General features: G+C 64.4%; 49 protein-coding genes, 1 tRNA gene and 3 pseudogenes (2 of these 53 running past the window's edge). 21 read left to right on the top strand and 32 right to left on the bottom strand.

What is annotated here, in order from left to right; all coding sequences use genetic code 11:
- A protein-coding gene (locus AUC68_RS07155) for a class I SAM-dependent methyltransferase (protein ID WP_069436972.1) crosses the window boundary here: on the bottom strand, positions 1-449 show its 5' portion. The gene continues 193 nt to the left of window position 1, outside the view; the window shows 449 of its 642 coding nt (coding positions 1-449); the start codon lies at positions 447-449; its stop codon lies off the left edge, out of view.
- 87 nt (positions 450-536) lie between these two features.
- Here AUC68_RS07155 and AUC68_RS07150 point away from each other — a divergent pair, with 87 nt between their 5' ends.
- The 4 genes and pseudogenes from AUC68_RS07150 (at position 537) to AUC68_RS07140 (ending at position 3,738) form a co-directional block, all read left to right on the top strand.
- On the top strand, positions 537-1,439 hold the full coding sequence (locus tag AUC68_RS07150; protein WP_069437075.1) for a LysR family transcriptional regulator: 903 nt from the start codon (positions 537-539) through the stop codon (positions 1,437-1,439).
- Positions 1,440-1,537: 98 nt separating this feature from the next.
- Positions 1,538-1,654: pseudogene (locus tag AUC68_RS18655) on the top strand (tryptophan 7-halogenase); the annotation flags it as partial.
- A 58-nt stretch (positions 1,655-1,712) separates the two neighbouring features.
- A complete protein-coding gene (locus AUC68_RS07145) occupies positions 1,713-3,206 on the top strand; it encodes a tryptophan halogenase family protein (RefSeq protein ID WP_069436971.1) in 1,494 nt (497 codons plus the stop codon).
- 109 nt (positions 3,207-3,315) lie between these two features.
- A complete protein-coding gene (locus tag AUC68_RS07140; RefSeq protein ID WP_069436970.1) occupies positions 3,316-3,738 on the top strand; it encodes a CBS domain-containing protein in 423 nt (140 codons plus the stop codon).
- Between the two features lie 3 nt (positions 3,739-3,741).
- Here the strand turns inward: AUC68_RS07140 and AUC68_RS07135 are convergent, their stop codons facing one another.
- Both AUC68_RS07135 and AUC68_RS07130 read right to left on the bottom strand, forming a co-directional pair.
- Positions 3,742-4,236 (bottom strand): DM13 domain-containing protein, encoded by a 495-nt coding sequence (locus AUC68_RS07135; protein WP_069436969.1) that lies wholly within the window; start codon positions 4,234-4,236, stop codon positions 3,742-3,744.
- 97 nt (positions 4,237-4,333) lie between these two features.
- Positions 4,334-4,600, bottom strand: coding sequence for an usg protein (locus tag AUC68_RS07130; RefSeq protein ID WP_069436968.1), 267 nt, complete (start codon positions 4,598-4,600; stop codon positions 4,334-4,336).
- 254 nt (positions 4,601-4,854) lie between these two features.
- Here AUC68_RS07130 and groES point away from each other — a divergent pair, with 254 nt between their 5' ends.
- Complete coding sequence (gene groES, locus AUC68_RS07125; protein WP_069436967.1) at positions 4,855-5,169, top strand: co-chaperone GroES; 315 nt, start codon at positions 4,855-4,857, stop codon at positions 5,167-5,169.
- Positions 5,170-5,274: 105 nt separating this feature from the next.
- The gene (gene groL / locus AUC68_RS07120) at positions 5,275-6,909 is read left to right on the top strand and encodes a chaperonin GroEL (protein ID WP_069436966.1); all 1,635 of its coding nucleotides are present in this window, start codon (positions 5,275-5,277) and stop codon (positions 6,907-6,909) included.
- Positions 6,910-6,990: 81 nt separating this feature from the next.
- Here the strand turns inward: groL and AUC68_RS07115 are convergent, their stop codons facing one another.
- The 8 genes from AUC68_RS07115 to AUC68_RS07080 form a co-directional block, all read right to left on the bottom strand.
- Entirely contained in the window at positions 6,991-7,728 is a 738-nt protein-coding gene (locus AUC68_RS07115; RefSeq protein WP_141701140.1) for a hypothetical protein, read from the bottom strand.
- 129 nt (positions 7,729-7,857) lie between these two features.
- The gene (hisG, locus tag AUC68_RS07110) at positions 7,858-8,559 is read right to left on the bottom strand and encodes an ATP phosphoribosyltransferase (RefSeq protein ID WP_069436964.1); all 702 of its coding nucleotides are present in this window, start codon (positions 8,557-8,559) and stop codon (positions 7,858-7,860) included.
- Positions 8,556-9,734: an ATP phosphoribosyltransferase regulatory subunit gene (locus AUC68_RS07105; RefSeq protein WP_069436963.1), complete on the bottom strand. Its 1,179-nt coding sequence runs from the start codon at positions 9,732-9,734 to the stop codon at positions 8,556-8,558. Before AUC68_RS07105 ends, hisG begins: the two co-directional genes overlap by 4 nt.
- Positions 9,735-9,881: 147 nt before the next feature.
- Positions 9,882-11,375: a histidine--tRNA ligase gene (hisS, locus tag AUC68_RS07100; RefSeq protein ID WP_069436962.1), complete on the bottom strand. Its 1,494-nt coding sequence runs from the start codon at positions 11,373-11,375 to the stop codon at positions 9,882-9,884.
- Positions 11,376-11,454: 79 nt separating this feature from the next.
- Positions 11,455-12,831 (bottom strand): glycolate oxidase subunit GlcF, encoded by a 1,377-nt coding sequence (gene glcF / locus AUC68_RS07095; protein WP_069436961.1) that lies wholly within the window; start codon positions 12,829-12,831, stop codon positions 11,455-11,457.
- Between the two features lie 6 nt (positions 12,832-12,837).
- Positions 12,838-14,073, bottom strand: coding sequence for a glycolate oxidase subunit GlcE (glcE, locus tag AUC68_RS07090; protein ID WP_141701139.1), 1,236 nt, complete (start codon positions 14,071-14,073; stop codon positions 12,838-12,840).
- On the bottom strand, positions 14,070-15,608 hold the full coding sequence (locus AUC68_RS07085; protein WP_083240506.1) for an FAD-linked oxidase C-terminal domain-containing protein: 1,539 nt from the start codon (positions 15,606-15,608) through the stop codon (positions 14,070-14,072). The genes glcE and AUC68_RS07085 overlap by 4 nt, the downstream gene beginning before the upstream one ends.
- Positions 15,609-15,766: 158 nt before the next feature.
- The gene (locus AUC68_RS07080; protein WP_069436958.1) at positions 15,767-16,903 is read right to left on the bottom strand and encodes a TRAP transporter substrate-binding protein; all 1,137 of its coding nucleotides are present in this window, start codon (positions 16,901-16,903) and stop codon (positions 15,767-15,769) included.
- A 171-nt stretch (positions 16,904-17,074) separates the two neighbouring features.
- On the opposite strand from AUC68_RS07080, the gene AUC68_RS07075 reads away from it, so the two are divergent.
- Genes AUC68_RS07075 through AUC68_RS07065 form a run of 3 tightly spaced genes read left to right on the top strand, consistent with a single transcriptional unit; the run spans position 17,075 to position 20,988 of the window.
- A complete protein-coding gene (locus AUC68_RS07075; RefSeq protein ID WP_069436957.1) occupies positions 17,075-19,036 on the top strand; it encodes a polysaccharide biosynthesis protein in 1,962 nt (653 codons plus the stop codon).
- Positions 19,037-19,056: 20 nt separating this feature from the next.
- Positions 19,057-20,064 carry an MraY family glycosyltransferase gene (locus AUC68_RS07070; RefSeq protein WP_069436956.1) on the top strand — a complete coding sequence of 336 codons (1,008 nt, stop codon included), beginning with the start codon at positions 19,057-19,059 and terminating at the stop codon, positions 20,062-20,064.
- A 6-nt stretch (positions 20,065-20,070) separates the two neighbouring features.
- Positions 20,071-20,988, top strand: a complete 918-nt coding sequence (locus AUC68_RS07065) for an NAD-dependent epimerase/dehydratase family protein (RefSeq protein WP_069436955.1) — start codon at positions 20,071-20,073, stop codon at positions 20,986-20,988.
- On the opposite strand, the gene AUC68_RS07060 is transcribed toward AUC68_RS07065, so the two are convergent.
- A complete protein-coding gene (locus AUC68_RS07060) occupies positions 20,960-22,123 on the bottom strand; it encodes a glycosyltransferase family 4 protein (protein ID WP_069436954.1) in 1,164 nt (387 codons plus the stop codon). The genes AUC68_RS07065 and AUC68_RS07060 overlap by 29 nt on opposite strands.
- 175 nt (positions 22,124-22,298) lie before the next feature.
- Between AUC68_RS07060 and AUC68_RS07055 the strand changes: the two genes are divergently transcribed.
- Complete coding sequence (locus AUC68_RS07055; RefSeq protein ID WP_069436953.1) at positions 22,299-22,604, top strand: hypothetical protein; 306 nt, start codon at positions 22,299-22,301, stop codon at positions 22,602-22,604.
- Between the two features lie 21 nt (positions 22,605-22,625).
- Here the strand turns inward: AUC68_RS07055 and AUC68_RS07050 are convergent, their stop codons facing one another.
- From AUC68_RS07050 to AUC68_RS07015, 7 genes are all read right to left on the bottom strand, one after another.
- Positions 22,626-25,055, bottom strand: coding sequence for a tetratricopeptide repeat protein (locus AUC68_RS07050; protein ID WP_141701138.1), 2,430 nt, complete (start codon positions 25,053-25,055; stop codon positions 22,626-22,628).
- A gap of 209 nt (positions 25,056-25,264) precedes the next feature.
- Positions 25,265-25,681, bottom strand: coding sequence for a hypothetical protein (locus AUC68_RS07040; RefSeq protein WP_141701137.1), 417 nt, complete (start codon positions 25,679-25,681; stop codon positions 25,265-25,267).
- A gap of 10 nt (positions 25,682-25,691) precedes the next feature.
- Positions 25,692-26,099, bottom strand: coding sequence for a hypothetical protein (locus AUC68_RS07035; RefSeq protein ID WP_141701136.1), 408 nt, complete (start codon positions 26,097-26,099; stop codon positions 25,692-25,694).
- 197 nt (positions 26,100-26,296) lie between these two features.
- Positions 26,297-27,295, bottom strand: a complete 999-nt coding sequence (locus AUC68_RS07030; protein WP_069436949.1) for an HAD family hydrolase — start codon at positions 27,293-27,295, stop codon at positions 26,297-26,299.
- Between the two features lie 63 nt (positions 27,296-27,358).
- Positions 27,359-28,993 carry an arylsulfatase gene (locus AUC68_RS07025; protein ID WP_083240505.1) on the bottom strand — a complete coding sequence of 545 codons (1,635 nt, stop codon included), beginning with the start codon at positions 28,991-28,993 and terminating at the stop codon, positions 27,359-27,361.
- 269 nt (positions 28,994-29,262) lie between these two features.
- Positions 29,263-30,633 (bottom strand): hypothetical protein, encoded by a 1,371-nt coding sequence (locus tag AUC68_RS07020; RefSeq protein ID WP_069436948.1) that lies wholly within the window; start codon positions 30,631-30,633, stop codon positions 29,263-29,265.
- A 194-nt stretch (positions 30,634-30,827) separates the two neighbouring features.
- Positions 30,828-32,591: a sulfatase-like hydrolase/transferase gene (locus tag AUC68_RS07015; protein WP_083240504.1), complete on the bottom strand. Its 1,764-nt coding sequence runs from the start codon at positions 32,589-32,591 to the stop codon at positions 30,828-30,830.
- Positions 32,592-32,930: 339 nt separating this feature from the next.
- On the opposite strand from AUC68_RS07015, the gene AUC68_RS07010 reads away from it, so the two are divergent.
- On the top strand, positions 32,931-33,146 hold the full coding sequence (locus AUC68_RS07010) for a hypothetical protein (RefSeq protein ID WP_069436947.1): 216 nt from the start codon (positions 32,931-32,933) through the stop codon (positions 33,144-33,146).
- A 465-nt stretch (positions 33,147-33,611) separates the two neighbouring features.
- Here AUC68_RS07010 and AUC68_RS07005 read toward each other — a convergent pair.
- Positions 33,612-33,688 (bottom strand) — tRNA-His (locus AUC68_RS07005).
- Between the two features lie 452 nt (positions 33,689-34,140).
- Entirely contained in the window at positions 34,141-34,647 is a 507-nt protein-coding gene (locus AUC68_RS07000; protein ID WP_083240503.1) for a phasin, read from the bottom strand.
- Between the two features lie 546 nt (positions 34,648-35,193).
- Between AUC68_RS07000 and AUC68_RS17120 the strand changes: the two genes are divergently transcribed.
- From AUC68_RS17120 to AUC68_RS06980, 3 genes are all read left to right on the top strand, one after another.
- Positions 35,194-36,465, top strand: coding sequence for a sensor histidine kinase (locus tag AUC68_RS17120; protein WP_069436945.1), 1,272 nt, complete (start codon positions 35,194-35,196; stop codon positions 36,463-36,465).
- A 298-nt stretch (positions 36,466-36,763) separates the two neighbouring features.
- Positions 36,764-37,807 (top strand): Fe(3+) ABC transporter substrate-binding protein, encoded by a 1,044-nt coding sequence (locus AUC68_RS06985; protein ID WP_069436944.1) that lies wholly within the window; start codon positions 36,764-36,766, stop codon positions 37,805-37,807.
- A gap of 10 nt (positions 37,808-37,817) precedes the next feature.
- Positions 37,818-38,342 (top strand): hypothetical protein, encoded by a 525-nt coding sequence (locus AUC68_RS06980; protein ID WP_069436943.1) that lies wholly within the window; start codon positions 37,818-37,820, stop codon positions 38,340-38,342.
- A gap of 12 nt (positions 38,343-38,354) precedes the next feature.
- On the opposite strand, the gene AUC68_RS06975 is transcribed toward AUC68_RS06980, so the two are convergent.
- Positions 38,355-38,594: a hypothetical protein gene (locus AUC68_RS06975; protein WP_141701135.1), complete on the bottom strand. Its 240-nt coding sequence runs from the start codon at positions 38,592-38,594 to the stop codon at positions 38,355-38,357.
- A 183-nt stretch (positions 38,595-38,777) separates the two neighbouring features.
- On the opposite strand from AUC68_RS06975, the gene AUC68_RS06970 reads away from it, so the two are divergent.
- From AUC68_RS06970 to AUC68_RS06955, 4 genes are all read left to right on the top strand, one after another.
- Positions 38,778-39,833 (top strand): ABC transporter permease, encoded by a 1,056-nt coding sequence (locus AUC68_RS06970; protein WP_158008260.1) that lies wholly within the window; start codon positions 38,778-38,780, stop codon positions 39,831-39,833.
- Entirely contained in the window at positions 39,830-40,099 is a 270-nt protein-coding gene (locus tag AUC68_RS16955; RefSeq protein ID WP_193407077.1) for a hypothetical protein, read from the top strand. Before AUC68_RS06970 ends, AUC68_RS16955 begins: the two co-directional genes overlap by 4 nt.
- A 139-nt stretch (positions 40,100-40,238) precedes the next feature.
- Entirely contained in the window at positions 40,239-42,014 is a 1,776-nt protein-coding gene (locus AUC68_RS06960; RefSeq protein ID WP_069436939.1) for an AsmA family protein, read from the top strand.
- Between the two features lie 34 nt (positions 42,015-42,048).
- Positions 42,049-43,272: an extracellular solute-binding protein gene (locus AUC68_RS06955; protein WP_069436938.1), complete on the top strand. Its 1,224-nt coding sequence runs from the start codon at positions 42,049-42,051 to the stop codon at positions 43,270-43,272.
- Between the two features lie 338 nt (positions 43,273-43,610).
- On the opposite strand, the pseudogene bcsS reads toward AUC68_RS06955, so the two are convergent.
- From bcsS to AUC68_RS06915, 8 genes and pseudogenes are all read right to left on the bottom strand, one after another.
- A pseudogene (gene bcsS, locus AUC68_RS18335) lies at positions 43,611-44,431 on the bottom strand (cellulose biosynthesis protein BcsS).
- A 241-nt stretch (positions 44,432-44,672) separates the two neighbouring features.
- Entirely contained in the window at positions 44,673-45,887 is a 1,215-nt protein-coding gene (locus tag AUC68_RS06940; protein WP_244500420.1) for a calcium:cation antiporter, read from the bottom strand.
- Between the two features lie 68 nt (positions 45,888-45,955).
- Positions 45,956-46,477: a DoxX family protein gene (locus tag AUC68_RS06935; protein WP_069436935.1), complete on the bottom strand. Its 522-nt coding sequence runs from the start codon at positions 46,475-46,477 to the stop codon at positions 45,956-45,958.
- 89 nt (positions 46,478-46,566) lie between these two features.
- Positions 46,567-47,304, bottom strand: coding sequence for a proteasome-type protease (locus AUC68_RS06930; RefSeq protein ID WP_069436934.1), 738 nt, complete (start codon positions 47,302-47,304; stop codon positions 46,567-46,569).
- 51 nt (positions 47,305-47,355) lie between these two features.
- Positions 47,356-47,706 carry a transglutaminase-like domain-containing protein gene (locus AUC68_RS18650; RefSeq protein WP_158008259.1) on the bottom strand — a complete coding sequence of 117 codons (351 nt, stop codon included), beginning with the start codon at positions 47,704-47,706 and terminating at the stop codon, positions 47,356-47,358.
- Between the two features lie 200 nt (positions 47,707-47,906).
- Positions 47,907-48,131: pseudogene (locus tag AUC68_RS18645) on the bottom strand (transglutaminase N-terminal domain-containing protein); the annotation flags it as partial.
- Positions 48,132-48,134: 3 nt separating this feature from the next.
- Positions 48,135-49,094, bottom strand: coding sequence for an alpha-E domain-containing protein (locus tag AUC68_RS06920; RefSeq protein ID WP_069436933.1), 960 nt, complete (start codon positions 49,092-49,094; stop codon positions 48,135-48,137).
- A complete protein-coding gene (locus AUC68_RS06915; RefSeq protein ID WP_069436932.1) occupies positions 49,088-50,545 on the bottom strand; it encodes a circularly permuted type 2 ATP-grasp protein in 1,458 nt (485 codons plus the stop codon). Before AUC68_RS06915 ends, AUC68_RS06920 begins: the two co-directional genes overlap by 7 nt.
- Positions 50,546-50,724: 179 nt before the next feature.
- On the opposite strand from AUC68_RS06915, the gene AUC68_RS06910 reads away from it, so the two are divergent.
- Positions 50,725-51,384 (top strand): MarC family protein, encoded by a 660-nt coding sequence (locus AUC68_RS06910; protein WP_244500419.1) that lies wholly within the window; start codon positions 50,725-50,727, stop codon positions 51,382-51,384.
- Between the two features lie 26 nt (positions 51,385-51,410).
- Here the strand turns inward: AUC68_RS06910 and AUC68_RS06905 are convergent, their stop codons facing one another.
- Complete coding sequence (locus AUC68_RS06905; protein WP_069436931.1) at positions 51,411-54,575, bottom strand: efflux RND transporter permease subunit; 3,165 nt, start codon at positions 54,573-54,575, stop codon at positions 51,411-51,413.
- Positions 54,572-55,969: an efflux RND transporter periplasmic adaptor subunit gene (locus AUC68_RS06900; RefSeq protein ID WP_083240499.1), complete on the bottom strand. Its 1,398-nt coding sequence runs from the start codon at positions 55,967-55,969 to the stop codon at positions 54,572-54,574. Before AUC68_RS06900 ends, AUC68_RS06905 begins: the two co-directional genes overlap by 4 nt.
- Positions 55,970-56,370: 401 nt before the next feature.
- Between AUC68_RS06900 and AUC68_RS06895 the strand changes: the two genes are divergently transcribed.
- Positions 56,371-57,543 carry a PQQ-dependent sugar dehydrogenase gene (locus AUC68_RS06895; RefSeq protein ID WP_342027462.1) on the top strand — a complete coding sequence of 391 codons (1,173 nt, stop codon included), beginning with the start codon at positions 56,371-56,373 and terminating at the stop codon, positions 57,541-57,543.
- Positions 57,544-57,598: 55 nt separating this feature from the next.
- Positions 57,599-57,671, top strand: partial view of an SGNH/GDSL hydrolase family protein gene (locus AUC68_RS06890; RefSeq protein WP_069436930.1) — the 5' portion only. Its footprint extends 557 nt past the window's final position; only the first 73 of its 630 coding nucleotides appear in the window; its start codon is at positions 57,599-57,601; its stop codon lies beyond the right edge, outside the window.

Raw genomic sequence — 57,671 nt, 5'->3', positions numbered from 1 at the left:
GCCTTGGGACCGAGACTGCAAAAGGTCTTGGAGATGAAGAGGCCGCCGGGCTTGAGGATGGACGCGATGGTGCGGAGGTCCTCGTCGAGCCGCGGCAGCAGATGCAGCAGGTTGAAGCCGAGAACCGCGTCGAACGGCGTCGCCGTGGTGGCGATATCGCCGATCCCGGCCGTCTTGAACGCGACGTTGCGTGCGCCTTGCGCGAACGCCTTTTCGCTCGCGATGCGGATCATGTCGCTCGAAATGTCGCTGCCGATATAGTGGCCAACGCTGCCGCAGAGGTGAAGCGCCGTCGTGCCGGTGCCGCAGCCCACCTCCAACACCCGCTGATCCTTGGCCAAATAGGAGCGCGTTCGATCGAGCGTGGCGTTGTAGGCGCGCATGTCGGCGATCGGCTGCTTGGCGTATTTCTCCGCCTGCTCATCCCAAAACTGTGCCGCACTTTTCATGTCTGGACTCCCTTCGAACACAAGAGATACCCATGCATTCTTGAAATGTGAATTGCCAAAACTTGCAGGATGTATATGCAAATTTGCATGAACTGGAAGGCCATCTCCTTCGACTGGAACCAGGTCCGTGCGTTCCTCGCGACCGCCGAGGAAGGGTCGTTTTCCGGCGGCGCGCGGGTGCTGGGCCTAACCCAGCCCACGCTTGGGCGTCAGGTGGCCGCGCTGGAACAGGACCTCGGGGTCCTCTTGTTCGAACGCTTCGGCCGTTCCTTGGAGCTCACGCCGTCGGGCCTCGAGCTTCTGGAGCATGTCCGGGTCATGGGCGACGCCGCGCACCGCGTGTCGCTTGCGGCCTCGGGACAAAGTCAGACCATCGAGGGCGTCGTCCGCGTCACCGCGACGAATGTCTTCGCCGTGTACCTTCTGCCGCCCGTCATCGAGCATCTGCACGAGATCGCCCCGAAGCTGGAAATCGACATCGTTGCGTCGAACGAACTGCGCGACAGACGGCGCGAAGCGGACATCGCGATCCGGCACGTGCGGCCCGTGGAGCCGGACCTCGTCGCGCGGCTGGTCAACGAAAGCGACGGCAGCCTTTACGCCTCCCAGCGCTATCTCAAACGGTACGGACGCCCCCGCTCGCCTGCCGACCTGACGGGCCACTATTTTGTCGGCTCCAGCAACCAGCAAGAGATGGTGAACTATCTCACCCGGCTCGGCATCTCGCCGGCGCGGGAGAACTTCCGCTTCGGCACCGATTGCGCCCTCGTCATGTGGGAAATGGCGCGGCAGGGTTTGGGCATGTGCCTCATGGCCACCACCGTCGCCGCCAGGACGCCCGGCATGGAACCGGTCTTTCCGGATCTGGCTCCCATGACGTTCCCGACCTGGCTGGTCGCGCACCGGGAACTCTATACGAGCCGCCGCATCCGGCTCGTCTACGACGTCCTCGCCGAGTTTCTGTCGAACGGCGGCGACGCACCGGCTTGATCGTCGAAGAATCGAAGCCGCCTGTCGCCTCGGTTGCACGCGGAATGAGTCTCGCTGATAATCGGCGGGCGATTGACAGTGCATCTTGAGGGACAGTCTTGGGTCAGCCGCTACGCAGTATCACGATCGTCGGCGGCGGCACGGCGGGTTGGCTCGCGGCCACCTTCCTCAATCGATTCTGCAAATCCAAAGATCCCAAGAACCCGCTCGAGATACGGCTGATCGAGTCCCCCTCGATCCCCATTGTCGGCGTCGGCGAGGCGAGCCTGCCGCATGGTCATGCTGCTGAACCAGCTCGGCCTGTCCGAATCCGAATTTTTCGAGAAGACGGACGCGACGTTCAAGGTCGCCGCGCACTTCATCAACTGGAACCAGGACGAGAACGGCAAGCCGATCGAGTTTCTGAATATCCTCAACGCGCCCGGCGCGCTCGATGGACGGCAGTTCGCGGACTACTTCGTCACGTTCGATCCCGCGCGCACCGCACCGGATGCGGGCATCGCCTATGTGCGTGCGTTTTCGCCCGTCGCGGAGATCGTGCGCGGCAACCTGGCGCCTCGCCGCCCGGGAGAGCCGGATTTCAGCGGCGAGGTCGGCTACACCTACCATTTCGATGCGACGAAGGTCGCCGCCTATCTAAGGGATATCGCGACAAGCCGCGGCGTGAAGCACATCCTCGACGACGTGGACGCCGTCAATGTCGACGAGCGCGGCTTCGTCACGTCGCTGGGGCTGCGCGAGCGCGGTGAATTCGGTGTCGACCTCGTCATCGACTGCACCGGGTTTCGCGGATCGATCCTCCAGCAGGCCCTGGGGGAGCCATTCGAACCTTATGGCGAGCATCTGCTGAACGATCGCGCGGCCGTCGTGCAGATTCCCCACAAGGACCCCGGGGTGATCGCGCCGACCACACGGGCGACGGGCTTCTCCGCCGGGTGGAACTTCAACATCCCGCTCACCACCCGCGTCGGCACGGGCTACATCTTTTCGAGCAAGTTCCTCTCCGACGAGGAAGCCGCCGACGAACTGCTCTCCTTCTACGGCGACCAGGCCAAAGGCTGCGAGCCGCGCATCATTCCCATGCGGACGGGGCGCGTGCGCAATGCCTGGGTCAAGAACTGCGTGGCCTTGGGCCTGTCCGGCGGCTTCATCGAACCGCTCGAGGCGACCGCCATCTTCATGACCGATCTCGGCGTGCGCTGGCTCGCGAACTATCTGCCGACGCAAGACTTCGAACCCGAGCTCGCGACGGCCTATAACCGCCATGTCCGGCAGGTCTACGAGGAGGTGCGCGATTTCGTGCAGCTCCACTACCATCTGAACAATCGTGCGGACACGCCGTACTGGAAGGCCGCCCGCGAAGACATGACCCTGTCGGACCGGCTTCAAGAAAACCTGCGGGTTTGGCAGCACGTGGCGCCCGAGGATCTCGACCTCGGCAGCACGTTCCTGTTCAGCAGTCCCGTCTATACGCTTCTGCTCATCGCCAAGGGCTTCTACAAGGACCGCCGGCTGTCCAGGGCCTCGTCCTTGAGCCGCACCACCTATCAGCGCGCCCGCGACGCGGAGCGCAAGGCCCGTCCCGGGCAACTCGAGGGCCTCATCAGCCATGCGGCGTTCCTCAAGACCGGCGGCAAGGCTCCGGCCGGATCCGTGATGGCGCCGCACGCCGGGATGGCCCCGGCCCCGGAGCTGGCCGGCACCAAGATCAAGCTCAAATCTCAGCCCGCCCGTCCGCGCCAGTCCCGCAAGAAGAAGCGCCGCTAGCCGACCTTCAGCGGGCTACGGATCAGCCGCCACGCGGACATTGTTGCGCGTCAAAGCGCCGCGCGGCTAAAAGTGCTAGGATGTTGGACTTTGAAGATTGGAGTGCATCATGACGAACAGAAAGCTCGCCGACATCTTGGGCAATCAGAGGCTGCTGGCGCTCAGGGAATACGCGCCGGTCCGAGAAGCGTGCGGCCGCATGTGGGACGACCATAAGGGCTCGGTTCTCGTGGTCGATCAGGACGGCAAGCTCGTCGGCATCTTCACCGGCCGCGACGCCGTGCGAACGCTGGCCGAAGGCAAGAGCGCCGAGGTCACGCCGCTGGGCGAAGCGATGACGCGGAACCCGGTCACGGTGCCGCCGACGGCCAGTGCCGTCGATGCGCTCCGCGAGATGAGCGACCGTGGGATCCGTCATCTGCCCGTCGTGGAGAACGAGAGAATTATCGGGGTGGTTTCCCGTGGCGACTTCAAAGGCATGGAAATCGATCGCCTGGACGAAGACGACCGCCTGGCCGAATGCCTGCGCTGACCCTCAAGACGCCTCTGGCTCGAAATCGAGATCGGCGGGTGAAATCAGCACGCCGAATTGCTGGCACCAGATGACGACGGACGGATAGGCCTTGAGATCGACCCCGGCGGGGATCGCGTAGTTCTGGCTGCCCTTGAAGGCGCGTAAGCGCCCGAGATCCACATACATCGTATCCTTCACGTCCTCGGAGGAGAGGATGTCCCCCTTGGGCACCAGATAGACGTGGTAGTCGGGGCCCGGGCCCACTTCGAAGTCCTTGCCGAGAAACACCGTGCTCGGATAAACGCTGACCTCGCCCTTGCCGTAATGGACCGGATCAGACGGATTGGCGTGGATGAACGTGCCCTTGGCCACGAGCGCCCCGCTCTCCTCCCGGGCCAAGGTCTCCTGCGCCTCCGGCGGCGGGAAAAGATAGGGGAACAGGAAGATGCCGAGGCCTAGGCCCAGCACCGCCCCGATCAGGATGCCCGAGAAGAAACCTTTGATGAACCGCCACATGCCACGCCTCCCGATGCCCGCCGATCAAGCCTTGCAAGGCTAAGAGCTTGCCATGGCGGCGCGATGAAGGCGAGCGGCAGGACGGCCGCTCTCCGCCTTAGTGCACCTGCAGTTCCCCATCCACGAAGCTGAATTCGGTGGGCGAAATCAACGTCTTGTGGGCCACGCGCACGCGATACAGCGGGCCTTCCAAATTGGCGTTCCAGAAATCCAGGAACTCGGAAAGCTTTGGAAAGCGCGGGGCAAGATCGAAATCCTGCCAAATATAGCTCTGCAGCAATTCCCGGTGATCGGGAAAGCGATAGAGAATCTCGGCTGTGGTCAGCGAATAGCCGGCAATTTGATTGGCGAAGGCCTGATCCATCGGTCCTCGTCCCCCATGCTTGATCGTGTTCTTGACCCCTCGATGCTAAGACCGCCCCGCGATTCCGTCTAGGCGATTTATTGAGCAAAATCAGCGCATTGGCAGCACCCACCCGAGAGTGCTAATTTCTTGGCACTCATGCCTTGAAAGTGCTAAAAGAGGGTTCTAAATAGCGTGCGGGAGGGGGCCGATCCTCGGATAACACCCTCGTTTCACGACAATTTTTCGACAATCTGTCTAGGAGGAGAAAAAAGATGAAGTTTCGTCCATTGCATGACCGCGTCGTGGTGCGCCGGATCGATGAGGAAGAACGGACCACGGGTGGCATCATTATTCCGGACACGGCGAAGGAGAAGCCGCAGCAGGGCGAAGTGGTGGCCGTGGGCCCGGGTGTTGCCGACGACAAGGGCAAGGTCCAGCCGCTCGACGTCCAGGTCGGCGATCGCGTGCTGTTCGGCAAGTGGTCCGGCACCGAGGTGAAGATCGATGGCGACGACGTTCTCATCATGAAGGAGAGCGACATTCTCGGCGTCCTCGAAGGGGCCGTCGCCTCGAAGAAGGCCGCGTAGGGCAAGCGCCGCTACCGCGCCAACCGAATTTCCGTTTCACCGCTCGGGCACGGCCGCAATCGCGGCGTGTGACAAGCGGCAAAGTTCGAAGGAGTGAGACCAAACATGTCTGCGAAAGATGTGAAATTTTCCCAAGACGCACGCGAGAAGTTGCTTCGCGGCGTCGACATCCTGGCCAATGCGGTCAAGGTGACGCTCGGCCCCAAGGGCCGCAACGTGGTTCTCGAGAAGTCGTTCGGCGCCCCGCGCATCACCAAGGACGGTGTGACGGTCGCCAAGGACATCGAGCTCGAGGATAAGTTCGAGAACATGGGCGCCCAGATGGTGCGCGAGGTTGCCTCCAAGACGGCCGACGAGGCCGGCGACGGCACCACCTCCGCGACCGTTCTGGCCCAGGCCATCGTCAAGGAAGGCGCCAAGTCCGTCGCGGCCGGCTCCAACCCGATGGATCTGAAGCGCGGCATCGACCTCGCGGTCAGCAAGGTCATCGATGCCCTTCAGGAGAAGGCCAAGAAGGTCACCTCCAACGAGGAGATCGCCCAGGTCGGCACCATCTCCGCCAATGGCGACGCCGAGATCGGCCGCTTCATTTCCGAAGCGATGCAGAAGGTCGGCAATGACGGCGTCATCACCGTCGAAGAGGCCAAGAGCCTCGAGACCGAGCTCGATGTGGTCGAGGGCATGCAGTTCGATCGCGGCTATCTCTCGCCGTACTTCATCACCGACGCCGACAAGATGCGCGTCGATCTGGAGGACCCCTACATCCTCATCAACGAGGCCAAGCTCTCCAACCTTCAGTCCATCCTGCCGCTGCTCGAGGCGGTTGTGCAGTCGGGCCGTCCGCTCCTCATCGTCGCTGAAGACGTCGAGGGCGAGGCTCTGGCCACGCTCGTGGTCAACAAGCTGCGCGGCGGCTTGAAGGTCGCGGCCGTCAAGGCTCCGGGCTTCGGCGATCGCCGCAAGGCCATGCTGCAGGACATCGCGGTCCTCACCGGCGGCCAGGTGGTCTCCGAGGATCTCGGCATCAAGCTGGAGAACGTCACGCTCGACATGCTCGGCCAGGCCAAGAAGGTCGTCATCACCAAGGACGACACCACGATCGTCGACGGCGTCGGCAAGAAGAAGGACATCGAGGCACGCGTGTCGCAGATCCGTCAGCAGATCGAGGACACCACGTCCGACTACGACCGCGAGAAGCTGCAGGAGCGTCTGGCGAAGCTCGCCGGCGGCGTTGCGGTGATCAAGGTCGGCGGTGCCACCGAGGTCGAGGTGAAGGAGAAGAAGGATCGCGTGGACGATGCGTTGAACGCGACCCGCGCGGCCGTCGAGGAAGGCATCGTGCCGGGCGGCGGCGTGGCGCTGCTCCATGCGGCCAAGGCCCTGAAGGCCAAGGGCGACAACGCCGATCAGGAAGCGGGCGTGAACATCGTTCGCCGCGCGCTCCAGGCGCCGATCCGCCAGATCGCCGAGAACGCCGGCGTGGAAGGCTCCATCGTGGTCGGCAAGGTCACCGATCAGAAGTCGCCGACCTTCGGCTACGACGCCCAGAACGACACCTATGTCGACCTGATCGAGAAGGGCATCATCGACCCGGCCAAGGTGGTCCGCACCGCGTTGCAGGATGCCGCCTCCGTCGCCGGACTTCTCGTCACCACCGAGGCGGGCGTGGCCGAGGCGCCGAAGAAGGACGATCCGATGCCGATGCCTCCGGGCGGCATGGACGGCATGGGCATGATGTAGTCCAGCGTCCTTCGACGAAGACATTAAGGGCCGTCCCTTCTTGGGCGGCCCTTTTTTGTGGCTGTTAGGCAGGTGCAGGCGTTAGGGCGTCGTGACGCAACCACTATCGCTCGAAAGACCGCTCGGTTCGCCCCAGTCGTTCGCGGGCACTTTGGGGAACGACTTGCCGAAGTCCTGTTTCACCAACTCGAATTTGAGCGGCACGTTCGAACTCTCGGGGAAATCGACGATCCAGAAATAGTCGTGGTTCTGGGCCGGCCATTCGCGCGGCACGCCCGGCAGGATGTCGAGATGGAAGAGCTGGCGGAGCGTCACCGCGGCCTCGCGCTCGAACTTCTTGTCGAGTTCGGGATCGGCGATGTGCCGCCGGTCCCAGACCATGACGATCGTCTTTCCCTTCAGCGCCGGGTTGTTGAGGATATTGCCTGCGGCCTCGCGCGTACGGGCGTGCAGCGCCTCGTCCCTCGTCTTCGGATCGTCCTGCGGCAACACCGAATAATGGATGATCGGCTTGCGCCAGCTTTCCGCGGCCGGCGTGGCCGTTGCCACGGTGTGCGGCGTGATGGCGAAGAAGAACGCGGGCGGCCCGTCCTCGCCGAACAACGTCTTCGCGGCCTTGGCGCCGAGATAGTTGTAGCGCAAGGCTCGCGCCCGCTGGTCGCCGATCTCGCAGAGCCGCCAGTCGTCCGCCGCCTCGGCGCTCGTGAGGATCACGATGCGCGCGGGCGCGGCAATGGCCGCAGCGTAAGAGCCGGCGAGCAAGGCGCTTGCGAGGGCGAGACGAATCCACATGGCGCGGAGACTAGCGGCTGCGGCCATCAACCGCCATTCACCTCCCGGTGAACCCAAACCTTCCTCGTCATGCCCGGCCTTTTGCCGGGCATCCACGATTTAGTGGAAGCGCACTGGAAAGACGTGGATGGCCGGGACAAGCCCGGCCATGACGTTCTATTGGGAAAGACTCGACAGGATCCTCTCACACAGTTCGCGGGCACGCGCGTCCCAGCCGGCACGCTTCGAGGCCAGGAGGTGGGCTTGCGACTTCAGGATCAGCCCGTCCTCGAGCACTTTCAGGTGGTTCGCCTTCAGGGTCGTGCCCGTCGAGGTGATGTCCACGATCAGCTCGGACGTGCCCGTGGCGGGCGTTGCTTCGGTCGCGCCGACGCTTTCGACGATGCGGTAGCCGGTGACGCCCTCTTTCGCGAAAAAACGCCGCGTGAGGTTCATGTATTTGGTGGCGACACGAAGCCCCCGCCCGTGATTGCGCGCGAACTGCTCGGCCACGTCTTCCAAGTCCGCCATGCGCGACACGTCGAGCCAGCACTCGGGCACGGCCACGACCACGTCCGCATGGCCGAACCCAAGCGGCATGAGGAACGCGATCCGTCCGTCCACGTCGTGCACGGTCTCGCGCACCAGGTCCTCGCCGGTGATGCCGAGATGCACGCGGCCCGAACGCAATTGATGCACGATCTCGGCGGCGGAGGTGTATTCCACCGCGACATCGGGTAGCCCGTCGAGCTGTCCCCGATAACCGCGCTCGTGGCCCTTGACGCGCAAGGTGAAGCCCGCCGCGTCGAACAACTCGGCGGCCTTCTCCTTGAGTCGCCCCTTGGAGGGTACGGCGATGACAAGGGACGGCGCGCTCATGACGATGCCCTCCCGACAGCGGCCAGCAAGCGCTCGGTGTGGATGGCCGAGCCCACGGCCGGCACGGGGCGCGGCGCCCCGAGCGCAGTGAGGAGATTGTCGTAGCGGCCGCCACCGGCGACCGGCTCGGTCTCGTCCATCCCCGGCGCCTCGATCTGGAACACGAGGCCCGAGTAGTATTCCAGCTTGCGGCCGAACTCCGTCGCAAACGTCGCGGCCTTGAGATCGATCCCCGCGCCTTCGAGGAGATGGAAGCGGCGCGCGGCCACGCCGAGCGCGGCATCGATGTCGAGGCCGGCCCCGTGCGCGATCATCGCGATCCTGTCCACGGCTTCGCGCGGCGGGGCCGAGACCGCCAGGAAATACTCGATGACGGTGGCCACCTCCTTCGGCAGCGTGTCCGCGTAAAGGTCCGCCGTCTGATCGAGCAGGCGCGCGGTGATTTCCCGCAACGTTCTGTTGCCGGCCAGCGGAATGCCTTCCGCGTCGAGATAGGCGGACACGACATCCTCCGCCTCGGCCTGGCCTTTGCCCGCGAGTTGCTCGGCCAGGGCCGTTACGAGACCGTTCGGGGTGATGCGCTCGCCCTTCGCAAGTCTGTCGAGCAACGCGTGGAAGCTCGGCGGACGCCAGAAATAGTGGCGCAGCTTGACCCGCCAGCGCTCCGGCAGGTCCAGCGCATCGACCAGCGCATAGAACAAGGCGATGTCGCCGAAGCGCAAGCGGAAACCGGAAAGCCCCGCGCTCCGCACCGCGTCCGTGGCGAGCAGCAGCACCTCCACGTCGGCGGCAGCCTTGTCGGACGCGCCGAAACATTCCACGCCTGCCTGGCGGAATTCGCGCGGGTGCGTGGCGGACGGCCCCAGCGGCTGAAAGCGGAAGGCGGGACCGTTATAGCAATAACGGGCTTCGGCGTCGGCCAGCGGGTGGCGCTCCAGATAGAGGCGCGAGACCGGCACGGTGAGATCGGGCCGGAGGCACAGCTCCTCGCCCGCCAGGTCGGTGAAGACGTAGGACCGGGCGCGCACCTGCTCGCCGATCTGATCGAGGAACACGCTCGCCGGCTGCAGGATCGCCGGCGCGACGAACTCGTAGCCCGCGCGCCCGAACAGGCCGACGAGATCGCGGGCCTGGCCTTCGAGGGCCTCGAACGCTTTGGCGGATTCGGCGGTCATGGGTTCACCCGAGCCTGCAATGATCGACCGTCATGCCAGGGCGAGGTCCCGGGCATCCACGATTTTTGGACAGAGCCACAGAGAAGACCGTGGATGGCCGGGTCAAGCCCGGCCATGACATGTCATAGGAGGCCATCGCTAACATTCCTATGTCTTCTGGCGCGAAAGGACCTGGCGAACCGCTTCGACAAGCTTGGCTTCCGGGACGGCGAACTGCGCCTCGGCCTGTTTCTTCAGGTACTCCTCACGGTCTTCGATCTTGGTGAGCGTGGCGCCGAGCGCGAGGTCCTTGATCTGAACTTCGCCGCGCTCTTTTTCGTCGCCACCTTGGATGACGACGCAAGGGGCGCCGCGCTTGTCGGCATATTTCATCTGCGCCTTCATGCCGGACGAACCGAGATAGAGCTCGGCGCGGATGTCCGCCGCGCGCAAGGTCTGCACCATTCGCTGGTAGTCACCCATGCGATCCTTGTCGAAGACGAGCACGACCACGGGGCCTTGGCTCTCGTCGCCGGTGTATTTGCCGAGCAGCTGAAGGCCGAACAGGAGCCGCGACACGCCGACCGAAATGCCGGTCGCCGGCGCGCGCTCTCCGGTGAAGCGTTCGACGAGTCCGTCATAGCGCCCGCCGCTCATGACGGAGCCTAGCCGGATGGTCTGCCCGCGATTGTCTTTGATCGTCGGCGTCAGCTCCGTCTCGAACACGGGGCCCGTGTAATATTCGAGGCCACGGACGATAGACGGGTCGATGAGAATGCGATCCGCGTAACCCGCCGACTCTATGAGATCTGCAATCGTCTTGAGTTCCTGGACTCCATTCGCACCGGCCTCCGTTTCCGGAAGCTGCGCGAGTTTCTCCAAGGCAGCGGCATTCCCGCCCGCCACCGGACAGGTCGATGAAATCACCGTGTTGATATCGTCCGCTGACAGACCCGCGCCCTTCGTGAAGTCGCCGCTCTCGTCTTTCCGGCCTTCGCCAAGGAGTAATTCAACGCCGTCTCTACCAAGCCGGTCGAACTTGTCGATGGCCCTCAAGACCGTGAGCCGCCGGTCCTCTTCGACACCGATGGAATCAAGAACGCCGTCAAGAATCTTCCGGCTGTTGACCTTGACCACATAGTCCCCGCGCGGGACGCCCAACGCCTCCATGGTGTCGGCGGCGAGCATGCACAGTTCCGCGTCCGCCGCGACGGACGGCGCGCCGACCGTGTCCGCGTCGAACTGCATGAACTGGCGGAAGCGGCCCGGGCCCGGCTTCTCGTTGCGCCACACGAGCCCCGTCTGATAGCGGCGGAAGGGCTTCGGCAGGGTCTGGAAGTTCTCGGCCACGTAGCGGGCGAGCGGCGCCGTCAGGTCGTAGCGCAGCGACAGCCATTGCTCGTCGTCGTCCTGGAAGGAGAACACGCCCGCGTTGGGCCGGTCCTCGTCGGGCAGGAACTTGCCGAGCGCGTCCGTATACTCGATGGCAGGCGTCGCCAGCGGCTCGAAGCCGTAGAGCTCGAACACGGACTTGATGGTGGCCAGCATCGCCTCGGTCGCGCGAATCTCTTGCGCCGATCCGTCCTGCAGCCCTTTGGGCAGGCGCGCTTCGGGACGAGAGATATCAGGCCCTTGGCCGGGCTTATCGTCGTTCTGACTCATGAGGGATGCGGCCGTTATTCAAAATGCTCAAGCCGCCGCGTTCTAGCCCATCGCTCCCCGGCCAGCAAGCAAGCGGGGCCTAATCGGCGAGCGCCTTTTCCTTGGCCGAGGCCTTGGCCATCTCGACCAGCGCCTCGATGGGATGGGCGCGCTTGCGCATCTTCGACAGCGCCGGCGGGCACGGACCGCCCGTGGCCCAGTCCAGAAGCTCCACCGTGTGGACGATGGGGATGTCGGTGCCGGCCTTGAGCTGGGTGATGCAGCCGATATTGCCCGTGACGATGACGTCCGGGGAGATCGATTCGATGTTCTTGATCTTGCGGTCCCGAAGCTCGGCGGAGAGTTCCGGTTCGACAATGTTGTAGGTGCCGGCCGAACCGCAGCACAAATGGCCTTCCGGGATCTCCGTCAGCGTGTAACCGGCCTGCTCCAGGAGCTGCCGGGGCAGTTCGTCGAGCTTCTGCCCATGGCCCAGGGAACAGGCGGAGTGATAGGCGACCTTGAGCCCGGTCCACATCACGGGCGGATTGAGCTCGATCTCGCTCAGGAACTCGGTCGGATCGCGCGTGAGACCGGCCACGTATTCGGCGCGTTCCGCGTAGCCGTGATCGCGTTCGAGCAGATTGCCATAGTCCTTCAGCGTGGTGCCGCAGCCGCTGGCGGTGGGGATGATGGCGTCCAAGAGCCGCTCGCGCATGACCGCCGTGAGCGCATCGATATTCCGCCGCGCATGGCCGCGCGCTTCCTCGTCGCGCCCCAGATGATGGGACAGCGCGCCGCAACAGCCCTCGTCCTTCACCACCATCACGTCCACGCCATGCCGGCGCAGCAGGCGAATCGCCGCCCGGTTGATCTGGGGCGCCAGCACCTCCTGGACGCAGCCCAGCATGATGGCCACGCGTTTGGGCTGCGGCGCGCGCGGGTTGTAGGCGGAGCGCGGGCGCAGGATCTTGAGCTTCAGCGCGTCCTTCGGAACCAGTTCCAGCGCCGCCGCGATGCGCTTCATGCCCAGCTTGCCGATCACGCCGCGGAACGGCCGGGCAAACCAGCCGAGGATCAGCATGGTCTTGAACCGGCTCGGATAGGGCAGCACCCGGCTCAGGAACATGCGCATCGTGTTCTTGTTCGGGCTGCGGTGCCCGCGCTGCTCGATGCGCAAGCGGGCTAGATCGACCAGATGCATATAGTCGACGCCGCTCGGGCACGCCGTCATGCAGCCGAGACAGGAGAGGCACCGGTCGATGTGATAGACGGTCGTCGCAGGCACGTCGCGCGTCTCGAACATCTGCTTCATCAGGTAGATGCGCCCGCGCGGACTGTCGCGCTCATCCCCTGTCAGCACATAGGTGGGACAGGTCGCGGTGCAGAGACCGCAATGGACGCAGCGGCGCAAGATCTCGTCCGCCCGCGCGATCGTGGCGTCTCCAAGTTGCAGAGCGTTGAAATTGGTTTCCATGGCGCGCTACCGGTCCCGATACAGCCGGCCGGGGTTGAACAGGCCGAGCGGGTCGAAGGCATGTTTCAGCTTCGCCGCCAGCGCGTCATGGGGCGGCTCCAAGGGCTGGAACACGTTCGTGCCGTTGCGAATCGTACTGTCGGCGCGAATCAGCGTGGCATGTCCTCCAAACTCCGCGAGTTGACGGCGAATCTCCACCGCGGCCGCATCGGCGAGGGCCGGCGTCTCGATCCAGACGAGGCCGCCCGACCAGTCATAGGCCACACGGACGTCGATCTTGCGCGCAAGGTTGCCGATGAGGGTCGCAGCCCGGCTCGGAACCGTGGAGACGCGCCAGAGCGGATATTTCACGTCTTGGAACATCTTCAGCGACTGCACGTCGCGCCAAAAGACCCGGCTGCGATCGGAGTCCAGTTCGAGTTGGGGCCCGTAGGCCAGCAGGGCCTCGCGCAGCCGGCTGGTGCGATATCTGGCTGAGGCCGGGAAGCTCTCCACCCGGATCGCGGTTACGGCGGCACCATTGCCTGCGAGCTCTTCATCGGTCACGCGCGCGGCCAGTTCGGCATGAAGGTGAAGCGTGCCGGACACCTCATAGGGCGTCCCCATGGCGAGACACAGCGCCTCGACGGCGGCGAAATCGGTCAGTCCGAAGAAGACCAGCGTGCGCGATTCGCGCTGCACGGGCAGCACTTTCAGCGCGACCTCGCTCATGACGGCCAGCGTGCCCCAGGAGCCGACCAGCGTCCGGGCGAGGTCGTAGCCCGTCACGTTCTTCATGACGCGCCCGCCCGACTTGATGATCTCCCCACGTCCGTTGACGGCGCGGATGCCGAGAACGTGGTCCCGCACCGCGCCTTTGAGAATGCGGCGGCTGCCGGAAATGTTCGTGGCCACAAGACCGCCGACGGTGCCGTCGCCGGGACCGTAACCCAGGACCGGCGCGATATCGACCGGCTCGCAGGCGAGTTCCTGATCGTTTTCGGCGAGCGCGGCTTCGATCTCGGCAATCGGCGTCCCGGCCTTGGCCACCATGACGAGCTCGGTGGGCTCGTACAGGGTGATGCCCTTCATGTTCTCGGTGCTGACGATCGCGCCCGCCCGGACTGCATGACCCAGTTCGCGCTTGGTACCCTTGCCCATGATCTCAAGCGGCGTGCGGGCTTCCGCCGCCTCGACGACGAGCTGCGACAGCTCCTCTTCGGTTTCCGGAGCCTGGAACCCAAGGCGCATATGGGCGGTCACAGCGTCTCCTCGCCTTCGATATATGCGCCTTCGTCCACGAGCTCGCCTTGTGGCGGCGCCCCGTCCGGGCCGGCATCGAGCCGGGTCAGGTCGATGGTCAGTTTCAGCGCGTCGCGGCCGAGGATCGGGAACACCTTGCCCGGGTTGAGAAGCCAGGCGGGGTCCAGCTCTTCCTTGATCCGGACTTGCTGGTCGATATCCTCGTCCGTGAACTGCTCATACATGAGTTCGCGCTTCTCGATGCCCACGCCGTGCTCGCCGGTCAGGCAGCCGCCCAGCTCGACGCAGAGCTTCAAGATCTCGGCGCCGCAAAGCTCCACGCGTTCGAGCTGCCCCGGATCGTTGGCATCATAGAGGATCAGCGGGTGCAGATTGCCGTCGCCCGCATGGAAGATATTGGCCACGTCGAACCGGTATTTGCGGCAGATCAGACTGACGCCCTCGAGCGCCGCGGGCAAGGCCGACAGCGGAATGACGCCATCCATGCACATGTAGTCCGAAATCTGACCGATCGCGCCAAAGGCCGCCTTGCGCCCCTTCCAGATCAGCGCGCTCTCCTCCGCGCTCTGGCTGCGCCGGGCACTGATCGGATTGTAGTCCTGGGCGATGTCCTCGATCTTCTCCAAGAGGTACTCGATCTCGTCCTCCGAGCCTTCGACCTCCACGATCAGCGCCGCCTCGGCGTCGAGCGGATAGCCGGCCGGAACGAAATGCTCGCAGACATGGATCGCCGGGCGGTCCATGAACTCGATCGCGACGGGCACGATGCCGGAAGCGATGATCGCGGCGACGCAGGAAGCGGCCGCCTGGGCGGAATCGAATCCGATCAGGACGGGCGCGCGCTTCGGGGCCGCCAGAAGCCGGACGCTCGCCTCGGTGACGACACCGAGCTGTCCTTCGGAGCCCGTGATCAACGGCAGGAAATCGTAGTTCGGCGCATCCAGATAGCTGCCGCCGAGATCGACAATCTCGCCATCCATCATCACCATGCGCACGGCCAGGAGGTTGTTGACCGTGACGCCGTATTTGAGGCAATGCGCGCCGCCGGAATTGGTGGCGATGTTTCCGCCCACGGTACAGGCCACCTGACTCGACGGGTCGGGGGCATAAAAGAAGCCCTTTGCCGGACGCGCCTGGGTGATCGCGATGTTCGTGCTGCCCGCTTCGACCCGCGCGACCCGGTTCGCGGCGTCGATCTCCAGGACCTTGTTCATCCGCGACAGGCACAGGACGATCGAATCCTCAAGCGGCGTCGCACCGCCGCAAAGCGACGTCCCTGCCCCGCGCGGCACCACCTTGACGTGGTTCTCGTAGCAGAAGCGCAAGATCGCCGAGACTTCCTCCGTGCTCGCCGGAAGCACCACCGCGAGCGGCAGGCGCCGATAGGCGGCGAGCGCATCGCATTCGAACGTACGCCGCCCTTCGAGATCGGCGATCAGCACCGCCTGCGGCGCCAGCTTCTTGAGCTGCTTCACCACTTCGTTCCGGCGCGCGAGGACCACGCGATCGGGATCTGGAAGGGTCACAGTGGACATGCAAGCAGGCTCCAAGCCGTCCAAAAGGCCGTTAGGATGTAGGACGCTCACCCCTCTTCGCATTTTCGAGGGGCGGCGGGCAACATGCGCTCTTACCCTATCAAGCCGCGCGCGCAAGCGAAACGCGCAGACGAACGGGTCCAGCCCGGCATCCTAGCTCAAGGGCCCACCGGTGTCGCATCGCCGGGCGGCGGCGCGGGCGGCATGGGCTCGTCCGCATTCGCCTCGGCGACCCCGCCTGCCTCGCCGTCGCCCTCGTTCCCGACCTCGCCCCCGGTCTGGAAGGTCTCGATGTCGTCCAGAACCTCCTTGAAGAGGTAGTCCCGGACGCCCTCTTCCCGCGCGATCTCCCGCCAGGCCTCGCGCAGCGCCTCCTGAACATCGTCCGGGAATGTGAGAATCTCGACGCCGTCCTGGCTGGCGAAGGCCGTCAGCGCCGCCGACTGCAGGACGGCGCTCTCCGCGAGCGTGCGCTGAAGCAGCTCGCCGCAGGTGCTCTCGATCAGGGATTGGTGCTCGGGTCCGAGCGCCGCCCAACGATCCCGATTGATCAGAAACTCGAACACGGTGGCGGGCTGATTCCAGCCCGGCTCATACAAGGTCTTGACCGCGTCCTGAAGCCCGTTGGCGCGATCGACCGCCGGCGTGTAGGCCTCCGCCGCTTCGATCTTTCCGTCATCGAAGGCGGCCGCGATCTGGCTCCCGGGGACGAGAACCGGGACGACGCCGAGGCGCATCATCACCCGCGCGCCAAGCCCGAAAATGCGCATGCGCAGGCCGTCGAGATCCTCCTTGGAGCCGATTTCCTTCGCAAACCAGCCGCCCGCCTCCGCGCCGCCGAAGGCACAAGGGATCACGTGGACCTCGATCTTGGCCTGATCGTACATCTCCTGGTAGAGCGCGCGCCCATGGCCGCGGTTGAACCAGTCCAGATAGCCCTTGGCGGCGGGACCGAACGGAAACCCGCCGAACAGGCTGGCGGCGGGCAGTTTTGCGGCCCAGTAGCCGGCCGTCGCGTAGCCCGCGTCGACCTTGCCGTCGGAGACCTTGTCCAGGATCTCGAACGGGGCCGTGCCGTCACCGGGCTCCTTCAAATCCAACTGCAAGGTGCCGTCCGAGCGCTCCTTCAGGAGCTTGGCCAGTTCGCGCGCAGGCGTCCCCAGACCCGGGACATGGGTTCCGAAGGCGAGCGGAGTGACCAGGGTGACACCCTCGGCCAGGGCGGCACTCGCCGCCGTAAAGGCCGCCAGGGTCGCCCCGCCCGCCACAAGCGCCTTGAAAAAGATCGACCTCATCGCGAATCGCCGCCCTTCAGGCCCGGAGACGCGCCGAGCTTGACGGGAAGATCGCAAGACCTCAACCCGTTGCTTCCGTTTGGATTGGGCTTCCGCTATGGTTCGACCAACTTTCCGACGCGCATCAGGTTGTTAGGCTGGACTTGGTAGGGTCTAGCGCGGGACGGTTCCATGAACTTCGCTGTTTGGCTGATCGAACGCCCCCGCTGGTTCAAGCGGATTCTGCTTATCGCGAATGACTTCGCGATGCTCGGCATCGCGTTGTGGGTGGCCTATTCCTTGCGTCTGAGCCGCGTCTACATACCCGAAACCTGGCAGACCCTGCTGCTTCTGCTGGCCGCGCCCGTCATCGGCGTCTTCGTCTTCTACTGGCGTGGCCTCTACAAGCTTGTCACCCGCTTCATCGGCCCCTCCGGCACCACGCAGATCTACATCGCCGTGATCATCGCCGCGGTTCTGTGGGCCCTCGTGGTCTATATGAGCGGGGTCAAGAACCACCCGCGCTCGGTCGTCGTGATCTACGCGCTGGTCGCGGCCATCTTGATCCGGTTGAGCCGTCAGTGGGCCGGGTCGATGCTGCTCAAAGCCGCGCCGCAGTTCGAGCCGATCCGCACGGACATACGGAAGAACGTCATCATCTACGGCGCGGGCCCGGCAGGCATTCAGTTGCTGCGCGCGCTGCACGAGGCCGGCACCTATCGCATGGTCGCCTTCATCGACTCCAGCCCCTCGCTGGCCGGTCAGGTGGTGCACGGGGTCAAGGTCGTCCGGCCCGAGAAGATCGGCAAGGTCATCGCCGACGAGAAGGTCGACGAGGTGCTCCTCGCCGCGCCGTCGGTGCTCCGCAGCGAGCGCCGGGTGGCCCTCAAGTTTCTGGAGAAATATCCCGTCGAGGTGAAGACCCTGCCCGCGCTGGAGGAGATTGCGTCGGGCCGTGTCGAGATCAGCGATCTTCGTCCCATCGATGTGGACGATCTCCTGGGCCGCGATCCGGTCTCGCCCGATTTGGAACTGCTGTCCTCGCAGGTCCGGGACAAGTCAGTCCTGATCACCGGCGCGGGCGGTTCGATCGGCTCCGAGCTCGCCCGTCAGCTCCTGCAGCTTGGACCCAAGACCCTGGTCCTGTTCGACGTCTCGGAACCCGCGCTCTACGAGATCTCGCTCGAGATCGCCGAAATCCAGCGCGGCATGCGCGTCGACGTCCCCGCGCGCGCGCCGAGAGAAGTGGTCGTCGTGCTCGGGTCGGTGCTGGACCGCACGTTGATCGACCGGACCCTGGCGCAGCACGACGTCGAGGTCATCTACCACGCGGCCGCCTACAAGCATGTGCCGATCGTCGAGGTGAACCCTTGCGTCGGCCTGCGGAACAACACGTTCGGAACCCAGGTGGTGGCGGAAGCCGCCCGGGCCGCCGGCATCGAGCGCTTCGTGCTGATCTCGAGCGACAAGGCGGTGCGGCCGACGAATGTCATGGGCGCCAGCAAGCGCCTGGCCGAGTTGGTCCTGCAGGCCTTGGCGGAGGACCCGCACAAGACGATCTTCACGATGGTGCGCTTCGGCAACGTCCTGGACTCCTCCGGCTCCGTGGTCCGCCTGTTCCGCAAGCAGATCAAGGCGGGTGGGCCCGTCACCGTTACCCATCCCGAAGTGATCCGCTATTTCATGTCGATCCCCGAACCGGCCCAACTCGTCATCCAAGCCGGGGCCATGGCGGAGGGCGGCGAGGTCTTCGTCCTGGAAATGGGAACGCCGGTCAAAATCGACGATCTGGCGCGCACGATGATCCGGCTGTCGGGCCTGGAAGTGCGCGACGAGGAGCGCCCCGAGGGCGACGTGGCCATCGAATATGTGGGCTTGCGTCCCGGTGAGAAGCTTTTCGAGGAATTGCTGATCGGCGAGGACGCGACGGGGACCAACCATCCGCGCATCTTCAAGACCTCCGAGCCTGTCTTGGGCTACGATGACCTGATCGCCGCGCTTGCACGCTTCGAGGCGGCGATCTCGAAGAACGACCTGGTCGACCTGCAAGAGATGTTGCAGGCGACTGTCGAGGGCTATGCGCCGTCCGGTGCCGCGGCGAACGTGGCGGCCGGAACGGATGAGTGGGAGCCCCACTCTCAAACCCTGCACTGACCGCATGCTGCGCTGATCCCATGACCGAGGCCGATTTCGTTCCCAGTGCCGCCGTGGTCGGCGTGAGCGCAGCCTTGAGTGCGGTCCTGATCTACCTCCTCCGGCCCCTGCTCGTCCGCCATTTGATGGCGCATCCCAACGAGCGTTCCTCTCACGTCCAGGCCACGCCGGAGGGGGCAGGCTTTGGGGTGATGGTTGCGATCTTCGCGGTCTGTGGCGCGCTTCTCGTTTGGAAGCTCGTGCCGGCGCCGGACCTTGTCCCGGTTCTCCTTGGAGCCGCGGCCCTGATGCTTCTCGGCGGCGTGGACGATGCGCGCCCGCTGCCGGTCACCTGGCGGCTCCTGGTCCAGGCCGCCGTCGCGCTGGGGATCGTCTTGACCATGCCGCCGGACGTCCGGGTGTTGCCCGCGGTCCTGCCGACCAGCGCCGAACGGGTGCCGCTCGTGTTCGGGGCTGTGTGCTTCGTGAACGTGGTCAATTTCCTGGACGGTCTCGACTGGATGACCGTGGCCCAGGTGGTGCCGATGACGCTAGGCGTCGGGGCACTGTGGTGGCTGGACGTCGTCCCGCCTGGGATCGGCTTTCTGGCGCTCGCGCTGCTCGGCGCCATGCTGGGGTTCGCCGTCTTCAACAAGCACCCGGCCAGCATCTTTCTGGGCGACTCGGGCAGCCTGCCGATCGGATTGATCCTGGCCTACATGCTGATCTGGGTTGCGGAGGCGCATTTCGTCTCGGCGCTGCTACTGGCCCTCTACACGATCGCGGACAGCGCGCTGACTTTCGTCCGGCGCCTGCGCAACGGCGAGAAGGTGACCGCGGCGCACCGGACCCATTTCTACCAAAGAGCCGTTGCGAACGGCTTCCGTGTGCCGGAGGTCACGACCTGGGTCTTCCTGCTTTGCGGCTGGCTCGCGATCCTGGCCGTCGCCGCCGCACTCGCCCGATCGCTCGCGGCCGATATGGCGGCCCTGGCGCTCGGGATCGGCGGCGTCGCGCTCGTCCTGACCAACTTCGCGCGGGGGCGCTAGGATCAGATGCGTGTCCTCGTCACCGGCGCCTCCGGTTTCATCGGTCAGAGCCTGGTCCCGGCCCTGGCGAAACGCGGCTTCTTCGTCCGGGCCGCAGCCCGCGATCCCTCAACCATCGCGCAGGCGCCCAATGTGGAGCCCTTCGCGATGCCCGATCTCTCCCGTCCCGCCGATTGGACCGGGGCGCTCGAGGACGTCAGCCACATCGTGCACCTCGCCGGCATCGCCCATGCGCCGGGGGCCCTGCCGGACGATGTCTACACCCGGATCAACACCGAGGCCGTGGCCGAGCTCGCCGGCCAAGCCAAGGGCCGCATCGCGCGCTTCGTCCTGATGTCATCCGTGCGCGCCCAAGCGGGCCTCTCCTCCGAGGCGACGATCACCGAGACGGACCCGCCGGCGCCCACGGAAATCTACGGCCGGACCAAACTCGAGGCGGAACGGCGGCTCGCGGCGAGCGGCGTGGACTTCACCGTGCTCCGCCCCGCGGTGGTCTATGGGCCGGGCGTGAAGGGCAATATCGCCTCGCTCGCCACCATCGCCAAGACGCCGATGCCATTGCCGTTCGGCGGGCTGGAGAACCGGCGGTCGCTGGTGTCGATCGACAATCTCATCTCGGCGATCGCCCATGTCCTCGACACCGAGCAGACGCGGAACGAGACCTATCTGGTCGCCGACGCGACCCCGATCAGCGTCGCCGGGCTCGTGGCCGCCATGCGCGAGGGCCTTGGCCGCACGCCGCAGCTCGTGAAAATGCCCCACGGCGCCATCAAACGGCTGATGAAGTCGTTCGGCCGCGAGGCCGACTGGGAACGGGTTTGCGGCACGTTCGAGATCGACGCCTCGAAGTTGATGGCAACGGGGTGGACGCCGGAGGTCGCAACACCGGATGGGATCAAACGGATGATGCGCGCAGGTCGTTGACCGCCGTCCGCTGCGCCGGGCCGAGCGCCCTGTAGACGGCCATGAGCTGCCGTCCGACTTCCGGCGCCGAGAACGTCTCCTCGGCGAGCGCCCGCGCGGCTTTGGCACAGCGATCGCGAAGGTCCGCATCGCGCGCAAGCGTCGCCATCGCCTCGGCAAGAGCGGGCGTGTCGCCAAGCGGCACGGTCAGTCCGCTCACGCCGTCGACGACGATGTCGCGCGAACCGGGGACGTCCGTGACCACCATCGGCCGCCCGCACGCCGCAGCCTCCAGGAGGCTCATGGGCACACCCTCTCCGCCCCGGGAGGCGAGCACCGCAAAATGGGCCTTGGCCCACACGTCCCGGATGTCGTCCACATGACCGAGACAGGCGATGCCGTCGATCGCGGCAAACGCCTTCAACTGCTCCGGTTTCAACGAGCCCGAGTTCTCCGTGTCGCAGTCCCCGGCCAGGAGCAGTCGCAAGGGCACCCCTTGCGCGCGGACGAGCGAAAAGGCGCGGACGAGTTCCTCCACCCCTTTGACGGCGAGCATGCGCCCCGCGAAGGCCGCGGTCACCGGCGCGGACGGCTCAGGGAGCGGGACGAGGCGCTCGGTGTCGACACCGGACCCCGGGATCACCACGACCCTGTCGGCCGGAACGCCCAGCGCGATGAGAAAATTCTTGTCGTCGGGATTCTCGACGACCGTCTTACTGCGTTCGCGTCCGAGCAAGGTTCCGAGCGCGAAGCCGACGGCCCGCTGCACCGGCCCGCTGGGGGCGCCATCTGCGAACAGCGAACCGCGCCCCGTCATGTTGTTCACGACCGCGACGTCCTTGTGGCCGAAGCTCGCCAGTCCTCCGAGCAGCATCGGCTTCAGCGACACGTTGTGGAGAATCTCGGGCCGCAAATCCCGAAGAAGCCGCCGGATCTCGAGGACGGCCGACACATTCCCCCAAGGCGAGACGCTGCCGCGGCTCCACCCGAGCGCGTGCGCAATAAAGCCTTCCTTCTCAATGGCCTCGGCGCCGTCCCTGAGCCGCGTCGCAACATGGACTTCGTAACCAGCGGCCTTGGCCGCGCGCGCCATCGGAAGGCGATGCGCGAGAAAATACCAGTCTTCGGTGATGAGAAAGAGTACGCGCTGCGCCATGGGGCGAGCTTATAGCAGCCGTCAACGCCCTGTGAAAGGAAACGGCGCGCACGCCACCCAAACCGCCCGCCGATGGCTCCCGCCCTCAATTTCGTACCATTTTTCGGATGGAATCGGGCCACAGGACGCGTTATGTTCTCCCTCAACTATCGTGGGGATTCTTGGGGATTTGACGATGAAAGCGCTCGTTCGGTTTCTCGTGATTTGCGGCTTTGCAGGGTCGGCATTCGCGCCGCTCGGCGCAAATGCATTTGAGATTCAGGGCGAGGATGCGGAGCTTCCGACGAGCACCGCGGAACATCTCGGCCTTTCGCCCACCTATTCGATGCCCCAGTTCGAAGGCAGCTCCTTGGCCATGCCGTATACGAGCGGCGGCGACGGCACCGGCTTTGTCTCGGACTACGGCAACGGTATCGCCATCCCGGCGCCCGGAATCAGCCAGCCGACCCCGGCTTGGCGGTCCGGCCCCTATTTCCGCTAGGCCGCACGACCGACCCAGGCGCTACTGCGCGCGCTGCTTCTCCATCACCCGTTTTGTAAGCGCCTCGATCAGCTGCTTGACGTTCTGGTTGGCCGGGTCCGCCTTGGCGAGACGCTGGGCATAGGCCAGCGCTGCCGACAGATCCCCGTCCTGCTGCGCGTAGTTGACGAGCGCCGTCAGGATTTCCCGGTTGTCCGGATGCCGGTCGAGACCGGACTTCAGAGCTGCGATCGCCTCGCCGCGCTTGCCGACCGAATCCAGCCCGACCGCGTAGACGTAAAGATAGCGCACGCGATCCGGCTCCAGCTCGGCCGCCCGGCCCAGCTCCGTCACGGCTTCGTCGGGCTCCTTGAGGCGGACCAGGGCTAGGCCGAGCGCATGGTGCAGGCCGCCATCGTTCGGGGAGAGGCGCAGCGCCTCGCGCAGAACCGCCACGCCGTCGCCGTCGCGGCCTTTGGCCCGGTAGAGGTCGGCGAGATTGACGGCTGCCGGCGTGAAATGCGGGCTGAGCTCCAGCGCCGTCTTGTAGGCCGCCTCCGCCTGATCGGGTTCGCCTTTGCGAAGGTAGTAGCGGGCCAGCAGCGACTGCGACTCGGGCCGGTCCGCGTTCAGGATCTGCGCCGCGACGAACGCCTTCTCGGCCGCATCGAGCCGCGCGCGGTCGCCTTCCGACAAATCTCCCGCCGGTGTTCCGGCAAGCAGGAATCCGGCCTTGGCTCGCACGCCACGAACCGGATCGTCCAGGAGCGGAGAGACGAGCGGCCAGAGCTGCGCACCGGACGCCGTCTCCAGATGATCGAGCGCGGCCAGCCGGATCAGCGGATCGCGGTCCGACAGGCCGGCCCGAACCGTGCCGGCGGTCCGCGCAGACGGATAGGCCGTCAGTTCTTCAAGAGCGCTTGCGCGCACGAAGGACGGCGCGGCCTCGTCTTCGGCGACGGCCGCAAGGAGCGCGGCGGCATTGGACGCGCCGGTCCAGGCCGCATGGAAGGCGGGACCGAAGCTCTGGTAGCCCTTGCGCTCGGGCCCATACCAGTCCTCGATCGCAGCGGCCGCCCATTTGGCCGGTCTGTCGGCATGGCAATCCGTACAGGCATTGTCCACGCCCAGCGTCACGGACAGATCGGGACGGGGCACGCGGAACCCGTGATCGTGGCGCGTGTCGATGACCATGAACTCGCGCGCGGGCATGTGACAGGAGACACAAGTCGGCGCATCCGCGCCATCGTGATGGGTGTGGCCGGGCTCCTTGTAGCTGCTCGCATGGCATTGCAGACAGACCTCGCCGCCAGGGGCCCGCAGCTTGGCACTATGGGGATCGTGACAATCGCTGCAGGTGACGCCCGCGGCAAACATCTTGGACTGTTTGAACGAGCCGTAATTGTAGACCTCGTCGAGCATCTGCCCGTCGGGCTGATAAAGACCGCGCGCGATCAGCCCGACCTGGTGGCTGTCCGACAGAGGGCGCCCCGGTACGAAGGCTTCGGAGATGATGCCCCGGCGCGCATGGCAGCGTCCGCACATCTCGACTTCCTTGCGCACACTCATGGGAGGCGCGCTGCGTTTGGGCTGCTTCGTCTCAGGATCCAGCGACCATGTGACACCGGACCGTTCGTCGAACCGGGCGAGGAGACCCAGCGCCTTGTCGGCTGGCGATCCCGCACCGGCCTCTTTGGCCCAGGCGACGTGGGCCGAGCCTTCACCGTGGCAGGCCTCGCAGCCGACGGTGATCTCCTTCCAGGTCGTGTCGTAGCGCTTGGTCGCCGGATCGTAGCTCTTCGCGACGCCGGTCGAATGGCATTCGGCGCACATGAAGTTCCAGTTCTGGTTCAGCTTGGTCCAGTGCAACGGATCATCGTGGCCGATCTTCTCGTTGGGATAGAGGTGAAACCAGCGCTGACCGCCTTGCGTCTTGGGACGAGAGTCCCAGGCAATGGTCAATGCCTGGACGCGCCCGTCTGCAAATTCGATGAGATATTGCTGCAAGGGATCGAGACCGAACGTGTATTCGACCTCGAAGGTCTCGAGCGCGCCATCCGGCCCATCGGTCTCGACATAGAACTTGCCGTCCTTTTTGAAGAAGCGGGTCGTGGTGCCGAAATAGTCGAACGTGGCGTCGTCGAAATCGCCGAGCACCGTGTCGGCGGTCGCATGCGCCATGGCATGCGCGTGCTGGGACGGATGCCAGGCCGCACCCGCATCTTGGTGGCAGGTGATACAGGTCTCGCTCCCGACGAAGCGCAACGCGTTCGGCGATGTTGGACCTGCCGCGGACGCGACGGCGCGGTCCGCCGGCACGGCCTCGCCCGATGCGAGCACGTTCAACACCAGCCCCGCCGCGAGGACCGCCATGGCCGCGAGTGCGGCAACACCCATCAGCAGGAACAGCTTGGCACGCCGCGGCAGCGCCGATCCAGTGTCGCCGGCGGTCCCCGCTCCCGGCGCAGGCATGCGCGCCTGGTCTGGGGACTTCACGCTGCTGGAGGACTTCGCGCTGCTGGAGGACTTCACACTGCTGGAGGACTTGCGTCTGCTATCCAAGGCGATGGCACCCTTCGGCGGGTCTGTAGCGGAGGAGCGACTTTCCCACGAACAACGGGCAGGTGCCAGCACCTGCCCGTTTCATCGTCGCTCGCGATAGCGTGTTGGTCTGCTCCCGGCTAGAAGCTGTCCACGCAATCGCCAGTCAGGGACAGCACCGCGTCGCCCGTGGTGATGCCGGCGCGAATCTTGCCCGTCTTCTTGGAGAGGGCCGCGCTGAACGACCGGGGCGATTCCTGATTCTGGCCGATACCGTGGAAGAGAATGACGTCGCCCTTCTCCTCCATGTTCTTCATATCCACATCCCGCGGCTCGCTGCCGATGTCGTCCGACGTCATCACTTTCTTGTCGGTGTCGATCTTCAGCACCGGCGCCAGATTGGCGAAATCGAGCGAAACGCGGTGGCAGCCTTTGACCGCGTCGCATTCGTAAACGTCAGTGAAGGCGCACATATAGGTGCCCCCGGCGGACGCAGTCGCCGGAACCGCGAGCAGACAAATGAGCCCGAGGCCCGCTTTGGAAATCATCGATCGCATAGTCTGACTCCTATTGGGTAACGACGTAGCCGCGGCCTTGGAGGCAAAGCGCTCCGGCCTTGAGATAATCAGCATAAAGGGCGTTGAGGCGGCGAACGTCGGCGGACGTGCGCGTGTTGCCGAATCCGCCGGCGGTCCACCGCGGATCGGTGCCGCCCGCCGCTTCATTCAGCGCGGTCGAGACCTCCATGATCGTCCTCGTCCGAATCCCGGCCTCCTGGGCGACGAATGTCGCGGTCGGGTCGAAGTTCGTCTGCTGGACCGCCCATTCATGGCAGGCAATACGGTCCTTCTTGATCTGGGCGTCCGTGGCGCCCTCCTTGTAGACCATCAAGGCCTGTGCGTTGGCGACGGGGGCAGTGACGACGGCCATCAGCACAGCCGCGACACCACACAAGACGTGGCTCAATCGTTTCATAAGGTCCTTCTCCTTGGGCAGCGCCGTTGGGGCGCCTTATTACTCGGTGTCAGACTGGCACCAGGTCCGGACACGCCCTTTCGGGGGCGGCCGACACTACGGAAGCTATATCGCCTAGTCTGGGACATTCGGCAACGCATGTTTGGCAACGCGAACGCATGTCCGCACCTGGAGCGACCGGATTCCTCCAAGGCCGACTAATCGACCGAAGGAAATATCTGTTTCCAGTCGTCTTTCATGTCGACCACGATCCAGCCGTTCTCCACCGCTGCATCGAGGGCCTTGTCGAGACGTCCGACGTGGGAATCGCGGTCGTAGGCATATTCGCGTTCCGCGTCGGTGTGATGAACGATCAGTCCGAAGCGCGCGCCATCGCCGGCCGTGGTCCATTCCAGCATCTCGAAATCGCCGTCGGAATTGCCGAAGGCCGCGATGGGACGCTGGCCGATATGCTGGGTAATACCGATGGGCTTGCCGGTCTTGTCGTCGACGAAGTTCATCTCGGGGAGGCGCATGACGGTCGGTTCACCGTCAACCACCTCATACTTCGTCTTGATGCTCGACCCCACGACTTGGGCCGGCGGGATGCCGTAAACAGGTTCTGAGAAGTTGCGCACGAACTCGATTCCGCCGCCCGATACGATGTAGGTGGTGAAACCGTTGTCCCGCAAATATGCGAGCAGTTCGAGCATGGGCTGGTACACGAGCTCGGTATATTTGCGCTGGAAGCGCTTGTCCTTGGTCGCCGCCAGCCAATCGCCGACGATCTTCTGAAACGCCGAAGGCGTCATGCCCGCATGGCTCGCCATGATCAGTTCGGCGATGCCCTTCTCGCCCGATGCGGCAAGCGTCTTCATGTCTCCTTCGATGGCCGCCTTGAAGGGTTGCTTTTCCTTCCATTCGGGATGTTCGGGCGCCAGCTCTTTCACCCGGTCGAGGGCAAAGATGAGCTGAACGTAAGCGGGCTGCTCGACCCACAACGTGCCGTCGTTGTCGAACACGGCGATGCGGTCGGCGGGCGGCACGAAGTCGGGGCCGTCCTTGTCCGTCACTTTCTGTACGAAGGACTCGACGGCTTGCTTGGTGGGACCGTCGTTCCACGACGGAAGCGGATCAGCGTTGTCCGCCGCGCTTGCGGCCGAGACGAGCGCCATCGCGGCGAACGCGACCGCCGCACGGAAAAACCTGTTGGTCATTGGCCTTCTACGTCTCCAAAAAGAAATGGACCGCCGGGCAATCCCGGCGGTCCGCATCATCGACTAGTGACCGGAGATGTTCTTCTTCAACTTCTCTTCGATCTTGCTGAGGTTGAACGCGCCCGGCGTTTGGCTCGGCGGATAGTCCTGCATCGTCTGCAGGAACTTTCCCGCCAGACCTTGCATCGGAACCAGAACGTAAGCCCGGTCGAGCATCCAGTCGTCGTAGGTGTTCGCGTTATGCTGCGCGCGTTCGAACGGATCGCGACGCAGATTGAACAAGAGCGGAATGCGAAGCTCCACGAACGGCTCGCGCCAGACCTGGAACCCCTTGGCGCGGTTTTCCAGGAAGACCGCCTTCCAAGCATCGTAGCGGATCGCCACGATCTGCCCGTCGTCGTTCACGTAGATGAACTCCTTGCGCGGAGATTCATCAACCTCGCCGCTGAAGTAGGGCAGCATGTTGTTGCCGTCGATATAGTTCCGGTACTCGCGGCCGATGAGCTCCGTCCCTTCGGCAAGCTGTGCCTTGACGTCCGGATTGCCGGCAGCGGCCGCGAAGGTCGGCAGCCAGTCCTCGTGCGAAACGATGCCGTTCAGCGTCTCGCCTTCGGGGAAGTGTCCGGGCCAGCGCACGAACGCCGGGACGCGATAAGCGCCTTCCCAGTTCGAGTTCTTCTCGGAGCGATATGGCGTGATGCCGGCATCGGGCCAGGTGTTGTAGTGCGGCCCGTTGTCCGTCGAGTAGAACACGATCGTGTTGTCGGCGACGCCGAGCTCGTCGAGCAGGTCGAGCAGCTGGCCCACATGCATGTCATGTTCGACCATGCCATCGTGGTACTCGTCCCCGTCGGGACCGGAGATGCCGCGATGCTCCTCCTTGACGTGCGTGCGGAAATGCATGCGCGTCCCGTTCCACCACACGAAGAAGGGCTTGCCCTCCTCGACGGCCTTCTTGATGAAGTCCTTGGCGGCGGCGAGCGTCTCGTCGTCGACGGTCTCCATGCGCTTTTTCGTCAGCGGCCCTGTGTCCTCGATCTTCTGCGTGCCGTCTTCTTGCGCCCAGGAATGGATCACACCGCGCGGACCGAACTTCTCGCGAAAGGCGGGGTCCTTGGGATAGTCCTCGTTCTCCGGCTCCTCTTCGGCGTTCAAGTGATAGAGGTTCCCGAAGAACTCATCGAAGCCGTGGTTGGTCGGCAGATGCTCGTCCAAATCGCCCTGGTGGTTCTTGCCGAACTGGCCGGTCACGTAGCCGAGGCTCTTGAGAACCGCGGCGACCGTGGCATCGGCCTCCTGCCACCCTTCCTTGGCGCCGGGCAGGCCGACCTTGGTCATGCCCGTCCGCACCGGCACGTTGCCGCCGAGGAATGCGGCGCGGCCCGCCGTGCAGGACTGCTGACCGTAGTAATCGGTGAAGCTCAGCCCTTCGTCGGCGATCCGATCGATGTTCGGCGTCTTGTAGCCCATCATGCCCGCGGTTGTGTGGCTGATGTTCCACGTGCCGATATCGTCGCCCCAAATCACAAGGATATTGGGCTTGTCCGTCTTGGCTTCGGACTGGGCCGGCGTACTGGTCTCGGTTTCCTTCCCGTCTTCCTGCGCGAAGGCGGGGCCGGTGGTGACGGTCACGGACAGCAGTGCCGCCACGGCCGTCGCGAGACCGGCTCGGACGAGCCCTCTCGTTAGCAGTACCATTGGACGCTTCTCCTCTTGGGGCCAAAGTTCTTTGGTGCGGGGCCCTATTGTGCGACCAGTCTCGGAGGCCGGACTGGGCGGCAAGCTTAGCGCCCTTGCCTGCGCTTCTCTAGTCGGGATTCATGACACAGCCTTGTCTAATCATGACAAAAATGGGTTTGGCTTGCGCGGCGTTGCGCCGAAGCGCGACGTTTCGAAGAAGGCGATGAAAAACGCCCGCGCACGATAGGAAGAGGCAAAGGCCGGCCGCTCCCGTGGATCGTCGGCTCCTACCAGCGAAGCGCGATCTCGACGATGGGACCGTGCAACCACGCGCTCATGCCGACCTCGCCTCTTGGCGTCTGCTCCTCATAGCTGAGCCACAAGGCCTTGTAGCCGACCGAGGTCGTCGTCTCGAAACCACAAAAGGTTCCATCGATGTCGTAGGTCAACACCATCTGGGTGGAGAGTCCGTCGTCGATATTGAATCCGCCGAAATCACCCACGGCCGTTATCGAATGGCCGTTCCCGAAATCATGCTGGAGGCGCAGAGCGATGGTGGGGTCGACCCAGTCCATGTTGCCGGTGCCCACGATGGCGAACTGACCCCTGTAGTCGTTGCCGCTGAGGTTCAGAGCATTCTGAAGCAGCGCGACCTGCAGTCGCTCGAGGGACGCGAGCGCGGCAAGGGCTTGTCCGCGGTTCTCCACCCGCTGCAGCCGGCCGCTTAGCCGGGCGATCTGACGCCCGTAGCGCGTATCGGTGCGCAAGAGCTGTTTCCGCAACATCCTGATACGCGCCGCATTGGCTTTGGAACGTGCTTCGACGACGTCGAGTTCTTTTTGCAGGGCAGCGGCCACCCGCGTGCGACCCGCGGCTTGGGCCTGCGCGAGTTGTGCGGAGAGAGTCGCTTCTTGTTTGGTAAGACTACTGACCCGACTCTGACTCCGTTTGATGCCTTTGCGCAGGCGGTCGTCCCGCCGTACGTTCCGTTTGCCCGCTCGAATGATGCGGTTGTCGATGAGGTCCTCGCGCAAGGTATTGAATTCCTCGAGGGCCGCCACCCGCTGTTCGCGATTCTCGATCAGCTGGATGCGCCTCTCGATATCGTTGACCAGACGGCGAAGTCTGATCTGGGCGTTCGCGTCGATCTTCGCCTTCACCTCGAAGTCCTGCTGGATGAAACGTGCACCGGCCCCGACCTCGAGCGTGGTATCGCCTCGCTTCCCGCCGATCTCCGCCACTTGGTAGAACCCGCCGAACTGATAGACGCCGAGCGAATAGTCCGTGGTGCTCTGTCCGGATGCGCCAATCCTCAAAAACGGAATTGGCGTGGCCTCGGCGGCAAAGTCGTCGCCAAAGGCGAATTTGGAATAGAGCACATCGCCCCAGAACGAGACCTTCCCGTGCCGCGCTTCGAAATTGACCATGGCCGGCGGTGCATCGAAATGCTCGATCAGGTCGATCGGCGTCGCATAGATGTTGAAGTCTTTACCGATGGCGGTGGTGGTGCCCTCCACCCAGGGGAACCAGCCATACATGCCGCCCGTCACGGTCCAGCCGGAGGGCGCCGGCTCGGTCTCCTCGGCATGCGCCGCCAGGGGCGACAAGCCCCCGAACAGCAGACCTCCAACCAGGCCCAGTCCAACGCGACGCCACATACGGGTCCCCCAAGATCGTCCGCCAGGGAGACTAATGCCGCTTGGGCGCGCCGTTGATCGAATTTCCTTACGCTCGCGGATTTCTCAAGAGCTGTTGCCCGGAAACAACAGCATGTACGCGCCGCCGAGCGCCAAGGGGCGCGCCACTTTCGGCACGCCCCGACCTCTCGCGACCTTGTCCGTTTCCGGCTGTCTTAGTTCTGGAAGCGGCCGAAGCCGTGTTTCTTGATCCAGGCCTTCACCGCCATCTCGCCGATCGGGATCGTGTCGTAGATCGGCGGGTTGTTGGACATGAAGCCGACCTTGAACTGCGGCGGATACTCGAACAGCTCCTTCAGGTACCAACCGCCCGTGGTGCCGAGCGGTACCGCCATCGGGATATGGCGAATGCCGACCGACACGTCTTCTTGCGGGTTGGTGTAGAGATTGACCACGACCGCGCCGCCGGTATCGGTAAAGATCGAGCCGGAGAAGCCGCCGGTGTAACCGCGCTTCATGATGCCGTCCTCGATCTCGCCGGTCGTGGTCGCCTTGAACTCGTCGATCCGGACCGCGGAGAAGTACTGATTCAGCGTGTAGATCCGGCTGCGGCGGGCAGACAGGCCGCCATCGGCGATCAGGAACGCGGTCTGATCGACGCCGTCGATATAGGTCTTCTTGTCGAACAGGGTGGCCAGCTTCGCGCCCGGGTAGCCCGCGAGGTGCAACGCCGTCGGCAAGATGTCCGCCAAGTCGAACAACTGGTCGGACTTGCGCGCCTGGGTCATGCCTTTCCAGTAAACGAAGGTCGGCACGCGGACGCCGCCCTCCCAGGACGAGCCCTTGCAACCCCGGAACGGCGTGCGGCCGCGCGGCGGGATCTCACACTCAGGACCGTTGTCGGAGGTGAGAATCACCAACGTGTTTTCAGCCTCGCCGACCTCCTCCAGCTTCTTCATCAACTGGCCGAAGACGTAATCCATGCGCACCATGCAATCGCTGTACACGGTGCGGGCCATGGACCTGCCGGCCCACTCGTCCGGCGGATAGTTGTCGAAGTGGCAGCCGCGGGTCGCGTGATAGAGATAGAACGGCTTGTCCGAACCCTTCATCTTGTCGAGGAAGGCAAGACTGACATCCATCCAATGGGTGTCGAGGTCCTTGATGTAGTCGAGGTCGATGAGCTTGCCGTTCTCGCACTTCTCCGTGTCACCCGGCGTGCAGTGCACTTCGTAATGATTGAAGTTGTCTTCCTGCATCATCTTGAAGCGATCGGGCGACAGCGCGACTTCCGGATTGAAATAGACGTCGCGCCACTCGGTGTACATGTCCGACACGCCGAGAAAGCCGACATAGTCGTCATAGCCGACGTTTTGCGGCAGGGAGCCTTTGTTCTCGCCCATGTGCCACTTGCCGACGCCCTGGGTCACATAGCCCTCCTTCTTCAGAAGCATCGGCATCGTCGTGGCGCCGTCGAGACCGCCCGGCTCGCCATACATCGGCGGACGCAGAATGCCGTGATGCAGCGGGTTCTGGCCGGTATGGATGGTCGCGCGGGTCGGCGAACAAGACGGGGTGGAATAGGCTGAGGTGAGGATCAGTCCCTCCGCCGCGAACCTGTCCATCTCGGGCGTGGCGTTCCCGACCGATACACCGCCGCCGTTGAACCCGGGATCCATCCAGCCGACATCGTCGAGAAGGAAGATGAAGATGTTCGGCTTCTTGCCGGTCTTCTCAGCGAGCGCGGCAAGCTTGTCGGCCGCGTTCTTCTCTTTGTTGGGATGCCTGATCACCGGGTACATGTTCGGCGCAGGCTTCTTCGCCTCGAGATGCATGTACTGCTCCGGATGGCTGAAGCCGGGAGCCGTAGTCGGGCCGGTCGCACTGCCGCGAAGGTTGGATTGCGCAAAGGTGGGGCTGGTCGCGGCCAGGCTGAACAGTGCGGTCGCGCAGAGTCCGAACGATATGTGCCGAAACATTTGGGACGTCCTTTCGGTTGGATAGTGTGCCCGTTGGAGCAGATGGGTCGCCCCCCGCATCGATCGGCAACCCGATGGAGATCGCTCTGTGCACGGCGATTATCGTGGTCCACTTCCCCTGTTCACGTAACGAACGGATGACACCCTAACGCGCGATTCTCGGCGGTCCAACAAGCGGCGATAGCCGGCCGGGTCACGGCGGGGCGGCGTGCGGCGGCGAACCGTCCGAGCGTGAGGCTTGGCGACGCGCAGGCGCGGCTTGATTGCCTCGCGTCTGCGCAGATGCGGTTGGAGATGGTCCGTATCGCCTCCCGTCGAGCCACAAGGATTGCGAGCGTCATGAGCGACATCAGCGTAGAAGTGCTTGAGAACGGTCTTCGCGTGTCCCGGCCGGGAACGTCCTACGTCTTGACCTTCCTGCGAAACGCTCAGTGGCGCATGCTGGAGGCCCGGGAGCTCCTGGAAGCTCCGAGCATCAGCGGCCACGAGGCCTCGTTTGCGGCCGAAGCCTGGAAGGCCGCCTATAGCGAGGCCAAGGCCCTCGGCTGGCTTTAGGCCAGAGGCGCTAGGCGCCCTTCCCTCCGGCCCTTCTTGCTCTTTTGAATCAAACTGCGCGCTGCGGGTCACTTGCAACGCGGCGCGCGGGCGCCCCATCGCACCGCAAGAGGTCGCACCGCGTGGCGACAACCCTGCGCACAAAAAACCCCGGTCAGGTTTCCCTGACCGGGGCTGGCATTGCCGGAGAGATAGACTGCTCTGCTATCTCGTCGTCAAATTAGCCGAGCTTCAACGGCTCAACGACGACGGCCTTTTCATGATGGCCGAAGCAACCGCCGAGACCGATAGCGGCAGAAACGATGATCGCGAAAGCGACGAAAATGCGCATGGTTGGATCCCCCAAAAATTCCCTGCAGAATCGACATTTGATGGGACTCTTATACCCCAAGCCGTGGCGGGATGCTGTGCCCTTCGTGCCACAGTCGCCGTTTTTTGATGGGGGTCGGGGTCATACTAAAGTATTGGTACCGCTGACTGGATTCGAACCAGTGACCTCTTGATCCACAATCAAGCGCTCTAACCAACTGAGCTACAGCGGCACTTTGGCCTTCCGGCTCGCGGGAGCCGGACCCTACGCCCTGCGGGAGCCGGGGCCCCGCTGGAGCCGGGCTTCCGGCCAAGCCACAGCCTCTTCCCGAGAGGCCGAACCACGACGTCTCGGCAAAACGTCCCAAGCCGGCTGCCGGGCGGGCCGTTGGCCGGACCCTAAGGGCAGGCCTTGGTGGTTGCAAGACGGCGGTTGCGCGCAAGGGCGTCAAATCGGCCCTGCAAGCGTCCGGAGGCGCAGATTCACGACCGGATCGGAAAATCAAGAGGCGCCGAAAATAAAAGGCCCGGGAAGCGGCCCGGGCCTCGGAAGTGCTGACGCGAAACGCCACTGACAAACGCTGTTACGGGCGACTCTTTTGGTACTTCGTTACGCGACTCGTACGCGGTTACGCTACTTGCTACTCGACTTACTACTTGGCCACGCGAAGCGGATGCGAACGGCTTACGCCGACTTGCGAACCGCCTCGAAAGACTTGGTCATCTGGTCCTTCAGAGGCTCCGACGTGTCGGTCGCGATCTTCTTGGTAAGTTCCTGGATTTCGGCAGCCTGCCCAGCAAACACCTCGAACTGATCGCGGATGTAGTTCGACTGCAGCTCGACGATTTCGGCAAGGGTCTTGGCTCCAGCCAGGCTCTTGGCGTAGTCGAAGCTCGAATTCAGATTTCGCTGCGCGATGTCGATCAGCTTGCGATTGAACGCCGTGGCGCCCTGACCGGCGGCATCGAAGGAGCGCTCCAGCGCATCGATGGATTCGTCCAGCGCTTCCTTGCCGCGCTCATAGGCCTCGCGGGTCTGATTGACGGTCTTCTCCGCCATCGACCGAACGCTCTCAGGCACCTCGGCATCAAATTTCAGGGCATCGAATTCCTTGGCGGCGGTCTCGAATGACTCCGTCACTTTCTCCATGGCTTCCATGGGAGTCTGGGGCAGTTCTTCGGTCTCGGCCATCACGGCACCTCTCGGTTGATTTCCTCAATTCGCCAGCACGGGAATGAACGCGGATTGAACTCTCAGCCGTCGTATTTGTTGCACCGCAACTGTATTTTGTGCGCCGCGCCAATTCAAGTGACAGAGCTGTCAAAAAAGGCTCTATTTATCGGCGCTGGACGAATTTCTTGCTTTCGGCCTCTGTATCGAATCCAATTCACCTAAATTTAGTGGTTGAGTCGATCTGGCGCCGCTAAAGGTGCAAAATCTGGCGGAGCAGAACTGCCCATCAAATGTGCGCGAGATCTGCTCAGGAAGTCTCTCACCGGGGCGGACGATGACCGACCTCAGGCTGCAAAATCGGATAGGACAGGACGACCGGGAAGCGCTCGAGCACATCGCACGCGCACTGGAAGGCCGGGTCTGGCAATCCTGGAAGCGCCGGCGCAATGGCGAGGCGAACGGCCGGACCGCGCCGGAGACGCCCGCGGGCGCGTCGGCACGACGGACCGGCCCGGCGCCCCGCCGCCGCTCGACCCCGCTGGCGTCGGGACCCTGATCGAGGCCATGCCGGCCGCGATCGGGATCCTCAAGGGCGATGCGCTCACCACCGTGAACAGCGCCTTCGCCTATGCCTTCGGCTATCGCGCCCCGGCCGAACTGATCGAGGCCGGCGGCCTGGACGCCATCCTTCCCGACGGGCCCGCGAACCTGCTCGCGCATGCGCCGAACGAGCGCATTCCAGAGATTGCGGCCCTAACGCGCTCGCGGCGGCGCCTGACCGTAACGTTCATCTTGACCCCGCTCGACGGGGACGCACAGCTGCGCCTGTTGCGGCTGGTCGACCCCTCCGACATCGACCCCGCGGAGCTGGAACCGGAGCCGCCCGCGTCCGAGACAACGGCGAACGAGGCACCCGGGACCGGTCTTGAGGCGAACGCCGAAGTCCCGCCACCGGCGGACGCCGTGCACTTCGCACCGACTCCGACGCCCGCGCCGGAGTCCCCTCCCGAGACCGCGCCGCCTGCCGGCGCGGCGGAGACGGAGGCTCATGCCAAGCCGGAGGCAAACGACAAGCCTGAAGCAAACGACAACACCGCAACGGACGAGGCGGGCGCCGCGCAGGCCCCGGAAGCTGCGGCGCGGCAACTCGATTTCCTCGCCAAGGTCAGCCACGAAGTCCGGACCCCGCTCAATTCGATCATCGGCTTTGCCGAACTGATGCTGCACGAGCGCTTCGGGCCGATCGGAAATGCCCGCTACAAGGGCTATGCGGAAGACATTCATCAGAGCGGGCTTTACGCACTCAGCCTCCTCAACGACCTGCTCGATATTTCGAAGATCGAGGCCGGCAAGTTCGAGCTCGACTTCACCTCGGTTGACGTGGCCGAGGTCGTCGAGGCCTGCGTGGCGAGCCTGCAGCCCTTGGCCAAGCGGACGCGGATCGTGCTGCGAACCTCGTTCGCCGACGACCTGCCCGTGGTGGTCGCCGATCCGCGGCGCTTGCGGCAGATCGTGCTCAACCTCCTAACCAACGCGATCAAATTCACCCCGGAAGGGGGACAGGTGATCGTGTCGGGGACGATCGTAGGGGGGGAACTGCGCCTGCGGGTGCACGACACGGGCGTCGGCATGAGCGAAAGCGACATCGCCTACGCGATGAAGCCCTTCCATCAGCTCGACACCGCGCCGCGCCATCAATCCGGGACGGGGCTCGGCCTTCCTTTGACCAAGGCCTTGACCGATGCGATTCGCGCCCGGTTCGAACTCACGAGCGAACCGGGGGTCGGCACCTCCGCCGATGTGATTTTTCCCCGAGAGCGCCTTTTCCGGTCCTAGCGGCGAAGCGACGCGCCCCGTGCTCCGCGACGGGGCCGGACCGCCGGGAATTGCAGCCGGATAATCTAGAAAATCATGTCATACAGCATCGTTTTTCTTGATAATACTTGTTACTTTGAATTCTTCTAAATCCAAACTATTGATTAGAAGACTTCTAAGTTCGTTTTCATTTGCATAATCTTGTTGACACTCGCCGATGGCGCGGGTTTAAGCGATAATCATGTGTCTCTAACTCGATCCAGAGAGAGTTTTCATTGTCCGATACCAGGACCTTGAACCCTGGCCATTGGAGGTTTGTATGCGCTGGACCTGTGCGTGCGCGGCGACGCTCGCAGCCCTTTTTGTCATGACCGGAGACTCCCCGGCCCGTTCCGAAGCGGCCGGCGAAGTCAACATCTACTCCTTCCGGCAACCCTATCTGATCGAACCGCTGCTCGAGGAGTTCAGCGAAGAGACCGGTATCAAGACCAATGTCATCTTCGCCTCGAAGGGACTGATTGAGCGCATTCAGGCCGAGGGGCGCAACAGCCCGGCCGATTTGCTGCTGACGACCGATATCGGCAATCTGAGCCAAGCCGTTGCTTCGGGGATTTCGCAGCCCGTGGTCTCGGACACCATCGACTCAGCCATCCCGGAGACCTATCGCGGCACCAACGACGAATGGATCGGCCTCACGGGCCGCGCGCGCGTCGTCTATGCGTCCAAGGAACGCGTCGACCAGGACAGCATCACCTACGAAGAGCTCGCCGATCCGAAATGGCGCGGCAAGATTTGCATCCGGTCGGGCCAGCATCCCTACAACGTGGCCCTCGTCGCCTCGATGCTGGCCCATCTCGGCCGAGAAACGGAGGCCTGGCTGCGTGGCGTGAAGGAAAATCTCGCGCGCAAGCCCGCCGGCGACGACCGCCTTCAGGTGAAGGGCGTCTATGCGGGCGAATGCGATCTTGCGATCGGTAACACCTACTACATGGGAAAGATGCTGACCGACGAGAAGCATCCCGAGCAGAAGGAATGGGCCGAGTCCGTCAAGATCCTGTTCCCGAACACGGCGGGCCGGGGCACCCATGTGAACGTCTCCGGCGTTGTCTTGGCGAAGAACGCGCCGAACAAGGACAACGCACTGAAGCTCATCGAATTTCTAGCCTCGGACAAGGGGCAGACAATGTACGCCGAAGTAAATCACGAATACCCGACCAAGGAGGGCGTTGCCTGGTCGGACCTTGTCGAATCGTGGGGAACGTTCAAGGCGGACACAGTATCGCTGAACGAGATCGCCGACATGCGCAGGGCGGCAAGTGAGATGATCGACAAAGTCGGCTTCAATGACGGGCCGAGCTCATAAGGGGGCGGCAATGAGCTATCAACCGAAATTCGTTGAACACCACGGACCGCGTGGCGAGGTCCACGCTTTTTCAGGGCCCGAATGGCTCGTCGGCGTCGGCTTCCGATGCTGGCTCGCTGGCTATGACACGGGCGACATCACCTGTTGGGAAAACGGATGGAACACCTATAACCGGGTGCTCGGCCCGGCACGCGCCAAGCGCGCCGTCACCGAGCTTGCCTGCTGGGTGCGTGCCGTCCGGGCCGCGGCCTCCCGCGAGATCCAGTACAACGCACTCGACGCCCGACGCTTCTGCGCGGACGAGTGCATGGCGATGTCCTTGATCGCCGCGTCCCAGCACCACCGTTGCCCGGCCATGCAGGCCTGCGCTCTGGCTCTGACGGGGTCGGAGACGGTCGACCCGGTCATTGACGCGGCGAACGCGTTCGCCGACGCGCTCGACGAGGCGGATTATCGCCTCAACCAGGAGATCGTGGCGGCGCTGGTCACCTCGGACGCGCGCGCGCGCGGAGGCTCTGTCTCTGCCCCGCGCTGAGCCGCAGGCAGGTCAGGCGCCGTCCTCAAAGCCGGTCCCCTTACGGCGGCGGCTGGCGAGGCTACTCGAGACCGGCAGCTTCGGCTGGTCCGCCGGCGCGCTGATCCTGTCTCTCCTCGCGGCCGCGCCGCTGTTCGCCATCGCCGTCATGGCCTTGCACTCCAGCGGGGACACCTGGCCGCACCTCATCGAGAACGTCTTGCCGGACGCCGTACGGCGCACGCTCATCTTGATGGCAGGGGTCGCGATCATCGCCCTTGTCACAGGTACCGGAACGGCCTGGCTCGTCACGATGTACCGCTTTCCGGGCCGGAGCCTGTTCCAGTGGCTTCTCCTGCTGCCCTTCGCGATGCCCACCTACATCATCGCCTTTTGCTACATCGAACTCTTCGACTACTCCGGCGAGATACAGACGGCCTTGCGCGGCATCTTCGGGTGGGAAAGCGCTCGCGACTATTGGTTCCCCGATATTCGAACCTTGGCGGCGCGATCTTCATCATGGGCGCGGTTCTGTACCCTTACGTCTACATCACCGCGCGCGCGAGCTTCGTGGCCCAGTCGATCTGCGTGATCGAGGCGAGCCGCACGCTGGGACGGAGCGCATCGGAAACCTTCTGGCAAATTGCACTGCCACTTGCCCGCCCCGCACTTGCCGCAGGGACGGCCCTCGCCCTGATGGAAACGCTGAACGACATCGGCGCCGTGGAGTTCTTCGGCGTGCAGACGCTCACCGTCACCGTCTACGACACGTGGCTCGATCGGGGCAGCCTTGCCGGTGCGGCGCAGATTTCCTGCGTGATGCTGTTCTTCGTGCTGGCCGTGCTCGGCCTGGAGCGCGCTTTGCGGTCCGGCAAGCGCTTTCATCACACCACGGGCAAATACCGGGACTTGCCGGAGGAATCGCTCTCCGGCGTAAAGGGCATTCTCGCCACGGCCGCATGCGCCGCTCCGATCCTGGTCGGCTTCGTCCTGCCGACCTATGTGCTGGCGCGGGACGCCATCGTCCACCTGTCCTCCGGCCTGACCGAAGACTTCTGGCGCGCGGCCCTGCATAGCCTCGGCCTCTCGCTCGCCGCCGCGGTGCTCGGCGTGTTCTTCGCGATCGTCCTCGCCTATGGGCGGCGGCAGACCCAATCGAAGTTCGTGCGGATCGCAAGTTTCGTGCCCGCAGTCAGCTATGCGGTGCCCGGAACCGTGCTCGCCATCGGTCTTCTGATCCCGCTCGCGGGGCTCGACACGCGATCGACGACGCAGCCCGCTCGCTGCTCGGTGTCTCGACGGGTCTCATCTTCTCCGGCACGGCCTTCGCCATCGTCGTCGCTTACACGATACGCTTCCTCGCCGCCTCGCTCGGGTCCGTGGAGGCCGGGCTCAGCAAGATCACCCGCAATCTCGATGCGGCGGGGCGCACATTGGGCGCCTCGGTCACCGAAATGCTTTGGCGGGTTCATCTGCCGCTCCTTCGGCCCACGCTCGGCGCCGCCGCGTTGATCGTCTTCGTCGATTCGATGAAGGAGCTTCCGGCGACGCTGCTGCTACGGCCCTTCAATTTCGACACGCTGGCCACCCAGGTCTTCACGCTGGCTTCGCTCTACCGCTACGAAGAGGCCGGTTTGTCGGCCTTGACGATTGTGCTTGTGAGTTTGACGCCGGTGCTGCTTCTTCACGGCGTGATTGCTCACAGCCGGCCCGGCTTTTCGGGTTCGCGCCGGCGGCCGGCGGACACGCAGAAGGAATTGGCGTTGCCAATTTCCTGATAACCCAAGAGAATGATCCTGTTGGGTTCGCAAGGGTCACACAGACGGCACCCGTCCGGGCGCACTGCTCATTGCGCATTCATGAGCAGCCGGCCCGCTCGCTCGAAGCCCACGCAGCCAGGTATGTGGAAAGGTCGGAATGAGGCCGCGCCAATCTATTTGGAAATGGCTTCTTGCCGTTCTTCTCGTGGTGATCGCCGCAGGACTTGCCATCCTGCTTCTTCGGCCTGCCGGAACCCCGGCGGATCTTCGCGGCCGGGTGAGCGCCTCCTTGTCGGAATGGACCGGGGGCTCCGTGACCCTCATGGAGCCGCTGCGCATTCGCTATTTTCCGCCATCGGTCGAAGGCGGCCTCACCGTGACCGATGCGGAAAAACTGCCAACCCTGGAGTCCATCTCCGCCCCCAAGTTCCGGCTGACGCTGTCGCTCCCGGACCTCTTGCTCGGCAACATCAGGTTCAGCGCCCTGCGGCTGGACAAGCCGACGCTCACGCTCAATGGCGAAGACAAGGATCGCACCACGGAAGCCGTGCTCGGGCGGCTTACGGCGTTTCTCGCCAGCGCACCCCTCGAGACCGTGCGTGTCCACCGCGGGGTGGTCGAACCCGCGAGCGGCAGTCCCCTCCTCCGCGAGCTCGATCTTCGTCTGAACACGCGCGGACAGCTCGGCGCGTTGGAGGCCGTGGGCTCCTTTACCTTCAACGATGAGCCCGTCACGTTCTCGCTCGGCCGCGGCAAGGCCGTCGAAACCGTCGAGGGGCAGCACGCGCCGCTCACGCTCAAAGTCACGTCCGCGCCGCTCACGGCACGCTTCTCGGGCACCATGCAGCTTGGCGAAGAGCTTGGCGGCGAGGGCGACCTCGAAGCGAAACTGCCCGACATCCGGCGCTTCCTGGCTTGGGTCGGCGTCGTGCTGCCGCACGGTCACAGTCTGAAGAACGGGAGCGCCAGGGGACGGGTGCATTGGGCGGGGCCGACGCTGACGTTCGACGACGGCTCGTTTGACTTCGACGGGAACGCCGCGGTGGGCTTGCTGGCCCTGACGGCCGGGAACCGGCCCCGCATCGACGGAACGCTGGCGTTCGAGACATTGCTCCTCGACCCGTATTTGTCCGATGCGTCGGCCGCCCCCGAAGGAAGCCCGCTGTTCGACTGGGTGCTGCTGAAGCACCTGGATGCGGATTTGCGAGTCTCTGCGGCGGCATTGTCGGCAGGCGGGCTGCAACTGGGCCGTGGCGGTTTCACGATCAATGCCAAGAACGGCGCGATCTCCAGCGAGGTCGGCGCATTGGAACTGTGCGGCGGTCAGGCCGAGGGCCGTTTGGATCTCAATCTTTCGACACCGCGCGCGGAAGCCGCGCTGACCGGCAGCTTGGCGAATGTCGCGCTCGACACATGCCGGCAGGCGATCGGCATGAGCGTGCCCGTGAGGGGCGTGGGAACCCTCAAGGTCGATATCTCGACCGGAGGAACCTCGCAGGACGAGCTCGTGCGCGGCCTCGCCGGGACCATTGCCGTGACGGCCAAAGACGGGGCGCTGCCGGTCGACCTGGCCGCTCTCATCGCCCAACCGGACGCCGAAGCCGGCAGCTGGAGCCAGAACGCGGATACGGAATTCTCGGAAATCGTGGCCGAATGCAGCGTTTCCGCGGGCCATCTGTGGTGCCAATCGTTCCGTATGACGACGGGCGAAGGGGCGGTGTCCGGCGCGGGCGATCTCGACATCGCGCAGCGGACGCTTGATTGGGACTTCAGAATGGCGGACCCTGAGGCGCCTCTCGATGCGGCCGCACCCGGCCCTGGGACCAGGCCGGGCATCACGATGAATGGCTCTCTCGCGGCCCCACGAATCGCGCGGGCCCGACCGCCGGAGACACAGGCTGGACCTTCGGAACAGGATACGGAGAAGCCATAGTCCGCTCTCAGCAGGTTGCTTGGAACAGAACGACATGGACCGACGATCACTGCTCGTGTTGCACCATGCCACCAATTGCCGGATTTGGAACGGCCCTCGGACGCACCGCGTCGTCGCCGCCGCGCTTGCGTTCGCCTTGGTCTCCCCTGTACCGTCGGCGGCGTGGTCTCAACAGACGCTGAACGTCGCGACCTGGGGCGGTGCCTATGGCCGCGCCCAGGAGATCGCGGTTCTGGAGCCGTTCGCGAAGAAGACGGGCACCGTCATCGCCACTGAGATCTACGGCGGTGAGCCCTCGAAGCTCAAAGCGTTGATCGAAGACGACACGACCCCCGTGGACGTGGTCGACGTTTCGGCCGGCGCGTTGAAGGCCCTGTGTGCCGAGGGGCTGCTGGCGCCGATCGACGCCGACGCGCTGACGGCCGAGGGGGGCACCGCGGACGACTTCGTGCGTGGCGCCGTCTCGAAGTGCGGCATCGCCACCATGGCCTGGTCCACGGCGATTGCGTTCAACCGGAAGGCCTTCCGTGGCGGAGAGCCGGCGGCCATCGGCGCTCTGCTGGATACGGCCCGCTATCCCGGGAAACGCGCGCTCCCCAACAGCGCGCGGCGCACCCTCGAACTGGTGCTGCTCGCCGACGGCGTGCCGCCGGGCAACGTCTATCAGGTTCTTGCAACGCCGGAAGGTGCGGATCGCGCCTTCGCGGCCCTCGACAAGATCAAGGGCAATCTGCTTCTGTGGGACAAGCCGGCCCAGCCGATGACCTGGGTTATCAGCGGACGCGCGGCCATGGCGGCAGGCTATAGCGCGCGCCTGTTTCGCGCGGCGATCCGCGACCGCAATCTCGGCATCCTGTGGGACGGGCAGATCTACGATCTCGATGCGTGGGCCATTCCCAAAACGTCGCGGAACAGGGACGAGGCCATGCGCTTCATCCGCTTCGCCACCGCGCCAAAACAATTGGCCGCCCAGGCGCGGCTCACCGCTTACGGTCCGATGCGGACGTCCGCGCTGGCACAGGTCGGCAAGCATCCCGTCATCGGCGTGGACATGGGGACGTTTCTGCCGACGGCACCGGACAATTTTCGAACGGCCTTGCAATTCGACGAAACGTGGTGGGACGAGAGCGGCGATGCGCTGAGCAAACGCTTTGCGGCATGGGCCGCACGCCTCCGGGCTCCGCCGGCGCCAAGCACCGGGGAACGCAAAACAAATGGCGCAGGTGCCACGGAGGCACCCGCAACGCCCACGCCTTGAGCCCCGGCAGAAGCGAAGCGCGACGACACATCCACAGCCCTCAAGAAAGTACGGGTATAATCGCGGCGTCCAATTGCGTTGCCCGCAGGCTTCGTGTCATCCTAACCGTTGGAGCGAGTCTTCGGGCTTCTGGCCCATCCTGGACACCTCTACACAGAACGCACCATCCTATGGCCTGCCCGCCGGGGCGGGCCGCGTTTCAAAGCACTGCCGGGGCGGGGCCGGCAGTGCACTTTGACTGTTGCTTTCAAGGCCGTTTAGAGCCGTTGCGCGTTCGCTCTGTCTCGGCAGCATCCGTCCGGCGGGGCACGGCTGGTTCAGCCGAAGCATGCGTGTGGTTAGAACGACCGATAGAGGTTCAGGGCGACATAACCGCTTGGCTCGCTCAACAGATAGTCGCCCGTAAAGCCGCCCGACAGCGTCGCCTCGAGCGCCTTGAACGTGCCGCGAACGAAGCCGCCGCCACGCCCCGCATCGTATTCCTGGTTGCCGAGGATGCCGCCCTCGAGCCCGACGGCGAAGACGTTCCCCAAACGGTAGCCGATGCGCGTGAGCTCCCAGTACTCCTGAAACGCCGACCCGTAGGAGGCGTCCGCAGACAGGAACAAGCGCTTCGACAGATCCGTCCAGGTCTCGAGCGTCAGCCGCAAGCCGAGTTCCGTCCCCTGGACCGAATTGCGCGGATCGAAGGGGGTGATGCGCTGGTCGACGGCCTCGATCCCGGCGAACGCTTGGCAATCACGGGACCGCAGTGGAACTGGTATCCGGCCTGAGCCGATAGGAACGAGGCCGTGCCCTCGAAATGAGTGGCCCGAAAGGTACTCCCGTCGAACAGCGCGCCGCCGTAGCTGTAGCGGCCATACGCTCCCACCGCGCGAAGGCGCCAGCCCGGCGCATCGAACCCGCCCCTCAGGGCGTAACCCCCACCCGCATAGACGCTCGTGTAGTTGTTGCTGGTCTCGATGCCGCTGAAGACTTCCTGCCGGGGCACATCGTCATCGGCGAGGGCCGCGGTCGACCGGAAGGCCGTGCCGTCGGCGAAGGCAAGGAGAAGACCGAAGGCGGCCGTTCGCACGCGGTGGCTGGGCCGTTCCCTTTCGCCTCGTGGCTTGTCCTCCCGCACCACACCAGCCCCACACGATCCCCATCGACCGGACATCGTAGACGGAACCGTGCGCGGTGCCCGGCAACCCCGCTGTGCGGGTCCATCCGCTCCGCAACTTACGGTAAGCAAATGCGTGCTTTGTTCCCCACAGGTTGGTCAGAAACAACGTCCGGGCGCCGCAGGGTCGATCCGCTCGCTTCGGAACGCAGCAGCAGCAAGGTCCGGTGAGCGTCTCGACGCGAAGGCCAAGCCGAACACCACGCTTCAGGCCAAGGCTCTGCCTAGGGCTTGAAGATCAGGAGCAGATAGGTCCCGAACAGCACCAAATGCACGAAGCCCAAGAGAATGTTGGTGGCGCGCCAGAGAACGTGATGTGGCAGACGAACAGCGTGACCGAGAGGAGAATGATGTCGACGGAGTTGAGCCCAAGCGTCAGCGGCGTGTCCGTGATCACGCTGATCGCCAACATGACGGGAACGGTCAGGCCAATGGTCGAGAGCGCACTGCCGAGGCTGAGATTGACGCGCTGCAGTTGATCGCGCATCGCCGATTGGAGCGCTGCGGTCCATTCCGGAGACAGGATCAGCATCGCGATCACCACGCCGCCCAGAGCGTTGGGCAATCCCACTTGCGCGATGCCATGGTCCAGGAGCGTCGCGAGAGGCTTCGACAGAAGCACCACGGGCAGCAGCGTGGCGAGGAGCAGGACCGCATGGACGGGACCCGAATACGCAGGCCCGTGATGCTCCGGCTCGGGCAGGACCGTTTCCGCATCGTCTTGCCCCTCGGCCCCGGTGCTCCTTTGCGCTTCGATCCTGCTCCGTGCCGAGGGCTTGCGGGCGAGCTTGGGCTGCAAAAAGAAGGTCCGGTGCCGCGTCGTTTGGATCGTGAGAAACGCGCCATAGAGCAGCGCCGTCATCGTGCCGAAGACGATCGCCTGTTGCGTTTGAAGCGTCGGTCCGGCTGTCGATTCCGTAAAGGTCGGAACGACCAAGGCGATAAAGGCGAGCGGCGTGATCACCGCAAGATAGGCCAGCGCACCCTGGAGATTGTATTGCTGCTGCACGTAGCGCAGGCCGCCAACGGCAAGGACCGTCCCGACCATGCCGTTCAGCACGATCATGAGAATGGCGAACATGGTCTCGCGTGGCAGGGTCGGATTGGGCGTCTTGCCCAGCATGACGGTCGCGAGAATCGCAACCTCGATGCTGATGACGGAGAGGGTCAGAATGAGCGTGCCATAGGGCTCACCCAGAATCTCCGCGAGGGCATCCGCGTGGCGCACGACCCCGAAGGCGCACCAGATCATGACGCCGAACAGCCACACGAACATGAGACCGAGCCAATTCAGACTGGTCAAATCGGCTAGCCACTCCTTGCCGACGGTGAAGAAGAGCGCCGTCGTGACGACGCCGACGATCAGGCCAAGCTCGGCGCGGAAGACGCCGAGGAAACTCCGGGGCGGAAGCGGGGCACGGTCGTGATCGTTCGCCTCGGTCGCTTGGGGCATTGTCCCTCGTCTCAGTGCCGTCGAGCGTGCGTGGATGGCCGTCGGCCGCCTGTTGCCTTGGCGTTGCCTTAGAGCCGCGTCAACAATCCTTGCAAGCTCCCGTCCTGGCCGAAGCCGATTAGCATCGGCGTGCGGCTCCGGCAGACGAGATAGGCCGTGGCACCCGCCAAGGCGTAATTCTTCAGCCCCGCCGTGAAATGCCCCATCACGCCGGCTTCGGTGAGCGCACGGAGGGCCTTCCGCGCGGGCGCGGCTCCGTCTCCCGACAGGGCCGGTTCGACTTTGCTTTCGTAAACTTCAAGCTGGCCACGCTTGGCGAAGTGGATCATCGCGCCACCAAAAAGGAAGATCGTGAGCGCGAGCGCCCCCAGCCTTGGAAACACGCCGAACACGATCGACAGGCCGCCAAGCCCCATCATGGCGATTCCGGCATAGGCGAAGAGGCGCGGGTCGCGCTTGAATACAAGGGCCGTTTCGCCGGTGGTGAAGCTCCTCGCGGCCTCATCCTTCACCGATCCCCACGCGCCCATCAGAAAGAGGCCCCCAACGGCGAGGCGGAGCAGCAGCGCTCCGGCGTCTTCGAGAGTCATGGCGGTCTCCTTAGGTCCTTGGTGGCGGGCCCGCGATGCCGAACCTCAAGATTCGTGGCGACCGCCGGCAGGGCGCGGTTCGCCGCCGGTCACAGCTCCCAGCCCGGATCGTGCCCCACGTTCTCGAACGCGTTGTGAATGGCATCCCCCCACCCTTCACGAAGCTCCTGCCAGTAGGGGTCGTCCTCTTCGAGCCTGATGGTAAAGGCCCGTTGAAGCGTGTCGCGCCGGTAGATCATGAGGTCGATGGGAGGGCCCACGGAAACATTCGAGCGCATGGTCGAATCGAAGGAGATCAGGGCGCACTTCGCGGCATCTTTCAGGCTCGTGTCGTGCCGGACGATCCGGTCGAGAATGGGTTTGCCGTATTTGACCTCGCCGATCTGGAAATAGATCGTATCGCCCATCGCCTCGATGAAATTGCCCGCATCGTAGATCTGAAACAGCCGAAGCCTGCCGCCGCGGACCTGGCCGGCGAGCACAAACGAGGCGGAAAAGTCGACGTCGTGCTGCTGCAGGTACCCCGCGTCGGTCTTGTGGATCGTGCGCAAGGCCCGGCCGACGATCCGCGCCGCGTTGAACATCGAGTGGGCGGCGTAAAGGTCCTTCTCCGGATCCTCCGATTCCAGCCATTCCCCGATCAGGCTGACCACGCCTTGGGTCAGCGACAGATTGCCCGCGGTCAGGAGCGTGAAGAAGCGCTCGCCCGGCCGTTCGAAGGTGAACATCTTGCGGAAGGTCGAAACGCGATCGATACCTGCGTTCGTGCGGGAGTCCGACGCGAGCACCACACCTTGATCAAGCAGAATGCCGACGCAATACGTCACTGGCCCCACCGTCCCCGGCTTATTGCTGATTTGGAAAATTGACGCGGACACTCATGGTTTCGTCACCGCCCCCGGCCCGGACGCACGCACGGGACTGGCTTCGGAATAGTCAAGGCCGATAGCGGTCCGGACATACGATTCGTCTGGGCAAGCGCGATTGGTGGGATCGAACCCCACCCAGCCGAGAGAGTCAACGAATGCCTCGGCCCAGGCATGGCTGGCCGTGTGGGCTTCGTGGTCCAGACCTTGTGTCATGTAGCCGCTGACATAACGGGCCGGGATGTCGAGCGCCCGGGCGGTCGCGCAGAAGATGTGCGCATGGTCCTGGCACACGCCGCGGCCCTGCTCCAGCGCCTCGGTGCCGGTGGTATGGACATGGGTCTCGCCCGGCCTGTACTCCACGGCGTCGCGATGCCGAGCATGATGTCGTGGAGCACCTCGATCCGGTCTCTCTCGGCGGTCCCGCGGCACGCGGCCGCAAGATCGCGGATCGAGTCCGATGCCACCGTCGCCGGCGTTTCGCGCAAGTAAAGCATGATGGGCAGCTCGGGCGTGGCCACCCCGACGACGCCGCTCGTGTCCCGGGTCCGGACAAGCCCGCTCACCCGAATGTCGAGGCGGTCGACGTGCTTCGTGACGGTCAAGGTATGGCAGGCATTGCCATATTGATCCTGCCAGGCCGTGGTGGTCGCGCCTGGACAGATCAGCGCCCAGTTCTCCACCGCCTGGGTCCGGCCGGACAGCGGCGTCATGCGCAGATACTGCGTCGTCGCCAGAAGCGGCTCGGAGTATTTGTACGACGTCGAATGCTCGATGCGGATCAACATGGGCTAGACGGCCTCCGCCATCACCATCGGCGTCATCAAGAAGTCCTCTTGGATCTGCGATCCCAGCTCGCGGTTGTTCTCGATGAACCGGACCAGATATTCGTGCAGTCCTTCCCGGAACACCTCCTGGATTTGTCCGTAGCAAAGCTGCGCATGGGTATGACCCGCCATGCGCCGGCACTCGAGCGGCTTCTTGGCCGCAAGTTCGTCCAGCGTCGCCAATACGATGCCATAGCAATGATGCAGGGACCGGGGCATGTCCTCCCGCAGGATGAGGAGCTCGGCGACGCGCCAGGGATAGATCGTGTCGTGATAGATCCGGCGGTACGCGCGGAACGCGCCGACCGAGCGCAGCAACGCGGCCCATTGATAGTAATCCACGTAGCCGCCGACCTGCTCCGTATCCGGCAGCAGCACGTGATACTTCACGTCGAGAATTCTGGCGGTGTTGTCGGCGCGCTCGATGAAAGTGCCGAGCCGGATGAAGCGGAACCCGTCGTCGTGCAGCATGGTCCCGAAGACGACTCCGCGGAAGAGATGCGAACGTTCCTTGACCCAGTCGAAGAAATCCCGATAGCCCCACCGGCGAACCGCGTCGAAGTCGAAGCTCTGCATTTGCAGCCAGGTCGCGTTCAGGCTCTCCCAGGCCTCGCTTGAGATCGAGGCCCTGCGGGCGCGGGCATTCTCGCGTGCGTTTCGGATGAGCGAAAAGATCGAGCCGTTGTTTTCCGGATCCAGCGCCACGTAGCGCACAAGGCCCTCATAGCTCAGTTCGTCATACCGCTCGTAGAACGTGCCGTCGCCGGGCGCGATGGTCAGAATCGGCTCGAACTGCGCCTGGCGGTCCATTGAAGACGGCAGCAAGGATAGCCGGAAGCTCACCTCCAGCATGCGCGCGGTATTCTCGGCACGCTCCATGTTGCGCGCCATCCAAAAGAGATCTTCCGCCGTCCGGCTCAGCATGGTCCACGCTCCAAAACCCAGGTATCCTTGGTGCCGCCGCCCTGGCTCGAATTCACGACCAGGGACTTCTCGCGCAGCGCCACCCGCGTGAGGCCGCCCGGAATGACCGAGGTTTCATCGCCGGAAAGCACGAACGGTCTGAGATCCACGTGGCGGGGCTGCAGCTCACCGTTGCACAAGGTCGGCGCGGTCGACAGCGTCAGCGTCGGCTGGGCAATGTAATTGTCCGGGTTTTCCAGGATCCGCGCCTTGAAAGCTTCCTGCTCGGCCTTGGTCGAGGCGGGCCCGATCAACATGCCGTAACCGCCCGAACCCTGGACCTCCTTGACCACCAGACTGTCGATATACTGCAGCACGTGCTGGCACTGTTTGGGGTCGCGCAGCATATAGGTCTGCACGTTCTTCAGGATCGCGTGCTCGCCGAGATAGAACTCGATCATGCGCGGCACGTAGACATACATGGCCTTGTCGTCCGCAACGCCCGTCCCGAGCGCGTTGGCCAGCGCCACGCGCCCGGACCGGACAACCGACAAGAGCCCCGGCACGGCCAACATCGAGCCCGCGTAGAAGGCGAGCGGGTCCATGAAATCGTCGTCGAGCCGGCGATAGATCACGTCGACCCGGACAGGACCCTCGGTCGTGCGCATCCACACATAGCCGTCGCGCACGAACAGATCGACGCCTTCGACAAGATCGATCCCCATCTGCTCGGCAAGAAACACATGTTCGAAATAGGCGCTGTTGTAGCGGCCCGGGGTGAGCAGCACGACCACGGGATCGTCCGCGCCGCCGGGCGCAACGGCGCGCAGGTTCTCCAGCAGCCGTTCGGGATAGTTTCCGACAGGCGACACGGCCTGGCCGTTAAAGGCGTCCGGGAACAGCCGCATCATGATCTCGCGGTTCTCCAGAACGTAGGACACGCCGGACGGCGTGCGGACATTGTCCTCCAGCACGAAGAAATCGCGCTCGCTTGTCCGGACGAGATCGACGCCGGCAATGTGCGCGTACACGTCCTTGGGTAGATCCACCCCGCACATCTCGGGCCGGAAGGCCGGGTTCTTGAACACCAGTTCCGGCGGAATGAGCTCGGCCTTCAGAATCTCCTGATCGTGGTAGATATCGTGGAGAAACATGTTGATGGCCTTCACGCGCTGAAGGCAGCCCCGCTCCACCAGGTCCCACTCGGATTGATGGAGGATTCTCGGGATCAGATCGAAGGGGATCAGCCGCTCGGTGGAGCCGCCCTCGGTATAAACGGCGAAAGTGATGCCGAGCCGCCGGAACAGCGCATCGGCCGCTTCCTGCTTGGTGACGAGCGATTCGATCGACAGGCCGTCCAGGAGCTCGGCGAGCTGCTTGTAGGCCGGCCGCACGCACCCGTCGGCGTCCCTCATCTCATTGAAAAATTTAGCGTAATACTCGGCGGCGCTCTGAGGAATATCCCCTGCCATCAGCGTGTCTGTGTCTTGCGGCAAGCTCAGCCTTCCCATTAAGCGCCTTTGAACGCCCGCTCCTCACGTCTGCTTCCGCCCAATGTTATATTTTGAGGCATCATAATCAGACGCCGCGCGATTGAGCAACACCGGCCCGTATCGGGCGCCATATCCGAAGATCGACCCGCGATAGGACCATGATGATCGAAACTGCCTTGACGGCATTTGCCACGTTCTTCGCCGTTATCGGCCCCGTCGACTCCGCGGTCCTTGTCGCCTCGCTCACGCCAAATCTATCCCGGGCCGAGCGCCGGAGGGTGTCGGTGAAAGCCGTCGCCATCGCCACGGTCATCATTTTGCTGTTCACGCTGGTGGGAGAACCGATTCTTCGGCGGCTCGGGGTGACGCTCGCCGCTTTGCAGACCGCGGGCGGGATTATCCTGTTCATCATTGCGCTCGACATGACGTTGTCGCGGCGCGCGACGCCGACCCTGCTGACCACCAAAGAAAGTGCGGAGGCCGAGACCAAGGCCGACGGACACGCGGATCTCGCCGTGTTTCCGCTCGCGACTCCGTTGCTGGCAGGGCCCGGCGCCATGACCGGCGCGATCGTCCTGGCCGCGAACACCAAGGGCGACCCGGCGCTGCTCGTGGCCGTCGTCGCCGGAATTCTGGCCGTCATGCTCGTCACGCTCGCACTGCTGATGCTCGCCCAGGAAATCCATCGGATCATCGGCGTCACCGCGCGTAAGGTGATCGTACGCGTCTTCGGCGTCCTGCTGGCCGCGTTGGCCGTGCAGACAATCTTCGATGGCCTGGCCGACTCCGCGCTCTTCGGCCACGCAGTCACGCCTTGAGACTGGGGCCCCAGCGGCGATGCGCCCTACTCGGCCGGCTCGGTACGGCTGTCGGTCTGCTGCGTCCCGGTCGATGCGAACCGGCGTACAAGCAAATAGAAGATCGGCGTGAAGATGAGACCGAAGGCCGTGACGCCCAGCATGCCGGCGAAGACGGCCGTGCCGAGCGACTGGCGCATCTCCGCGCCAGCGCCCGTGGCGATGACGAGGGGCACCACGCCGAGGATGAACGCCAGGGCCGTCATCAGGATCGGCCGCAAACGCACCCGCGCGGCATCGACCACGGCTTCTATTGACGCCCGCGCCTGCTCTTCGTTCTGACGCGCGAACTCGACGATGAGGATCGCGTTCTTCGCCGCCAGGGCGATCAGCACCACGAAGCCCACCTGTCCCAGAATGTCGATCGCCATCCCACGCATCATGAGGCCGCTGACGGCCGCCAGCAGACACATCGGCACGATCAGAATGACGGCGAGCGGCAGGCCCCAGCTCTCGTACTGCGCGGCAAGGAGCAAGAACACGAACACGACCGCCGCCGCGAACACGAAGATCGCCGTATCGCCCGCCTGCTTCTCCTGAAAGGCGAGTTCGGTCCACTGATAGGCATAGCCATCGGGCAGGACCTCCGCCGCCAGCCGTTCCATGGCCTCAAGGCCGTAGCCGCTGGAGAAGCCGGGCTTCGTCCCGCCTTGGACGGCCGCGGCCTGGAAGAGGTTGAAGTGCTGCACCCGGTAGGGCCCGGCCGTGTCCTGGAACGCGGCGACCGAACCGAGGGGCACCATCTCGCCTTGGGCGTTGCGGGCCTTGAGCTGGGAAATGGCATGCAGGTCCTGCCGGTACTCGCCGTCCGCCTGTGCCGTGACGCGGTAGGTTCTCCCTAAGAAATTGAAGTCGTTGACATATTGGGAGCCCAGATAGACCTCCAGCGTCTGGAAGAGGTCATCCGCGTTCACGCCCAGCATCTCGGCGCGCACCCGGTCGATGTCGGCGTAAACGCTCGGCGTGCGCGTGTTGAAGGTCGTGAAGACGCGAGAGAGACCCGGGTCCTGGTTGGCGGCGCCGACAAGACTCTGCGCCACTTCCTCGAGTTGCGACAGCGGTCCGCCCCGCGTGTCCTGGACCTGCATCTTGAAACCGCCGGTGGTGCCGATACCACGGACAGGCGGCGGCGAGATGCTCAAGATGAACGCATCCTCGATGCCGGCGAACTGGTTGAGCGCGCCGGAGATCGCTTGCGCGCTGAGGCCCTTCTTCGCCCGCTCCGCGAAAGGCTCGAGCGGTGTGAACACGACCGCCGAGTTGGACGAGGTGGTGAACGTCGCCCCGTCAAGACCGACGATTGGGACCGCATGCGCGACGCCGGGCGTCTCCAGGGCGATCTTCGTCACTCTCAGCGCCACCTCGTCGGTGCGCGACAGAGCCGCGCCCGGCGGCAGCTGGATGATGTTGATGAGGTAGCCGAGGTCCTGATTGGGAATGAAGCCCGTCGGGGCGGCACGGAACTGGAAGACCGTCAGCCCGATCAGCCCGGCATAGATCGCGAGCATGATTGTGGACATGCGGAGCAGCCGGCCCGTGAGCGCACCGTACTTCTCCGCCACCCAGTCGAACCCGGTATTGAACCAGCCGAACGCACGATGGATGCCGCGCGTAATCAGATTGCCCTTCTTGTGCTCGTCCTCGTTATGCGCCTTGAAGAGCAACGCGCACAGCGCCGGGCTCAACGTCAGCGAGACGACCAGCGAGATCAGCGTCGCGGTGGTGATGGTCACCGCGAACTGGCGGAAGAACTGGCCGAGAATGCCGCTGAGGAACAAGGTCGGGATGAACACGGCACAGACCACCAGCGTCATGGCGATCAGCGCGGTGCCGACCTCGTTCATGCTTTGGTAGGCCGCTTCCCGCGGAGACAAGCCCTCGCGCAGGTTCCGCTCGACATTCTCCACCACCACGATGGCGTCGTCGACGACGATGCCGATCGCCAACACCAAGCCGAACAGGGACAGGTTGTTGAGCGAGTAGCCGATCGCGGCGAGAACGGTGAACGTGCCGATCAGCGAAATGGGAATCGCGACGATGGGGATGAGCGATGCGCGCCAGGTCTGAAGGAAGACGACGATGACGAGCACCACCAGGATGACGGCCTCGAACATCGTATGCAGCACGGCCTCGATCGAATCGGAGATGAAGACCGTCGGGTTGTAGACGATGTCGTAGCGCAGACCGCTCGGGAAGGACTTGGACAACTCCTCCATGGCCGCCTCGACCTCGGCGGCGGTCTCGAGCGCGTTCGATCCCGGGCGCTGGAACACGCCCATCGGAATCGCAATGCGTCCGTCGAGATAGCCATTCAGGTTATAGTCCGCCGCGCCCAGCTCAACCCGCGCCACGTCGCGGACCCGGACGACACGGCCCTCCCCTTCGGACTTGACGATGATGTTGCCGAAGTCCTCCGGCGTCGTGAGGCGCCCTTGGGTCTCCACGTTGAGTTGGAAGGCGCCCGGCCGCGGAACCGGCGGCTGATTGATGACGCCGGCGGCGACCTGCACGTTTTGGCCGCGCAAGGCCCGCAAGACATCGCCTGCGGTCAGGTTGCGGACCGCGAGTTGTCGGGGTCGAGCCAGGACGCGCATCGCGTAGTCGCGCGCGCCGAAAATCCTCACATTGCCGACGCCGTCGATGCGCGACAGCACGTCCTTCACATGCAAGGTCGCATGGTTGGAGACATAGAGCATGTCGCGGCTGGCGTCGGGCGAACTCAGATGGATGACCATCATCAGGTCGGGCGACTGCTTCACGACCTGGACGCCGAGCGAGCGCACCTCCTCGGGGAGTCTCGGGGTCGCGATCGCCACGCGGTTTTGAACAAGCACCTGCGCCGTGTCGAGGTCGGTGCCGAGCTTGAAGGTCACGGTCAGCGACATCTGGCCGTCGCCGGTCGACTGGGACGTCATGTAGATCATGTTGTCCACGCCGTTCACTTCCTGCTCGATGGGCGTGGCGACCGTATTGGCGACGATCTCGGCGGAGGCGCCGGGATATTGCGCCGTCACCTGGATCGACGGCGGGGCAATCTCGGGATATTGCGCGACCGGCAGGCCGAAATAGGCCACGCCACCGACAAGCGTGATCAAGATCGAGATCACGGCGGCGAAGATCGGCCGGTCGATGAAGAAGTGGGAGAGCTTCATTGTTTGCTGGCGGGCGCGTCCGCGGAAGCTTGTTTGGCGGGCGGGGCGATCTCCGTCGGCTGCGGCGTGACCTTCTGGCCGGGCCGCGCACGGAGCAAGCCGTTGACGATGACCTCGTCGTCGGCGGTGATGCCGCTGCGGACGACACGCAGACCGCCATCGGTTACCGAACCGAGCTCCACCGGTTTCGGCACCACCGTTCCGTCTTCGGCGACCGTGAACAGGACTTTCGTGGACTGGTCGGTGACCACCGCCGTATCAGGTACGAGCAGGGTCGGCTTGTCCTGCGACATCGGCACGCGGACGCGGCCGAACTGCCCGGGGGTGATGAAGAGGTCGGCGTTGGGGAACGAGGCCCGGACACGGATGGTGCCCGAGGTTCGGCTGAACTGATTGTCGAGGAAGTCGATCGTGCCCTTCAGCGGCCAATCCTTCTCGTCGACGAGTTGACCTTCGACCTCGACGCCGCCGCCGCGGACCGATTCGACCTCGCCCTTTTGGATCGAGCGCTGATAGGTCAGGATGTCGCCCTCGCTGACATTGAAGGTCAGCCAAATGGGGTCGAGCGAGACGATCGTCGTGAGCAGCGTCGTCTCGCCGGTGCCGCCGACCACCAGGTTGCCGACGCTGACTTCATGACGGCCAACGCGGCCGGAGACCGGCGCCAGGACGCGCGTGTAGTTGAGATTGAGTTCGGCCTGATCGATGGCTGCGCGCGCGCTGTCGCGTGCCGCCGTCGCGTTCTTCACTTCGGCCGCGCGTTCGTCGAACACCTGGGCCGACGCAAAGTCCTTCTTGCGCAGTTCGGCCGTGCGCTCCAACTGCACCTTGGCGAGATCCAGTTCAGCTTCGGCCTGGACGAGTTGCGCCTTTGCCGAGGCCAAGGCGATCTCGAACGGGCGCGGCTCGATGACGAACAGGAGATCGCCCTTCTCCACCAGCTGTCCGTCCGAGAAGTTGACCGATTCGAGGTAGCCGCTCACGCGCGCGCGGATCTCGACCGATTCCTGGGCCTCGAACTGGCCGGTGAAATCGCTCCACTCGCGCAAGGTCTCGACCACGGGCTTCGCCACGCTGACGGGTGGTGCCGGGGGCGGCCCGCCCGGCGCCGCGGCCTGCTGCTCCCCTTGCGGCACGACCATGTAACGATAGGCGACCGCCGCCAGGGCGATGACCACCAGGCTGATGAACAGAATTCTTCCGATGCGCGAGGAGGAGCCCTGCGCCGGCGCCGTGCCGGTCTCGTGCTTCGAGGCCGAGTCTTTTTTTGAGCCCGAGTCTTTCGGGGGCGAGTCTTTCGGGGGCGAGTCTTTCGGGGCCGAATCCGAGGCAGGCGACGTGCCGTCCTCGCGCTCTGCGGCCGCATGCTTGGCGCTTTGGTTTCTCTGCTGCATTCTGTGTGTCTCAGGAGGCTGGCGTCCGATGCCGCGCGGGCGTGGTGCTTCACGCGATCGGCTTCGGGCGTAGCACATTATCTCACGCGGTCGGGCGAACACATAGGCCGAATGGCCGCAATGTCATAGCAGAGCCATGAAAAACAACGACGTTAGAATGACTTAGAGCCAGTTTCACACCAATGTGACCGCCACGCTCGGGCATCGGCCCAGAATTGGCCTCAATCAACGGCGCGCGGGAAGAGAAGCACGAATGCATAGCCGCCTCCTTGCAGGATCGATTGCCGTTCTGGTCTGCCTGACCCTGGCCGGCTGCGGCGAGGAGGCCACCCTCCCGGTCGAGGCGGGACCGACCCGACCCGGTCCTGCCCGCGCCGGTCCGGACCACCTTTCCGACCGTCGTGATCGCCGAAGCCACGGGTTGGCCGGACGGCGCGGCCCCGAGGGCCGCGGACGGGCTGGCCGTGAATGCCTTTGCCACCGGCCTCGACCACCCCCGGATGATTTACGTGCTGCCCAATGGCGACGTCCTTGTCGCGGAGACAGCGGCGCCGCCGCAGCCCGGCCTGGCGGACGGGCCGATGGGTTGGGCCATGAAGCTCGGCATGTGGTGGGCCGGCGCCGGCGTTGCGAGCCCCAATCGAATCACGCTTCTGCGCGATGCGGACGGAGACGGCGTGGCCGAGACCCGCACGGAATTCCTTTCTGGTCTCAACTCGCCCTACGGCATGGCGCTGGTGGGGACCAGCTTCTACGTGGCCAATACGGACGGCATCGTCCGGTTTCCGTACACGGACGGGGCCACGCAGATTACCGGACAAGGCGAACCGGTCGTCGGCCTGCCGGCAGGCCCGGTCAATATCCACTGGGTCAAGAACATCCTTGCCAGCCGCGACGGCACGACGCTCTATGCCTCGGTGGGCTCCAACAGCAATATCGGCGAGCGCGGCTTCGAGCACGAAGAAGGGCGGGCCGCGATCCACGAGATCGACCTTGCGAGCGGCGCCTCGCGCCTCTTCGCCTCCGGCCTGCGCAATCCTGTCGGGCTCGCGTTGCATCCGGACAGCGGAAAACTCTGGACCACGGTCAACGAACGGGACGAACTCGGCAGCGATCTCGTCCCCGACTATATGACCTCGGTCGCGCAGAACGGCTTCTACGGATGGCCCTACAGCTATTACGGGGATCACGTGGACACGCGTGTGCAACCGCCGCGACCCGACCTCGTGAAGACGGCCATCGTGCCCGACTACGCCCTCGGACCTCATACGGCTTCGCTCGGCCTCGCCTTCTACGGCGGCGCCTTGTTCCCGGAACGCTATCGGGGCGGCGCCTTTATCGGGCAGCACGGGTCCTGGAACCGGAGCCCGCCCAGCGGCTACAAGGTCGTCTTCGTGCCGTTCGAAAACGGTGTGCCGTCCGGAAAGCCGGAAGACATCCTGACCGGCTTTCTCAGCGAGGACGGCAAAGCCTACGGACGGCCCGTCGGGGTGGCCGAAGACCGGACAGGGGCGCTGCTCGTGGCCGACGACGTGGGTAATACCATTTGGCGCGTCGCGCCGGCCGCACCGTGACGATGAACCGACCGAAGCCGCCTCGTGCGGCACCAAGGGACCGAGGAGAGAGCGCGTGACGAAATCCATCCTATGCTTCGGCGACTCCCTGACCTGGGGCTACAACCCCGAGGACGGAACGCGATTTC

The organism is Methyloceanibacter methanicus (genome assembly GCF_001723285.1).
In the GTDB taxonomy this organism is placed as follows: Bacteria; Pseudomonadota; Alphaproteobacteria; order Rhizobiales; family Methyloligellaceae; genus Methyloceanibacter; species Methyloceanibacter methanicus.
Note: the sequence above shows the minus strand (reverse complement) of the source record. Positions and strands in the feature narration are given on the sequence as shown.

Coding starts and splice junctions, on each gene's coding strand:
- AUC68_RS07140 (WP_069436970.1), top strand. CDS start 3,316: ATGACGAACAGAAAGCTCGCCGACATCTTGGGCAATCAGAGGCTGCTG.
- AUC68_RS07065 (WP_069436955.1), top strand. CDS start 20,071: ATGCGTGTCCTCGTCACCGGCGCCTCCGGTTTCATCGGTCAGAGCCTG.
- AUC68_RS07060 (WP_069436954.1), bottom strand. CDS start 22,123: ATGGCGCAGCGCGTACTCTTTCTCATCACCGAAGACTGGTATTTTCTC.
- AUC68_RS07115 (WP_141701140.1), bottom strand. CDS start 7,728: ATGGCCGCAGCCGCTAGTCTCCGCGCCATGTGGATTCGTCTCGCCCTC.
- AUC68_RS07040 (WP_141701137.1), bottom strand. CDS start 25,681: ATGCGATCGATGATTTCCAAAGCGGGCCTCGGGCTCATTTGTCTGCTC.
- AUC68_RS06905 (WP_069436931.1), bottom strand. CDS start 54,575: ATGAAGCTCTCCCACTTCTTCATCGACCGGCCGATCTTCGCCGCCGTG.
- AUC68_RS07135 (WP_069436969.1), bottom strand. CDS start 4,236: ATGTGGCGGTTCATCAAAGGTTTCTTCTCGGGCATCCTGATCGGGGCG.
- AUC68_RS06985 (WP_069436944.1), top strand. CDS start 36,764: ATGCGCTGGACCTGTGCGTGCGCGGCGACGCTCGCAGCCCTTTTTGTC.
- AUC68_RS06935 (WP_069436935.1), bottom strand. CDS start 46,477: ATGACTCTCGAAGACGCCGGAGCGCTGCTGCTCCGCCTCGCCGTTGGG.
- AUC68_RS06955 (WP_069436938.1), top strand. CDS start 42,049: ATGGACCGACGATCACTGCTCGTGTTGCACCATGCCACCAATTGCCGG.
- AUC68_RS06960 (WP_069436939.1), top strand. CDS start 40,239: ATGAGGCCGCGCCAATCTATTTGGAAATGGCTTCTTGCCGTTCTTCTC.
- AUC68_RS17120 (WP_069436945.1), top strand. CDS start 35,194: ATGCCGGCCGCGATCGGGATCCTCAAGGGCGATGCGCTCACCACCGTG.
- AUC68_RS07035 (WP_141701136.1), bottom strand. CDS start 26,099: ATGAAACGATTGAGCCACGTCTTGTGTGGTGTCGCGGCTGTGCTGATG.
- AUC68_RS07085 (WP_083240506.1), bottom strand. CDS start 15,608: ATGTCCACTGTGACCCTTCCAGATCCCGATCGCGTGGTCCTCGCGCGC.
- groES (WP_069436967.1), top strand. CDS start 4,855: ATGAAGTTTCGTCCATTGCATGACCGCGTCGTGGTGCGCCGGATCGAT.
- AUC68_RS07055 (WP_069436953.1), top strand. CDS start 22,299: ATGAAAGCGCTCGTTCGGTTTCTCGTGATTTGCGGCTTTGCAGGGTCG.
- AUC68_RS07015 (WP_083240504.1), bottom strand. CDS start 32,591: ATGTTTCGGCACATATCGTTCGGACTCTGCGCGACCGCACTGTTCAGC.
- AUC68_RS06980 (WP_069436943.1), top strand. CDS start 37,818: ATGAGCTATCAACCGAAATTCGTTGAACACCACGGACCGCGTGGCGAG.
- AUC68_RS06920 (WP_069436933.1), bottom strand. CDS start 49,094: ATGCTGAGCCGGACGGCGGAAGATCTCTTTTGGATGGCGCGCAACATG.
- hisG (WP_069436964.1), bottom strand. CDS start 8,559: ATGAGCGCGCCGTCCCTTGTCATCGCCGTACCCTCCAAGGGGCGACTC.
- AUC68_RS07030 (WP_069436949.1), bottom strand. CDS start 27,295: ATGACCAACAGGTTTTTCCGTGCGGCGGTCGCGTTCGCCGCGATGGCG.
- AUC68_RS07150 (WP_069437075.1), top strand. CDS start 537: ATGAACTGGAAGGCCATCTCCTTCGACTGGAACCAGGTCCGTGCGTTC.
- AUC68_RS07070 (WP_069436956.1), top strand. CDS start 19,057: ATGACCGAGGCCGATTTCGTTCCCAGTGCCGCCGTGGTCGGCGTGAGC.
- AUC68_RS06915 (WP_069436932.1), bottom strand. CDS start 50,545: ATGGCAGGGGATATTCCTCAGAGCGCCGCCGAGTATTACGCTAAATTT.
- AUC68_RS06900 (WP_083240499.1), bottom strand. CDS start 55,969: ATGCAGCAGAGAAACCAAAGCGCCAAGCATGCGGCCGCAGAGCGCGAG.
- glcF (WP_069436961.1), bottom strand. CDS start 12,831: ATGGAAACCAATTTCAACGCTCTGCAACTTGGAGACGCCACGATCGCG.
- AUC68_RS07020 (WP_069436948.1), bottom strand. CDS start 30,633: ATGTGGCGTCGCGTTGGACTGGGCCTGGTTGGAGGTCTGCTGTTCGGG.
- AUC68_RS07025 (WP_083240505.1), bottom strand. CDS start 28,993: ATGGTACTGCTAACGAGAGGGCTCGTCCGAGCCGGTCTCGCGACGGCC.
- AUC68_RS07080 (WP_069436958.1), bottom strand. CDS start 16,903: ATGAGGTCGATCTTTTTCAAGGCGCTTGTGGCGGGCGGGGCGACCCTG.
- groL (WP_069436966.1), top strand. CDS start 5,275: ATGTCTGCGAAAGATGTGAAATTTTCCCAAGACGCACGCGAGAAGTTG.
- AUC68_RS07105 (WP_069436963.1), bottom strand. CDS start 9,734: ATGACCGCCGAATCCGCCAAAGCGTTCGAGGCCCTCGAAGGCCAGGCC.
- AUC68_RS07050 (WP_141701138.1), bottom strand. CDS start 25,055: ATGCCTGCGCCGGGAGCGGGGACCGCCGGCGACACTGGATCGGCGCTG.
- AUC68_RS07000 (WP_083240503.1), bottom strand. CDS start 34,647: ATGGCCGAGACCGAAGAACTGCCCCAGACTCCCATGGAAGCCATGGAG.
- AUC68_RS07130 (WP_069436968.1), bottom strand. CDS start 4,600: ATGGATCAGGCCTTCGCCAATCAAATTGCCGGCTATTCGCTGACCACA.
- AUC68_RS07145 (WP_069436971.1), top strand. CDS start 1,713: ATGGTCATGCTGCTGAACCAGCTCGGCCTGTCCGAATCCGAATTTTTC.
- AUC68_RS06940 (WP_244500420.1), bottom strand. CDS start 45,887: ATGCCCCAAGCGACCGAGGCGAACGATCACGACCGTGCCCCGCTTCCG.
- AUC68_RS07075 (WP_069436957.1), top strand. CDS start 17,075: ATGAACTTCGCTGTTTGGCTGATCGAACGCCCCCGCTGGTTCAAGCGG.
- hisS (WP_069436962.1), bottom strand. CDS start 11,375: ATGAGTCAGAACGACGATAAGCCCGGCCAAGGGCCTGATATCTCTCGT.
- AUC68_RS06975 (WP_141701135.1), bottom strand. CDS start 38,594: ATGATCGCGACCCCTGCCATCAAGATGAGCGTGCGCCGTACGGCGTCC.
- AUC68_RS06910 (WP_244500419.1), top strand. CDS start 50,725: ATGATGATCGAAACTGCCTTGACGGCATTTGCCACGTTCTTCGCCGTT.
- AUC68_RS07010 (WP_069436947.1), top strand. CDS start 32,931: ATGAGCGACATCAGCGTAGAAGTGCTTGAGAACGGTCTTCGCGTGTCC.